The sequence below is a fragment of the Streptomyces sp. DSM 110735 genome, assembly GCF_016482685.1.
In the GTDB taxonomy this organism is placed as follows: Bacteria; Actinomycetota; Actinomycetes; order Streptomycetales; family Streptomycetaceae; genus Streptomyces.
This window is the reverse complement of the sequence record NZ_JACYHF010000006.1, coordinates 57,672-115,342: the sequence shown is the minus strand read 5'-3', so window position 1 is coordinate 115,342 and position 57,671 is coordinate 57,672. Positions and strand designations below refer to the sequence as shown.

At 72.7% G+C, this 57,671-nt stretch carries 47 protein-coding genes (2 of these 47 cut by a window edge); 26 read left to right on the top strand and 21 right to left on the bottom strand.

From position 1 onward, the window contains the following. From IF655_RS12165 to IF655_RS12150, 4 genes are all read right to left on the bottom strand, one after another. On the bottom strand, nucleotides 1–1,683 hold the 5' portion of the coding sequence (locus tag IF655_RS12165) for a protein meaA (protein WP_199584478.1). It extends 345 nt beyond the left edge of the window; only the first 1,683 of its 2,028 coding nucleotides appear in the window; the start codon lies at nucleotides 1,681–1,683; its stop codon lies off the left edge, out of view. 20 nt (nucleotides 1,684–1,703) lie between these two features. Next, on the bottom strand, nucleotides 1,704–3,047 hold the full coding sequence (gene ccrA, locus IF655_RS12160) for a crotonyl-CoA carboxylase/reductase (RefSeq protein ID WP_199584476.1): 1,344 nt from the start codon (nucleotides 3,045–3,047) through the stop codon (nucleotides 1,704–1,706). 436 nt (nucleotides 3,048–3,483) lie between these two features. Further along, complete coding sequence (locus IF655_RS12155) at nucleotides 3,484–4,311, bottom strand: TetR family transcriptional regulator (RefSeq protein ID WP_242488695.1); 828 nt, start codon at nucleotides 4,309–4,311, stop codon at nucleotides 3,484–3,486. A 328-nt stretch (nucleotides 4,312–4,639) separates the two neighbouring features. Next, entirely contained in the window at nucleotides 4,640–6,445 is a 1,806-nt protein-coding gene (locus tag IF655_RS12150) for a 3-hydroxyacyl-CoA dehydrogenase family protein (protein ID WP_199584472.1), read from the bottom strand. A 397-nt stretch (nucleotides 6,446–6,842) separates the two neighbouring features. On the opposite strand from IF655_RS12150, the gene IF655_RS12145 reads away from it, so the two are divergent. Next, nucleotides 6,843–7,427, top strand: coding sequence for an adenylosuccinate lyase (locus IF655_RS12145; RefSeq protein ID WP_199584470.1), 585 nt, complete (start codon nucleotides 6,843–6,845; stop codon nucleotides 7,425–7,427). A gap of 7 nt (nucleotides 7,428–7,434) precedes the next feature. Here the strand turns inward: IF655_RS12145 and IF655_RS12140 are convergent, their stop codons facing one another. The 3 genes from IF655_RS12140 to IF655_RS12130 all read right to left on the bottom strand — a co-directional run bounded on the left by IF655_RS12140 (nucleotide 7,435) and on the right by IF655_RS12130 (nucleotide 10,755). Further along, nucleotides 7,435–7,941, bottom strand: coding sequence for a GNAT family N-acetyltransferase (locus tag IF655_RS12140; RefSeq protein ID WP_242488694.1), 507 nt, complete (start codon nucleotides 7,939–7,941; stop codon nucleotides 7,435–7,437). Nucleotides 7,942–7,995: 54 nt separating this feature from the next. Next, complete coding sequence (locus IF655_RS12135) at nucleotides 7,996–9,564, bottom strand: alpha/beta hydrolase (protein WP_199584468.1); 1,569 nt, start codon at nucleotides 9,562–9,564, stop codon at nucleotides 7,996–7,998. Nucleotides 9,565–9,711: 147 nt separating this feature from the next. Continuing rightward, complete coding sequence (locus tag IF655_RS12130; protein ID WP_199584466.1) at nucleotides 9,712–10,755, bottom strand: Rv2578c family radical SAM protein; 1,044 nt, start codon at nucleotides 10,753–10,755, stop codon at nucleotides 9,712–9,714. Nucleotides 10,756–10,924: 169 nt separating this feature from the next. Here IF655_RS12130 and IF655_RS12125 point away from each other — a divergent pair, with 169 nt between their 5' ends. From IF655_RS12125 to IF655_RS12100, 6 genes are all read left to right on the top strand, one after another. Then, the gene (locus IF655_RS12125; protein ID WP_199584464.1) at nucleotides 10,925–11,368 is read left to right on the top strand and encodes an SRPBCC family protein; all 444 of its coding nucleotides are present in this window, start codon (nucleotides 10,925–10,927) and stop codon (nucleotides 11,366–11,368) included. A 163-nt stretch (nucleotides 11,369–11,531) separates the two neighbouring features. Then, entirely contained in the window at nucleotides 11,532–13,958 is a 2,427-nt protein-coding gene (locus IF655_RS12120; RefSeq protein WP_374100253.1) for an MFS transporter, read from the top strand. Between the two features lie 379 nt (nucleotides 13,959–14,337). Then, entirely contained in the window at nucleotides 14,338–16,866 is a 2,529-nt protein-coding gene (locus IF655_RS12115) for a SpoIIE family protein phosphatase (RefSeq protein ID WP_199584463.1), read from the top strand. Nucleotides 16,867–16,988: 122 nt separating this feature from the next. Then, complete coding sequence (locus IF655_RS12110) at nucleotides 16,989–17,708, top strand: bifunctional 2-polyprenyl-6-hydroxyphenol methylase/3-demethylubiquinol 3-O-methyltransferase UbiG (protein ID WP_199584461.1); 720 nt, start codon at nucleotides 16,989–16,991, stop codon at nucleotides 17,706–17,708. A gap of 409 nt (nucleotides 17,709–18,117) precedes the next feature. Continuing rightward, nucleotides 18,118–19,740: a cytochrome c oxidase subunit I gene (gene ctaD, locus IF655_RS12105; RefSeq protein WP_307814916.1), complete on the top strand. Its 1,623-nt coding sequence runs from the start codon at nucleotides 18,118–18,120 to the stop codon at nucleotides 19,738–19,740. 2 nt (nucleotides 19,741–19,742) lie between these two features. Continuing rightward, nucleotides 19,743–20,183, top strand: a complete 441-nt coding sequence (locus tag IF655_RS12100; RefSeq protein WP_199584459.1) for a hypothetical protein — start codon at nucleotides 19,743–19,745, stop codon at nucleotides 20,181–20,183. 63 nt (nucleotides 20,184–20,246) lie between these two features. On the opposite strand, the gene IF655_RS12095 is transcribed toward IF655_RS12100, so the two are convergent. Continuing rightward, nucleotides 20,247–20,603, bottom strand: a complete 357-nt coding sequence (locus IF655_RS12095) for an ASCH domain-containing protein (protein ID WP_199584458.1) — start codon at nucleotides 20,601–20,603, stop codon at nucleotides 20,247–20,249. Nucleotides 20,604–20,624: 21 nt separating this feature from the next. Continuing rightward, entirely contained in the window at nucleotides 20,625–21,623 is a 999-nt protein-coding gene (locus IF655_RS12090) for an NAD-dependent epimerase/dehydratase family protein (protein ID WP_199584457.1), read from the bottom strand. 294 nt (nucleotides 21,624–21,917) lie between these two features. Here IF655_RS12090 and IF655_RS12085 point away from each other — a divergent pair, with 294 nt between their 5' ends. From IF655_RS12085 to IF655_RS12065, 5 genes are read left to right on the top strand one after another with little or no spacing between them, the layout of a single operon-like run. Further along, the gene (locus IF655_RS12085; protein WP_199584456.1) at nucleotides 21,918–22,751 is read left to right on the top strand and encodes a M55 family metallopeptidase; all 834 of its coding nucleotides are present in this window, start codon (nucleotides 21,918–21,920) and stop codon (nucleotides 22,749–22,751) included. Next, nucleotides 22,744–24,048 carry a M20/M25/M40 family metallo-hydrolase gene (locus IF655_RS12080; RefSeq protein WP_199584455.1) on the top strand — a complete coding sequence of 435 codons (1,305 nt, stop codon included), beginning with the start codon at nucleotides 22,744–22,746 and terminating at the stop codon, nucleotides 24,046–24,048. Before IF655_RS12085 ends, IF655_RS12080 begins: the two co-directional genes overlap by 8 nt. A gap of 4 nt (nucleotides 24,049–24,052) precedes the next feature. Then, on the top strand, nucleotides 24,053–26,017 hold the full coding sequence (locus IF655_RS12075; RefSeq protein WP_199584454.1) for an LpqB family beta-propeller domain-containing protein: 1,965 nt from the start codon (nucleotides 24,053–24,055) through the stop codon (nucleotides 26,015–26,017). A 13-nt stretch (nucleotides 26,018–26,030) separates the two neighbouring features. After that, nucleotides 26,031–26,954, top strand: a complete 924-nt coding sequence (locus IF655_RS12070; RefSeq protein WP_199584453.1) for an LD-carboxypeptidase — start codon at nucleotides 26,031–26,033, stop codon at nucleotides 26,952–26,954. A gap of 44 nt (nucleotides 26,955–26,998) precedes the next feature. Continuing rightward, complete coding sequence (locus tag IF655_RS12065; protein WP_199584451.1) at nucleotides 26,999–27,550, top strand: GNAT family N-acetyltransferase; 552 nt, start codon at nucleotides 26,999–27,001, stop codon at nucleotides 27,548–27,550. A 94-nt stretch (nucleotides 27,551–27,644) separates the two neighbouring features. On the opposite strand, the gene IF655_RS12060 is transcribed toward IF655_RS12065, so the two are convergent. Continuing rightward, a complete protein-coding gene (locus tag IF655_RS12060) occupies nucleotides 27,645–27,992 on the bottom strand; it encodes a VOC family protein (protein ID WP_199584449.1) in 348 nt (115 codons plus the stop codon). Between the two features lie 230 nt (nucleotides 27,993–28,222). Here IF655_RS12060 and IF655_RS12055 point away from each other — a divergent pair, with 230 nt between their 5' ends. After that, entirely contained in the window at nucleotides 28,223–30,067 is a 1,845-nt protein-coding gene (locus IF655_RS12055) for a transketolase (RefSeq protein WP_199584448.1), read from the top strand. 73 nt (nucleotides 30,068–30,140) lie between these two features. Here the strand turns inward: IF655_RS12055 and IF655_RS12050 are convergent, their stop codons facing one another. After that, nucleotides 30,141–30,968, bottom strand: a complete 828-nt coding sequence (locus tag IF655_RS12050) for a class I SAM-dependent methyltransferase (protein ID WP_199584447.1) — start codon at nucleotides 30,966–30,968, stop codon at nucleotides 30,141–30,143. A 132-nt stretch (nucleotides 30,969–31,100) separates the two neighbouring features. After that, complete coding sequence (locus IF655_RS12045; protein ID WP_199584446.1) at nucleotides 31,101–32,597, bottom strand: bifunctional phosphatase PAP2/diacylglycerol kinase family protein; 1,497 nt, start codon at nucleotides 32,595–32,597, stop codon at nucleotides 31,101–31,103. A gap of 125 nt (nucleotides 32,598–32,722) precedes the next feature. Here IF655_RS12045 and IF655_RS12040 point away from each other — a divergent pair, with 125 nt between their 5' ends. The 5 genes from IF655_RS12040 to IF655_RS12020 all read left to right on the top strand — a co-directional run bounded on the left by IF655_RS12040 (nucleotide 32,723) and on the right by IF655_RS12020 (nucleotide 38,146). Then, nucleotides 32,723–34,342, top strand: a complete 1,620-nt coding sequence (locus IF655_RS12040) for an ATP-binding cassette domain-containing protein (RefSeq protein WP_199584440.1) — start codon at nucleotides 32,723–32,725, stop codon at nucleotides 34,340–34,342. Nucleotides 34,343–34,428: 86 nt separating this feature from the next. Beyond that, a complete protein-coding gene (locus tag IF655_RS12035; protein ID WP_199584438.1) occupies nucleotides 34,429–34,686 on the top strand; it encodes a DUF6158 family protein in 258 nt (85 codons plus the stop codon). 208 nt (nucleotides 34,687–34,894) lie between these two features. Further along, nucleotides 34,895–35,650 carry a hypothetical protein gene (locus tag IF655_RS12030; RefSeq protein ID WP_199584437.1) on the top strand — a complete coding sequence of 252 codons (756 nt, stop codon included), beginning with the start codon at nucleotides 34,895–34,897 and terminating at the stop codon, nucleotides 35,648–35,650. Nucleotides 35,651–35,801: 151 nt separating this feature from the next. Next, nucleotides 35,802–37,055: an aminotransferase class I/II-fold pyridoxal phosphate-dependent enzyme gene (locus tag IF655_RS12025; RefSeq protein ID WP_199584435.1), complete on the top strand. Its 1,254-nt coding sequence runs from the start codon at nucleotides 35,802–35,804 to the stop codon at nucleotides 37,053–37,055. Continuing rightward, entirely contained in the window at nucleotides 37,052–38,146 is a 1,095-nt protein-coding gene (locus IF655_RS12020) for an MBL fold metallo-hydrolase (protein ID WP_199584433.1), read from the top strand. The genes IF655_RS12025 and IF655_RS12020 overlap by 4 nt, the downstream gene beginning before the upstream one ends. Before the next feature lie 34 nt (nucleotides 38,147–38,180). Here IF655_RS12020 and IF655_RS12015 read toward each other — a convergent pair whose 3' ends face one another. After that, a complete protein-coding gene (locus IF655_RS12015; protein ID WP_199584905.1) occupies nucleotides 38,181–38,813 on the bottom strand; it encodes a DedA family protein in 633 nt (210 codons plus the stop codon). Nucleotides 38,814–38,827: 14 nt separating this feature from the next. Then, nucleotides 38,828–39,601, bottom strand: coding sequence for an MBL fold metallo-hydrolase (locus IF655_RS12010; RefSeq protein ID WP_199584431.1), 774 nt, complete (start codon nucleotides 39,599–39,601; stop codon nucleotides 38,828–38,830). 112 nt (nucleotides 39,602–39,713) lie between these two features. Here IF655_RS12010 and IF655_RS12005 point away from each other — a divergent pair, with 112 nt between their 5' ends. From IF655_RS12005 to IF655_RS11995, 3 genes are all read left to right on the top strand, one after another. Next, the gene (locus IF655_RS12005; protein ID WP_199584904.1) at nucleotides 39,714–40,115 is read left to right on the top strand and encodes a hypothetical protein; all 402 of its coding nucleotides are present in this window, start codon (nucleotides 39,714–39,716) and stop codon (nucleotides 40,113–40,115) included. A gap of 143 nt (nucleotides 40,116–40,258) precedes the next feature. Continuing rightward, nucleotides 40,259–42,325 carry a phage holin family protein gene (locus tag IF655_RS12000; RefSeq protein WP_199584429.1) on the top strand — a complete coding sequence of 689 codons (2,067 nt, stop codon included), beginning with the start codon at nucleotides 40,259–40,261 and terminating at the stop codon, nucleotides 42,323–42,325. A 93-nt stretch (nucleotides 42,326–42,418) separates the two neighbouring features. Next, nucleotides 42,419–42,844 (top strand): OsmC family protein, encoded by a 426-nt coding sequence (locus tag IF655_RS11995; protein WP_199584427.1) that lies wholly within the window; start codon nucleotides 42,419–42,421, stop codon nucleotides 42,842–42,844. 66 nt (nucleotides 42,845–42,910) lie between these two features. Here the strand turns inward: IF655_RS11995 and IF655_RS11990 are convergent, their stop codons facing one another. After that, a complete protein-coding gene (locus IF655_RS11990; protein WP_199584425.1) occupies nucleotides 42,911–43,774 on the bottom strand; it encodes a helix-turn-helix transcriptional regulator in 864 nt (287 codons plus the stop codon). A 166-nt stretch (nucleotides 43,775–43,940) separates the two neighbouring features. Between IF655_RS11990 and IF655_RS11985 the strand changes: the two genes are divergently transcribed. Next, the gene (locus IF655_RS11985) at nucleotides 43,941–44,711 is read left to right on the top strand and encodes a class I SAM-dependent methyltransferase (RefSeq protein ID WP_199584423.1); all 771 of its coding nucleotides are present in this window, start codon (nucleotides 43,941–43,943) and stop codon (nucleotides 44,709–44,711) included. Between the two features lie 106 nt (nucleotides 44,712–44,817). Next, complete coding sequence (locus tag IF655_RS11980; RefSeq protein WP_199584421.1) at nucleotides 44,818–45,723, top strand: trans-aconitate 2-methyltransferase; 906 nt, start codon at nucleotides 44,818–44,820, stop codon at nucleotides 45,721–45,723. A 70-nt stretch (nucleotides 45,724–45,793) separates the two neighbouring features. Here IF655_RS11980 and IF655_RS11975 read toward each other — a convergent pair whose 3' ends face one another. After that, nucleotides 45,794–46,408 carry a TetR/AcrR family transcriptional regulator gene (locus IF655_RS11975; protein ID WP_199584419.1) on the bottom strand — a complete coding sequence of 205 codons (615 nt, stop codon included), beginning with the start codon at nucleotides 46,406–46,408 and terminating at the stop codon, nucleotides 45,794–45,796. A 139-nt stretch (nucleotides 46,409–46,547) separates the two neighbouring features. Here IF655_RS11975 and IF655_RS11970 point away from each other — a divergent pair, with 139 nt between their 5' ends. Then, nucleotides 46,548–47,822 (top strand): alpha/beta hydrolase, encoded by a 1,275-nt coding sequence (locus IF655_RS11970; RefSeq protein WP_242488693.1) that lies wholly within the window; start codon nucleotides 46,548–46,550, stop codon nucleotides 47,820–47,822. An 18-nt stretch (nucleotides 47,823–47,840) separates the two neighbouring features. Here the strand turns inward: IF655_RS11970 and IF655_RS11965 are convergent, their stop codons facing one another. The 4 genes from IF655_RS11965 to IF655_RS11950 all read right to left on the bottom strand — a co-directional run bounded on the left by IF655_RS11965 (nucleotide 47,841) and on the right by IF655_RS11950 (nucleotide 53,738). Then, nucleotides 47,841–48,536 carry a glycoside hydrolase family 75 protein gene (locus IF655_RS11965; protein WP_199584415.1) on the bottom strand — a complete coding sequence of 232 codons (696 nt, stop codon included), beginning with the start codon at nucleotides 48,534–48,536 and terminating at the stop codon, nucleotides 47,841–47,843. A 142-nt stretch (nucleotides 48,537–48,678) separates the two neighbouring features. Next, nucleotides 48,679–49,515: an aldo/keto reductase gene (locus IF655_RS11960; RefSeq protein WP_199584413.1), complete on the bottom strand. Its 837-nt coding sequence runs from the start codon at nucleotides 49,513–49,515 to the stop codon at nucleotides 48,679–48,681. A 114-nt stretch (nucleotides 49,516–49,629) separates the two neighbouring features. Continuing rightward, entirely contained in the window at nucleotides 49,630–51,465 is a 1,836-nt protein-coding gene (locus IF655_RS11955; RefSeq protein WP_199584410.1) for a long-chain fatty acid--CoA ligase, read from the bottom strand. 767 nt (nucleotides 51,466–52,232) lie between these two features. After that, complete coding sequence (locus IF655_RS11950) at nucleotides 52,233–53,738, bottom strand: MFS transporter (RefSeq protein ID WP_199584406.1); 1,506 nt, start codon at nucleotides 53,736–53,738, stop codon at nucleotides 52,233–52,235. Between the two features lie 135 nt (nucleotides 53,739–53,873). On the opposite strand from IF655_RS11950, the gene IF655_RS11945 reads away from it, so the two are divergent. Further along, nucleotides 53,874–54,857 carry an Lrp/AsnC family transcriptional regulator gene (locus IF655_RS11945; protein WP_199584404.1) on the top strand — a complete coding sequence of 328 codons (984 nt, stop codon included), beginning with the start codon at nucleotides 53,874–53,876 and terminating at the stop codon, nucleotides 54,855–54,857. Here IF655_RS11945 and IF655_RS11940 read toward each other — a convergent pair. Then, on the bottom strand, nucleotides 54,826–56,649 hold the full coding sequence (locus tag IF655_RS11940) for a stealth family protein (RefSeq protein WP_199584402.1): 1,824 nt from the start codon (nucleotides 56,647–56,649) through the stop codon (nucleotides 54,826–54,828). The two genes, IF655_RS11945 and IF655_RS11940, sit on opposite strands and share 32 nt — an antisense overlap. A gap of 282 nt (nucleotides 56,650–56,931) precedes the next feature. Here IF655_RS11940 and IF655_RS11935 point away from each other — a divergent pair, with 282 nt between their 5' ends. After that, nucleotides 56,932–57,671: the 5' portion of a bile acid:sodium symporter family protein gene (locus tag IF655_RS11935; protein WP_199584400.1), read on the top strand. 301 nt of this gene lie beyond the right edge of the window; the window shows 740 of its 1,041 coding nt (coding positions 1–740); the start codon lies at nucleotides 56,932–56,934; the stop codon falls past the right edge of the window.

The window sequence follows — 57,671 nt, the reverse complement described above, 5'->3', positions numbered from 1 at the left end:
ACGGGCGCGCACGGCTATCTGCTCGGCGCCGTTGGAGTGCCCGTCCAGACCCGGCTTGCCGACCAGGAAGCGCAGCTTGCCCACGCCCAGGTCGCGCGCGGTGGCGTCCACCCGGGCGCGCACCCCGGCCATCGCGGAGCCCGCCTCGGCGGGGACCGCCACGGGGGCGGAGGAGACGCCGGTGGGCGCCCGGTACTCGCCGAACACCTCGCGCAGCGCCCCCGCCCACTCGCCGGTGGTGACCCCGGCGCGGGCGCACTCCAGCGTGGCTTCCATCAGGTTCTCGGTGCCCTTGGCGGCTGCCTTCAGCTTCTCCAGCGCCTTGCAGGGGCGCGGGTGGTTGAAGGGCGGCTGGTAGCGGGTGTCACGCCAGTGCTGCAACGCGGTGATCACCCGGTTCTCGACGGCCGGGTCGACCGTCTGGATCGCGGTGTCCAGGTCGGCGGTGAGCGGGTTGGGCTCGGTGGTCTGGAAGATGTTGACGCCGACGATCTTCTCGTCGCCGGACTCGATCCGCGCCCGCCGCTCGGCGTGCGAGGACACCAACTGCGCCTTGAGGTACCCGGACTCGACGGCGGCCATCGCGCCGCCCATCTCCTCGATCCGGGCCATCTCCGCGAAGGACTCGTCGACCAGCGCGGCCACCTTCGCCTCGATGACGTGCGAGCCCGCGAAGATGTCCTCGTACTCCAGCAGGTCGCTCTCGTGCGCCAGGACCTGCTGGATGCGCAGCGACCACTGCTGGTCCCAGGGGCGGGGCAGACCGAGCGCCTCGTTCCACGCCGGGAGCTGGACGGCACGCGCGCGGGCGTCCTTCGACAGCGTCACCGCGAGCATCTCCAGGACGATCCGCTGGACGTTGTTCTCCGGCTGCGCCTCGGTCAGGCCGAGCGAGTTGACCTGGACGCCGTAGCGGAACCGGCGCTGCTTGGGGTTCTCGATGCCGTACCGCTCGCGGGTGACCTGGTCCCAGATGCGCCCGAAGGCGCGCATCTTGCACATCTCCTCGACGAAGCGGACGCCCGCGTTCACGAAGAAGGAGATGCGCGCCACCACGTCGCCCATGCGCTCCTGGGGCACCTGGCCCGAGTCGCGCACGGCGTCCAGGACGGCGATCGCGGTGGACATGGCGTACGCGATCTCCTGGACCGGCGTGGCGCCCGCTTCCTGGAGGTGGTAGCTGCAGATGTTGATCGGGTTCCACTTGGGGAGGTGGGACACCGTGTACGCGATCATGTCCGTCGTCAGCCGGAGCGAGGGTCCCGGCGGGAAGACGTGCGTCCCGCGCGAGAGGTACTCCTTGACGATGTCGTTCTGGGTCGTGCCCTGGAGCCGGGTGATGTCCGCGCCCTGCTCCTCGGCGACGACCTGGTAGAGCGCCAGCAGCCACATGGCGGTGGCGTTGATCGTCATCGAGGTGTTCATCTGCTCCAGCGGGATGTCCTGGAACAGCCTGCGCATGTCACCCAGATGCGAGACGGGCACGCCGACCCGGCCGACCTCGCCGCGGGCGAGGATGTGGTCGGCGTCGTAGCCGGTCTGGGTGGGCAGGTCGAAGGCGACCGACAGACCGGTCTGGCCCTTGGCGAGGTTGCGCCGGTACAGCTCGTTCGACGCCTCCGCCGTGGAGTGGCCGGCGTACGTGCGCATGAGCCACGGCCGGTCCTTCTGACGCTGTGTCATGGGTGTGGCCTCCGTTGCCGTCAGACGTTCCGGAAGCGGTTGATCGCGTCGATGTGCTGGGCGCGCTTCTCCTCGTCGCGCACACCGAGCCCTTCCTCGGGGGCGAGGCACAGGACGCCGACCTTGCCCTGGTGGGCGTTGCGGTGCACGTCGTGCGCGGCCTGGCCGGTGTCCTCCAGGGAGTACACCTTGGACAGGGTGGGGTGGATCTTGCCCTTGGCGATCAGGCGGTTCGCCTCCCACGCCTCGCGGTAGTTGGCGAAGTGGGAGCCGATGATGCGCTTGAGCGACATCCACAGGTAGCGGTTGTCGTACTCGTGCATGTAGCCCGAGGTCGAGGCGCAGGTGGTGATGGTGCCGCCCTTGCGGGTGACGAAGACGGACGCGCCGAAGGTCTCGCGGCCGGGGTGCTCGAAGACGATGTCGATGTCCTCGCCGCCGGTCAGCTCGCGGATGCGCTTGCCGAAGCGCTTCCACTCCTTGGGGTCCTGGGTCCGCTCGTCCTTCCAGAACCTGTAGCCCTCGGCGTTGCGGTCGATGATCGCCTCGGCGCCCATCGAGCGGCAGATGTCCGCCTTCTGGTCGCTGGAGACGACGCAGATCGGGTTGGCGCCGCCCGCCAGCGCGAACTGGGTGGCGTACGAGCCGAGTCCGCCGCTCGCGCCCCAGATCAGCACGTTGTCGCCCTGCTTCATCGCGGCGCCGTTGCGGGAGACGAGCTGGCGGTAGGCGGTGGAGTTGACCAGACCGGGGGCGGCGGCTTCCTCCCAGCTCAGGTGGTCCGGCTTCGGCATGAGCTGGTTGGACTTGACCAGCGCGATCTCCGCCAGCCCGCCGAAGTTGGTCTCGAAGCCCCAGATGCGCTGCTCGGGGTCGAGCATCGTGTCGTTGTGGCCGTCGGAGGACTCCATCTCGACGGACAGACAGTGCGCGACGACCTCGTCACCGGGCTTCCAGGCGTTGACGCCGGGACCGGTGCGCAGGACGACGCCCGCGAGGTCGGAGCCGATGATGTGGTACGGCAGGTCGTGCCGCTTGGCCAGCTCGTTGGTGCGGCCGTAGCGCTCCAGGAACCCGAAGGTGGAGAGCGGCTCGAAGATCGAGGTCCACACGGAGTTGTAGTTGACGGAGGAGGCCATCACGGCCACCAGCGCCTCGCCCGGGCCGAGTTCCGGCACCGGGACGTCGTCCAGGTGGATCGACTTGCGGGGGTCCTTGTCGCGGGTCTCGAGGCCCGCGAACATCTCGGTCTCGTCCTTGTGCACGGTGATCGCGCGGTACGAGTCGGGGAGCGGCAGGGCGGCGAAGTCGGCGGACGTGGCGTCCTGCGACTGGATCGCGGCGAGGATGTCCTTCACGGTCACGGTAGTGCCTCCGGCGGTGAGTGCCCTGAGGGAAGGGCACTGGCGGTTCGTCGGTGGTGCGGGAGTGCTGCTGAGGGGTGCGAGGGGTGGGCCGGGGTTCCGGCGGGGTGCTTCGGCAGCGCTGGGTGGCGCGGGAGGGTGCCTGTGACGCAGGCGTCCGGGCGCACAAGCCGAGTGGGGCTTGAGGGGACAGCCGACGCGCGAAGGGACTCTGCGCGCCGGCCGCCCGGACACTCTCAACGTATGACACCGCGTGTCAGTCGGCAAGGCACTGAGTGCCAAAAAACAGACTCAAATGAAATCTTCACTTAACAAATGAGCGATGATCGATCGAACGGGGGTCCGAAAACCGGCGGAAACAGCCCCGGAGGAGCAATCCGGGCACGCGAAACGGCCACCCCGAGGGGTGGCCGTCGTCGTGCGGGGAGAGGCGGACTCAGCGCGCCTTGAGCGCCTCCTCGATGGTCCGCATCACCTCGTCCAGCGGGGCGTCGGTGCGCGCGACCGTCACCAGGACCTCGCCTTGCGCCGAGACCGCGGCCGGTACGGCGGCGGTTCCCGTGGCCGTGGCGGACGTCGCGCTGCGCCCGGCGCCGATGCCCGTGCCGAAGGTCTTGCGGACGATCGCGAAGGCGTGGTCGAGCTGCGCCTCCACATCACCCTGGCCGTCGGCCCGCAGCCAGCGCCGCAGCACATGGTTGTGCGCGGTGACCACCGCGGACGCGGCGACCTCGGCGAGCAGCGGGTCGTCGTTGGCGTCGTCGGCGTGCGCGTGCTCGTCGAAGTGACCGAGCAGATAGCGGGTGAACAGCCGCTCGTAGCGCGCCACGGAGGCGATCTCGGCCTCGCGCAGCGTGGGCACCTCGCGCGTCAGCCGGTAGCGGGCCACCGAGATCTCCGGCTGCGCCGCGTACATCTTCATGACTTCCTTGATGCCCCGGCACACCGTGTCGAGCGGATGCTCGTGCGCGGGCGCGGCATTGAGCACCGCCTCCGCCCGCACCAGGGTGTCGTCGTGGTCCGGGAAGATCGCCTCCTCCTTGGAACGGAAGTGGCGGAAGAAGGTACGACGGGCGACCCCGGCCGCGGCCGCGATCTCGTCGACGGTGGTCGCCTCGTACCCCTTCGTCGCGAAGAGCTCCATCGCGGCGGCGGCCAGCTCCCGGCGCATCCGGAGCCGCTGGGCGGCGGCGCGACCGCCCGCGGCACTCTCCGGAGTGTCGGGCGTGGCGGGTGTACGTGAGGACCTGGCGGGCTGGGACATGCCCCGAACGTACTGCATGGAGCCACTTTCACGCGCGGGTGCGGGGGTTGGAGCGGACCCCTGGGCGGGGGCCTGCGCGGAGCCCGGTGCGGAGGTCGGCGTCGCTTTCGGCGCCTTCGGCCCGGAGCCGGGTGCGGAGTCCGGTGCCGGGGATCGCCCGCCTCCGCGCGGTGACCGCCCGCCCCTGCCCGCCGGGCGGTCGCCCCTGACCGGTGCGCGCCCGCCCTCCGCCGCCGGAGCGGGGGACCGCCCGGCGACGGGGGAGAACCCGCCGGGATCGAGCAGTCCGCCCCACTCCGGCTCCGCGCGCCCGCGGTCCCGTGCTCCGTCAGCGGCGGGCATACTCGCGGAAACCGCGACCGGTCTTGCGACCCAGGCAGCCCGCCGCCACCAGGTGTTCGAGCAGCGGGGCCGGGGCGAGACCCGGGTCGCGGAACTCGCGGTGCAGCACCTTCTCGATGGCCAGGGACACGTCCAGCCCCACCACGTCCAGGAGTTCGAACGGACCCATCGGGTAGCCGCCGCCGAGCCTCATCGCCGCGTCGATGTCGTCGAGGGTGGCGTAGTGCTCCTCGACCATCTTCACCGCGTTGTTGAGGTACGGGAACAGCAGCGCGTTCACGATGAAACCGGCGCGGTCGCCGCAGTCCACCGGGTGCTTGCCGATCCGCGCGCAGACCTCGCGGACCGTCGCGTGGACGTCCTCGCCGGTCAGCACCGTGCGCACGACCTCGACCAGCTTCATCGCCGGGGCGGGGTTGAAGAAGTGCATCCCGATCACGTCCTGCGGGCGCGAGGTCGCGCGGGCACAGGCGACCACGGGCAGCGAGGAGGTGGTGGTGGCCAGGACCGCGCCCGGCTTGCAGACCTTGTCCAGCGCCTGGAAGAGCTGCCGCTTGACGTCCAGGTCCTCCGCGATCGCCTCGACGGCCAGGTCCACGTCCGCGAACGCCTCGTACGACCCCGCCGGGGTGATCCGGTCCAGGATCCCGGCGGCAGCCTCCTCGGTCAGCCGGCCCTTGGCCACCGAGCGCGAAAGGGACTTGCCGATACGGGACTTGGCGGTCTCCGCCTTCTCCTCGGTGCGCGCCGCGAGGATCACGTCGTACCCCGCCTTGGCGAAGACCTCCGCGATGCCCGACGCCATCGTGCCCGACCCGGCGACACCGACGGAGCGCACCGTGCGGCCCTGCGCGCCGGTGCCGTCGGGCGCCGGGGTCAGGGCGTCGGGGACCACCTCGGCGCTGCCCGGCGCCGCGTAGGTGTAGAAGCCCCGCCCCGCCTTGCGGCCGGTCAGCCCCGCCTCGCTGAGCTGCTTCAGGATGGGGGCGGGCGCGTGCAGCCGGTCGCGGGACTCGGCGTACATGGCGTCCAGGACGGTGCGCGCGGTGTCCACGCCGATCAGGTCGAGCAGCGCGAGCGGGCCCATCGGCAGCCCGCAGCCGAGCCGCATCGCCGCGTCGATGTCCTCGCGGGAGGCGTAGCGTGCCTCGTACATCGCGGCGGCCTGGTTGAGGTAGCCGAACAGCAGACCGTCCGCGACGAACCCGGGGCGGTCGCCCACCGCGACGGGCTCCTTGCCCAGCTCCACCGCGAGGTCGGTCACGGCGGCCACCGCCTGCGGCGCGGTCAGCACCGAGGAGACCACCTCGACCAGCTTCATGGCGGGCGCCGGGTTGAAGAAGTGCAGCCCGAGCACGCGCTCCGGGCGCGCCGAACCGGCAGCGAGCCGGGTCACCGACAGGGCGTTGGTCCCGGTCGCCAGGATCGTCTCCGGGCGCACCACGGCGTCCAGTTCACGGAAGATCTGCTGCTTGATCTCGTACGACTCCGGCGCCACCTCGATCACGAGATCGGCACCGGCGACCGCGGCGAGGTCCGTCGAGGTGCGCACCCGGGCGAGAACGCCGACGCGCTCCTCCTCGGACAGCCGCCCGCGCGCCACGGCACGGGCGGTCGACGCCTCCAGGGCGGAGACGCACCGGGCGGTCTGCGCCGCGCTGATGTCGACGCCGATCACTTCGCGACCGGCGCGGGCGAGCACCTCGGCGATGCCGGTGCCCATGGTGCCGAGGCCGACCACGGCGACCGTACGCAGCGGGGAAGGGGAGGGGTGGGACAGGGGAGTGGCCATCACGGGACTCCAGAAAGGGTGACGACGAGGGAACGCGCCGGGTGCGCCGAGGGGCGCACAACGGAGCCGAGTCGATGCGGATGATCCGGTCGATGCGGGTGTTTCCGGGCTGCGAGCGCACACGCCCGGTGCCGTCCTCGCGGGTCACGCACAGACCCGCGAACGGCGGTGTGCCGACCGGCCCTGTCCCGGAGCCGGGTCGTACAGCGGGTACCGAGGTACCTGAAATGTCGATCGCCCACGACGGCCGCGTCACCAGACCGCCGCAAGCGGAGCGCGAGTGGGTAACTCGCTCGTCTGAGCTTAACCAGTGAGTAACGAGCGCGCCAGACCTGTGCGAGGACGGGACTTTGTGATGTACCTCCCCAAGGGCGTGTGACGTGCCTAATCTGAATCCGTGGACGAAGAGTTGCGAGCGCTCACGCAGCGCTTACGGCAGGAGTCGCGCGGCGCGGCTGCCTGCGAACGCCTGCTGGACACCCAGGACCACGACGAACTGGCCGAGGTCCTCACCGCGCCCGGACAGCCGCTGTGGGCACGGGAGTTGGCCGCCTTCCGGCTCGGCAGTGCCGGGGACCGCCGCGCCTTCGAGTCCCTGGTCCTGCTCCTCAACCACCGCGATCCGCCCCGCTGCGCCGCCGCCGCGACCGCGCTCGCCCGCCTCGGCGACCCGCGCACCGCCCGCGCCGCCGCCGCCCTCGCCACCAACGAACTCCGCGTCGCCTACGCCCTCCACCCGGTGCGGCTCCTGGTCGAACTGCGCGCCCCCGAGTCCGTGCCCGCGCTCATCACCACCCTGGAGCGCAGACTGCGCCCGCACGATCCCTACCGGCGCGTCGCCCTCGCCTGTGTGGAAGGACTGGGGGAGTTGGCCGACCCGCGCGCCCGGCGGGTGCTGAACGAAGCCCTCGCGCACCCGGTGCTCGCGCAGGCGGCGGTGGGGGCGCTGACCCGCATCCCCCGCCAGAAGAGGTCGAGTTGACGACTCGTCACTTCACGTAGCGGACCTCGAAGACCTCTTCGCCGCCCGCCTCGAAGGACTGCGCGGTGCCGTCGGGGCGGAAACCGGCGCGCTCGTAGAAGCGGCGGGCGCGGGTGTTGCCCGTCAACACCCAGAGATACAGGCGCGGATACGACGCGCAGCGTTCGGTCACCTCGGTGAGCAGCGCGTGCCCGATCCCGCCGCCGAGGTGCTCGGGGTCGACGTAGAGGGCGTACAACTCGCCGTTTCCCTCGGGTACTTCGCCCTCCCGCCCCGGTCCGTACGCCGCCCAGCCGAGCACCTCGCCGTCCCGCTCGGCCACCAACTGCACACCGTCGCCGCGCCCGAACCGGGCCCGCCGCAGCTCCGCGTCCTCCTCGGCGTTCAGCTTGTCCAGGTAGGCGTCCGACACGATGTCCCGGTAGGCGTGTTGCCAGCCGCGTACCCGGATCTGTGAGACGCGGTCGCAGTCGGTGAGCTGCATGGAGCGGATGTGGAGCGGGGGTCGGGTCATGGCGGCACCCTAGGGAAGACCCCGGGGTGCCGCGCGAGGATTTCGCCTTGCGGCTCAGTGGCGGAAGCCCAGCAGCCCGTGCAGCGTGGAACCGCGGGCCACCGATGCCGCGCGCTTCGCCGTGCGCGGGGCGGGCTCCGGCTCCGGGGACTTCTCGCAGGTGGCGTCGGCGACACCCCGGCCGCGCGGGACCGTGCCGTCGGCCAGATAGTCCGCGAGGTACTTGTCCAGGCAGTCGTTGCCGCTCAGCGTGACACCGTGGTTGCCGCCGCCCTCCTCGACCACCAGGCTGGAGTGGGCCAGCAGCCGGTGCGCCATCACGCCCCCGGCGTACGGGGTCGCCGCGTCGCCCGTCGCCTGGAAGAGCAGCGCGGAGGACAGCTTGCCGTTGGCGACGTTCACCGGCTGCCGGGGACCGGTCGGCCAGAAGGCACAGGGCGCGTTGTACCAGGTGTTGTTCCAGGTCATGAAGGGCGCCTTCGCGTGCGTCCGCCAGGCGTCCCGCTCCCAGCGCGACCAGTTCCGCGGCCAGGCGGCGTCCCGGCACTGCACCGCCGTGTAGACGCTGTACCCGTTGTCGCCCGAGGGGTCCACCGCGGCCAGCTTCTCGTACGCCGCCACCAGCGGACCGGTCTTCCTGTCGCGCGCGTAGGCGGAGAACGCCTCGGCCAGCGTGGGCCAGTAGCCGTCGTAGTACCCGCCCGGCATGAAGGTGTCCTCCAGCTCGGAGGCGCCCACCTTGCCCCCGGCGGGCTTCTTCGCGAGGGCGGCGCGCATCGCGTACCACTTCGCCTCGACCTTCGCGGGGTCCGTGCCGAGCCGGTACGCCGCGTCGTTCCTGGCGATCCACGCCATCAGGGCGCGGTGGCGGTCGTCGAAGGCGACGTCCTGGGCGAGGTTGTCCTCGTACCAGACGCCGGTCGGGTCCACGATCGAGTCGAGGACCAGCCGGTGCACGCGCTGCGGGAAGAGCTTGGCGTAGACCGCGCCGAGGTAGGTGCCGTAGGAGTAGCCGAAGTAGCTGACGCGCGGCGCGTCGAGAGCCGCGCGGATCGCGTCCATGTCCCGCACGGTGTCCACCGTGTCGATGTACGGCAGCACGTCGGCGTGGGCGCGGGCGCAGGCGGTGGCGAAGGCGCGGGCCCGCTCCAGGTTCTTCTGCTCCAGCGCGGGGGTGCTCGGCACGCTGTCGGGGCGTTCGGGGTCGAAGTGGCCGGGCGCGCAGTCCAGGGCGGGGGTGCTCCTGCCGACGCCGCGCGGGTCGAAGCCGATCACGTCGTACTGGGCGGCGACCTTCTTCGGCAGCGAGGACGCGACGAACCCGGCGAGCGAGAGACCGCTGCCGCCGGGACCGCCGGGGTTGACCAGCAGCGGTCCCTGGGAGGTCTTCGCGGTGTGCGGGACGCGCGAGAGGGCGAGCGTGACCTGCGGTCCGGCGGGGCGGGTCCGGTCGAGGGGGACCTTGAGCGCGCCGCACTGGAGGGTGGGGGTCGCGCCGGTGCCGCAGTCCTTCCAGGTGATCCCCGCCGTGTCCCGGCCGGGCGCGGCCTGGGCGTGGGCGCTCGTGAGCGAGGTCGCCAGCACGGCGGTGGCCGCGCACAGCACGGCTGCGCGTGTTCTCAAGGAGTCCTCCCGGGTACGGCGTGCGGCGCGGACCGCGCCGGTCGCGGTCCACGCCGCATCGTCCCGGACTGAGCCTCCGTGCGAACGCGTCTTCGCCGGACTTGACCCGATCGGGTCGTGCGATGCGCTCGAACGCGCCGGGGTGGGCTACATCAGGGTGAGCTGGGTGGGCTCGGCGGCGGGCGGTTCCGTGGGCTGCTCCCGGCGCACGCCCCGTGTCGTGCTCGCCCGGGTCGGGCCGATGCCGTACTCGCGGGCCAGTTCGTGGACCTGGCGGGTGACACGGCGCTGGTACCAGGTGGGGGCGTAGGACCCGCGTCCGTACATGCGCTCGTAGCGGGAGACCAGATGGGGGTGGTACCGGGCGAGCCAGGACATGAACCACTCGCGCGCGCCGGGGCGCAGATGCAGCACCAGCGGGGTCACCGAGGTGGCGCCGGAGGCGGCGATCGACCGTACCGTGGCGCGCAGTTGCTCGGGTTCGTCGCTGAGGAAGGGGATGACCGGCGCCATCAGGACCCCGCAGCCGATGCCCCGCTCGGCGAGGGCGCGGACGACGTCCAGGCGCCGTTCGGGGGCGGGGGTGCCCGGCTCCACCGTGCGCCACAGCGTGGGGTCCGTGAAGCCGACCGAGACCGAGACGCCGACGTCGGTCACCTCGGCCGCGCGGGCCAGCCGGTCCAGGTCGCGCAGGATCAGGGTGCCCTTGGTGAGGATGGAGAAGGGGTTCGCGTACTCGGTGAGGGCGTCGATGATGCCCGGCATCAATCGGTACCTGCCCTCCGCGCGCTGGTAGCAGTCCACGTTGGTGCCCATCGCCACGTGCTCGCCGTGCCAGGTGCGCGCGGCGAGCTGGCGGCGCAGCACCTCGGGGGCGTTGACCTTGACGACGATCTGGCTGTCGAAGCCGAGTCCGGTGTCGAGGTCGAGATAGCTGTGGGTCTTGCGCGCGAAGCAGTAGACGCACGCGTGCGAGCAGCCCCGATAGGGGTTCACGGTCCATTCGAACGGCATCCGCGAGGCGCCCGGCACCCGGTTCAGGATCGAGCGGGCGCGCACCTCGTGGAAGGTGATGCCCGCGAATTCCGGGGTGTCGAACGTCCGGGTCACCACGGCGCCCGCCTCGAACAGCGCGCCGTCGGGGGTACGGGCGTGACCACCGGACTCGTCGGTCAGGTTCTCCCAGCGCATGACGCCTCCTCGGTAGCTCTCGACCCACAATAGAACATGTGTTCCCATGATCGGGTGAGCCGGTGCGCGCGCCCCCGTGCGCCCGGTTCGGACGCCCCCGATTTGGGCGCCCGGCCCCCCGGGTGGTTGGCTTGGCCGAACCCCAGGAACCAGGTCGTGGAGGAAAGCGATGGCGCAGGTCGAGGCCACTACGGAACGGATCGTGGCGGCGGACGCCGAGACGGTGTTCGACGCGCTCGCGGACTACCGCGACAGCCGCCCCCAACTGCTCCCCGAGCACTTCAGCGAATACGAGGTGCGCGAGGGCGGCGACGGCGCGGGCACCCTCGTCCACTGGAAGCTCCAGGCCACCAGCAAGCGCGTGCGCGACTGCCTGCTGGAGGTCAGTGAGCCCACCGACGGCGAGCTGGTCGAGAAGGACCGCAACTCCACCATGGTCACCACCTGGCGGGTCACCCCCGCCGGTGACGGCAGGTCCCGCGTCGTCGTGACCACCACCTGGAAGGGCGCGGGCGGCATCGGCGGCTTCTTCGAGCGCACCTTCGCGCCCAAGGGTCTCGACCGGATCTACGGCGCGATCCTCGCCAACCTCGCCGCGCAGGTGGAGAAGTAATCCTCGGCTCTCTCAACGTCCGTCCGGTGAAGGGGTGTTGTGTCCTTCACCGGTTCGGGTGACATCGGCGCCGTTTGAGCTTTGGCCGTAACTCGCCGCACTTGTTCGCAGTTGTCCCTTGACGCGGGAAATGTGCGAAAAGTGCGACGAGGGGAGCGGTCAGGTGGCCGGGACGACGCTGGTGCGGGACGAGCCGGACGAGGGGATCGCCACGACGGTCCCGATCCCGGTCCCGGCCGAACAGGCGGACGCGGAACCGCCCGCCCCCGGGTCCGGTCTCGGTCTCGGGCCGCGCCGGGTGCGGCTGGTCTTCCTCGGGCTGATGTGCGCGCTGCTCCTGGCCGCGCTCGACCAGATGATCGTCGCCACCGCGCTGCCGAAGATCGTCGGTGAGCTGCACGGTCTGGACAAGATGTCCTGGGCGATCACCGCCTATCTGCTGACCTCCACCATCGGTCTGCCGCTCTACGGCAAGCTCGGGGACCTCTTCGGACGCAAGGGCGTCTTCCTCTTCGCCATCGTGGTCTTCGTCATCGGCTCCGCGCTCGCCGGACGCGCGCAGAGCATGGACCAGATGATCGCCTTCCGCGCCGTCCAGGGCATCGGCGCGGGCGGACTCATGATCGGCGTCCAGGCGATCATCGCGGACATCGTGCCGCCCCGGCAGCGCGGTCGCTACATGGGCCTGATCGGCGCCGTGTTCGGCCTCGCCTCCGTCGCCGGACCCCTGCTCGGCGGCTACTTCACCGACCACCTCTCCTGGCGCTGGTGCTTCTACATCAACGTCCCCTTCGGACTGGTCACCCTCTGCGTCGTCGCCCTCGTCCTCAAGCTGCCCCGCCCGCGCGTACGCGCCCGCCTCGACGTGCCCGGCGCCCTGCTGCTCGCCGCCGCGTCAACCTGCCTGGTGCTGCTGACCAGTTGGGGCGGTACCGAGTACGCCTGGGGCTCCCGGCAGATCCTCGGGCTCGGCGCGGGCGCGCTCGCCTCGATCGCGCTCTTCCTCGTCGCCGAGCGCTTCGCCGCCGAACCCCTCATCCCGCTACGGCTGTTCAGGGACTCCGTCTTCAACGTCTCCGGACTCGTCGGGCTGGTGATCGGCGTCGCCCTCTTCGGCGCGGCCAGCTATCTGCCGACCTTCCTCCAGATGGTCGACGGCGCCAGCGCCACCGAGTCCGGGCTGCTCATGCTGCCCATGATGGCCGGGATCGTCGGCGCCTCCATCATCGGCGGCCAGCTCATCAGCCGCACCGGCCGCTACCGGCTCTACCCGCTGCTCGGCAGCGCGCTGGCCGCGCTCGGCATGTGGCTGCTCTCGCTGCTCGAAGTGGACACCTCCCGGCTGGCGTACAGCATCTGGATGGCCGTGCTCGGCACCGGCATCGGTCTGGTCATGCCCGTCCTCGTCCTCGCCGTGCAGAACTCCGTGCGCCCGGCCGACCTCGGCACCGCCACCAGCGCCAACAACTACTTCCGGCAGATCGGCGGCAGCGTCGGCGCCGCGATCTTCGGCACGCTCTTCGCGGGCCGGCTCACCGACGCCCTGCGCGAGGACCTCCCGCCGGGCGCCGGGGCCGGACTGCCGGACGCGCAGTCCATCACCCCGCAGCTCGTCCACGCGCTGCCCCCGGGGCTGCGCGACGCCTACATCCGCGCCTACGCCGACGCGATGCCCCGGATCTTCCTCTATCTGGTCCCGGTGCTCGTCCTCGGTCTCGTCATCGCCTTCTTCCTCAAGGAGAAACCACTGGTGTCCCACAACGTCCCCACCACCGAGCCGGAGACCGCGCCGCTCAACTCCGGCGTGCCACATGCCCGTTCGCCGTACGCGGCCGGAATTCCCGTGTGCGGCACGGTGCAGCACCCCGACGGGACCGTGGTGCCGCGCGCGGCGCTCACCCTGATCGACGTCGCCGGACAGCAGATCGGCCGGGGCGCGAGCGGCGACGACGGCCGCTACGCGCTCGCCACCCCGGGCGCCGGTTCGTACGTCCTCATCGCCGCCGCCGGAGGGCACCAGCCCCAGGCGGTCTCCGTCACCGTCGGCGAACGGCCCGTCGAACTCGACGTCGTGCTCGGCGGCGCCGGACGCCTCGCCGGAAGCGTGGTCACCGCCGACGGCAGCCCCGTGCGCGACGCCATCGTCACGCTCACCAACGTGCACGGCGAGGTCGTCGCCACCACCCGCAGCGGACGCGAGGGCGGCTACGTCATCACCGAACTCGTCGCGGGGGAGTACACCCTCGCCGCGAGCGCCCCCGCCTTCCGCCCCGCCGCGCTCCCGGTCTCCGTCCAGGCGGCGCGCGAGACCCGGCAGGACGTCGAACTCGCGGGCGGCGCCGTCCTCAAGGGCACCGTCCGGGCGACCGGCGGACGCGCCGTGGAGGACGCGCGGGTGACACTGCTCGACGCCGCCGGGAACGTGGTCGACACGCTCACCACCGGCGCGGACGGAACCTTCCGGTTCGTGGACCTGTCCTCCGGGGAGTACACGGTGATCGCGGCGGGGTATCCGCCGGTCGCCACCGTGCTGCAGGTGGCGGGCGGGGGGCGTACGGAGCGGGATCTTCAGTTGGGGCACGAGGACTGAGGGCGGGGGTGGTCGCCGGGGCGGGGGTGCGCGCCCGGGACGGGATCGGCGCGGGACCGGTTGGGTTCGGCGCGGGTTCGGAGGGGTTCGGACGGGTTCGGACGGGGCGTGCGCTCGGCTCGCATGGGGCGCGCGTCCGGTCCGGGCGGCGTGCGCGCCCGGCTCGGGCGGAGTGCGCTGCCGGCCCGGGACGGCGTGCGTGCCCAGCCCGGGCGGGGAGCGTACGCCGGGAGCGTGACGGGGGCGCGGTGAGCGGGCGGGTCCGGTGCGGGGCGACCAATTCCAGGAATCTCCCCACATCGCGACCGGCCGCCCCCGTACGGTAGTGGCGGGCGGCACAGATCGTTTGCGGACAGCCGTGGGAGAGAGGGCCTGGGTCATGGACCGTGGCAGCGAACGGGACACACCTCCCGGCCGCGGCGCCGATGACACCGCGCCGGGCCGTATCCCGCTGGCCGTGGTGGTCGTCGACCGCGCCGGACTGGTCTCCCACTGGAGCAGCGGAGCCCGCAGGCTGTTCGGACCGGGGCGCGAGGACGCGGTGGGCCGTCCGGCGGCTGATCTGCTGCCGGTCGCGGGCGCGCTGCCCGACGACCTGCCGGACGCGGCACCCGCCGGAGACGGCACCCATGACGCGTACGCCGACGACGTCTACGACGGGCTCGGACCCGATCTGGGGGTCCTGCTCGGGGACGGGACGGGGTATCCGAAGTCGGGGTGGGCGCGGCTGACTCCCGCGCTGGGCGCGGGTTCCTCGACGGGTGAAGCCGATCCCGCCGGGGAGGCTCGGGGAGCTGGGGAAGAGGCGTCCGGCGCCGAGCGGATCGACGTGCTCTGGTGGGCCTATCCGCTCATCGGACCCGGTCCCTCCCGCCTGCTGGTGCTCGCCGCCGACGCCACCAGACTGCGCGCCGAACGTGGTCAGGAGTACGGTGCCACCGAGCGCGTCGCCCCCGGCTTCGCCCGCCACACCGAACTCCCCGACCCCGACGGGCTGGCCCGCCGACTGCCCGAGATCCTGCCCGGTATGGGTCCGGGACTCAGCGCCCGCATCGTCTCCCAGGTGCTCGAACTCGGCTACCCCGTCCTGGAGTTCAGCCAGTCCGACCGCGTACCGGTCACCCCGTACTGGGGCGTGCCGCGCAGGGCGGGCCGGGTGCACGTTGACAGCGTTGTCCCCCGGCTGCCCAGCGCCCCCGTGATCCCCGCCGGAGCCGAGCACGACCTGGAGTACGCGGCTGTCCGCGAGCGCCTGGAGTTCCTCAACGAGGTCAGCTCCGCCATCGGCACCTCCCTCGACCTCGGCGCCACCATCCGCGAGGTCACCAGCGCCGCCGTCCCCCGCTTCGCGGACTTCGCCGGTACGCATCTGCGCGCCGCCGTGCTCGCGGGCGAGGGTTTCCCGGACGGTCCGCCCGACGCCACCACCGACATGCACCGCGTCTGGGTCGAGCACAACGACGAACCCGGTCGCTGGGACGACACCGTGCCGGTCGGGGAGTCCTTCGCTTTCCCCGAACACACCCCGTTCTACCAGTGCATGGTGACCGGCGAGCCGGTGCTCATCCCGAGGGTCACCGACGAGCTGTCCGAGCGCATCTCCGGCGAGTTCGAGAAGCGCGACCTCAGGCCGCTGATCGGCGGTCGCTCCCTGCTGATCGTCCCGCTCAAGGCGCGCAACGTCGTCCTCGGCTTCATGGTGCTGATGCGCTGCCCGGACCGCCCCGCCTTCGACGACATGGACCGCACCACCGGCGCCGAACTCGCCGCCCGCGCCGGGCTCGTGCTCGACAACGCGCGCATGTACACCTACCAGGAGAACGTCGCCGACACCCTCCAGGACAGCATGCTGCCGCAGGTCACCCCGCGCATGGCGGGGTGCGACGTGGCCACCCGCTATCTGCCGGGCACCCGGCTCGGGCGGATCGGCGGCGACTGGTTCGACACCATCAAACTGCCCGGCTCCCGCACCGCCCTCGTCGTGGGCGACGTGATGGGTCACGGTCTCAACTCGGCGGCGATGATGGGCCAGTTGCGCACCGCCGTCCAGACCATGGCGGCGATGGCGACCCCGCCCGCCCAACTTCTGCGCAACCTGGACGACTTGGCACGGCGCCTCGGTGAGAACTACCTCGCGACCTGTCTCTACGCCGTCTACGACCCGATCCGCGGCGAACTCCAGCTCGCCAACGCCGGACACATCCCGCCCGTCCTGGTCCGCGCCGAGGACGGCAGCAGCACCCTGCTCGACCTGCCCACCGGCGCGCCCATCGGCGTGGGCGGGGTGCCCTTCGAGGCGGACGTGATCAAGGTGGCGCCCGGCGACCGGCTGGTGCTGTGCACCGACGGTCTGGTCGAGGTCCGCGGCACCGACATCGGGGAGGGGCTGGCCGCGCTCTGCGAGTCCGCCGCGCACCCCGCCGCCTCGATGGACGCCGCCTGCGACACCATCATCCGCGCCCTCAACACCCGGGGCGGACGCAAGGACGACGTGGCCCTGCTGATGGCCCGGCTCAACGGCATCCCCGACGACCATGTGGCCGAGTGGCAGGTGGAGGCGAACCCGCGCGAAGTCGCCCGCGCCCGGCGGCTGGTCGCCGACCGGCTGGAGGAGTGGGGGCTGCCGGAGGCAGTGGAGACGGCCCGGCTGCTGGTCAGCGAGGTCGTCACCAACGCCGTACGGCACGGCGGGGGCGGCTCGGTCGGGCTGCGGGTGGTGCGCACCGACGCGCTGCTCTTCGAAGTCACGGACGCGGAACCGGAGTTGCCCCGGCTGCTCGCCGCCGGACCCGAGGACGAGGAGGGGCGGGGGCTGCGCGTGGTCACCCGGCTGGCGCGGGAGTGGGGCGCGAGCGGCAGCGGGCACCGGAAGACGGTGTGGTTCGAGCAGGGGCTGAACGGGCGCTGAGGTGCGGGTGGTTGACCGGTGAGGAACCGGTCGCCCGTCCCGTAAAGGTGCCCTCCGACCCCTTGCCCGGGTGAGGGCGGACGCGATATCCCGAGCACGCCGACGAACTTGGGGAGATCGCGATGAACGTGTCCGACAACTACCGCTCCAATTGGGAGAGTTACTGGGAGGAGACGCCCGACGAGGGCGGCTCCGCGATCTGGGACGCGGACCCGTCCCTCTCCGCCGGACCGCACAGCGAACTCCTGCTGCCGCACGCCGACTCCGACCGTGTGATCGTGGACCTCGGCTGCGGCAACGGCACCCAGACCCGCTATCTCGCCACCCGGTTCGCCCGCGCCGTGGGCGTCGACCTCTCGCACGCCGCCGTCGACCACGCCCGCCGTGCCGCCAAGGACAACGCGGTGGAGTTCGAGCAGCTCGACCTCACGGACGCCGAGGCGGTGCGGGACCTGCACGCCCGGCTCGGGGACAGCAACGTCTACATGCGGGCCGTCATCCACCAGAGCGAGCCGGAGGCGCGCCCCGCAGTCGCCGCCGCCGTGGCCGAGCTGATCGGCAGCGCGGGGCGCGCCTTCGTGGTCGAGCTGACCTCGGAGTCGCGTGAGGTGCTCCAGCGCGCGGCGGGTGGTCCGGACGGGCCGCCGCCCAAGCTGCGCCGCGTCTTCCAACACCGCCTCAAGCCCGCCGACGCGCCGGACGAGGAGATCCCGCGGCTGCTCGGGGAGGCGGGGCTGGAGATCCTGGCCACGGGGGAGACGGTCCTGCCGCAGACGGAGCACTTCCCGGACGGGACGCGGATCGACCTGCCCGCGCGGTGGTTCGTGCTCGCGGGGCGGTAAGTCCTGGCCGATCGGCGCGGCGGGTGCGGGCCGATCGGTGCAGTGCCGTTGGTCCCGGCCGTGCGGTGAGACCGGGACCGTTCGCCCCTATCGGGCCGGGGGTGCCCAGCGACGATCATGTGGCGGCGGCCGGGAGACGCCGTGTCCCACCACGGTGTGCACTGTGTGTGCGGGCCATATGTGTGGGGCGCCCATGTGCGCGGTCACTGTGTGCAGGGCACCCCCTGTGCAGGGCGACTATGTGTGATGTCACCATGTGTGCAGCGCCTCCCCGGTCCGACAGCCACAAGCGCAGATGGGGAGGCACCGTCCGGTGGACGAGGCACAGGTCGATCAGGGGACGAGCGCGGAGCGGGAGCGGATACGTCCGGCCGTCCGCGAGGGGACCGGCTGGTCCGACGGGTCCGGCGTGGCCGTGCGGACGGCGAACCGGCCGACGTGGGTGGAGTGGCTGACGACCACCGACCACAAGCGGATCGGGACGCTGTATTTCGTCTCCGCGCTCGTCTTCTTCGTCGTCGGCGGGGTCATGGCGCTGATGATGCGGGCCGAACTGGCACGGCCCGGGCTCCAGATCATGTCCAGCGAGCAGTTCAACCAGGCGTTCACGATGCACGGTTCGATCATGCTGCTGATGTTCGCGATGCCGCTGTTCACCGGCTTCGCCAACTGGCTCATGCCGCTGCAGATCGGCGCGCCGGACGTGGCGTTCCCCCGGTTGAACATGCTGGCGTACTGGCTGTTCCTGTTCGGCTCGTCCATCGCCGCGTTCGGTTTCCTGACGCCGGGCGGGGCGGCGGACTTCGGCTGGTTCCTCTACGCCCCGCTGTCGGACGCGGTGCACTCGCCGGGACTGGGCGCCGACCTGTGGATCATGGGCGTGGCCCTGTCCGGGTTCGGCAGCATCCTCGGCGCGGTCAACTTCATCACGACCATCATCTGCATGCGCGCGCCCGGCATGACGATGTTCCGGATGCCGATCTTCACCTGGAACGTGCTGCTGACCGCGCTGCTGGTCCTCATCGTCTTCCCGGTGCTGGCGGCGGCGCTGTTCGCCTTGGAGATGGACCGCAAGTTCGGCTCACACGTCTTCGACGCGGCCAACGGCGGCGCGCTGCTGTGGCAGCACCTGTTCTGGTTCTTCGGGCATCCGGAGGTGTACATCCTGGCGTTGCCGTTCTTCGGGATCGTCTCGGAGATCATCCCGGTGTTCGCCCGTAAGCCCATGTTCGGCTACATGGGGCTGGTCGCCGCCACCATCGCCATCGCGGGTCTCTCGGTGACGGTGTGGGCGCACCACATGTACGTCACCGGCGGTGTGTTGCTGCCGTTCTTCTCCTTCATGACCTTCCTGATCGCGGTGCCCACCGGGGTCAAGTTCTTCAACTGGATCGGCACCATGTGGAAGGGGTCGCTGTCCTTCGAGACGCCGATGCTGTGGACGACCGGCTTCCTGATCACGTTCGTGTTCGGCGGTCTGACCGGCGTCATCCTCGCCTCGCCCCCGATGGACTTCCACCTGTCCGACTCGTACTTCGTGGTCGCCCACTTCCACTACACGGTCTTCGGCACGGTCGTGTACGCCATGTTCGCGGGCTTCCACTTCTGGTGGCCCAAGTTCACCGGCAAGATGCTGGACGAACGGCTCGGCAAGATCACCTTCTGGACCCTGACGATCGGTTTCCACACGACCTTCCTGGTCCAGCACTGGCTGGGCGCCGAGGGGATGCCCCGCCGGTACGCGGACTACCTCGCGGCCGACGGCTTCACCGCCCTGAACACGGTCTCGACCATCGGCTCGTTCCTGCTCGGCCTGTCGGTCCTGCCCTTCTTCTACAACGTCTGGAAGACCGCGAAGTACGGCAAGCCGGTGGACGTCGACGACCCCTGGGGCTACGGCCGTTCCCTGGAGTGGGCGACCTCCTGCCCGCCCCCGCGCCACAACTTCACCTCCCTGCCCCGCATCCGCAGCGAATCCCCCGCCTTCGACCTCCACCACCCGGAGATCGCCGCGATCGAGGCGGCGCACTGACCATGACCCACACCGTCCTGAGCCTCGGCGCCGCCCTGATGACGGCGGCGGGCTCCGCCTGGTACGTCCCCGCGTACACCGCCCTGCGCGCGGGCGCCGACCGCCCGACCTCCCACCGCACGGCGGCGACGGCGTGCCTGACGGGCTGGGCCACGGTGGGCGGGGCGGCGGTGGGGCTGCTCCTGACGGAAGGGTGGTGGGCGGTCGCCGCGACGGTCGTATCGGGCGCGGTGACGACGACGGCTCTCCAACTCCGCGCGGTCGTCCTCCGCCGACGGGAGTCGAAGGAAGCGGCACGCGACTGGGCCGAGCTGCGGGCGGCTCCGCCCCTGCCCCCGCCACGGCGTCCTCGGGCGCTTCTCGTCACCGCCCTCTGCATGGCGGCGGCGATGACGACGGCGGTGGCGGCGCTGGTGACGGCGTACGGGGTGGGAGCCGACTGAGCGGACCCGGCAGGGTTCGGCGACCAGGGTCAGCGACCGTGCCGCGCGATCTCGACCAGCGGGTCAGCGACCGCGCCGCACGATCTCGATGGCGAGAACGCCGAGCGCCTCCTTCTCGGGCGGATAGATCGCCCGGATGTCCGCGAGCTGCCGCTCCCGCGTGGCGGTCGGGTTGACGCTGCCCGGACCCTCACCGTCCAGCAGCGCCTCGAAGTCCGGGTACTCCGTCACCCGCCCGACCTCGACCTCGCAGGTGTCGTCTCCGTCCCTGACGCGGAAGCGGATGACATCACCGGGGGCGAGGTCGGCCAGGCGCGGGTACTTCACCCGGACCTCGACGGTCTTCGCGCCCGAGGCGACGAGGTCGAAGTACTGGCGGTACAGGGTGAGTTCGCAGACTCGGGCGGGGGTGTCGTTCATGGGCTGGAGTGACTCCCGGCGTCAGACGAGTCCTCCGCCCAGTTTCTCCAGCAGCTCGCTCTCGCGCTCCGCGCTGAGACCCGCGCGCCTGGGGCGGTCCAGGCCCTGTTCGCGTTCCCAGGCCAGGGTGTCGAGCAGCAGCTCCGCGCGGTTGCGGTGACGCAGACCGGTGGCGTGGGCCGCCTTGCCGCTCCGGGCGGACCAGCCGTCGTGGCCGGGACTGGCCAGCCAGAGGGGCAGGGAGTCGGGTCCCATGTACTCCGCGACGCCGTTCGCGAGGAGCCATTCCGAGCCGGCGGGCACCAGGGGGCCGACGTGACCGGCGACGGTGCGGGAGAGCTGCAGCCACTCGGTGAAGGGGACGACGGGACCGACGGCGTTGTACGTGCCGGTGACGCCCGACTCGGCGGAGTCGAGGAGCCAGGCGACGAGGTCCCGTACGTCGATCACCTGGGTCGCCATGGCCGGGGTGTCGGGGACGAGGACCGGGCCCTGCGGGTCACGGGCGGCGCGCGCCGCCCAGTAGCCGGAGCGTCCGCTGTGGTCGCCGGGACCGCCGATGAGACCGGCACGGGCGATGAGCAGCCGGTCGCCCACGGCGCCCGCCGACGCCTGCTCGCAGGCGACCTTCGCCTCGCCGTACGACGCGCGGTCCGCCTCGGCGCCCTCGGCAGGCGGCAGGAGGGGCGCGGACTCGTCCGCGTCCGGTACGTCGTGGGAGGCGTAGGCGCTGACGGAGGAGACGTACGTCCAGTGCCTGGCCCTGCCGCCCAGCGCGTCGAGCGCCTCCCGGACGAAGCCCGGCTGCCAGGAGACCTCGACCACCTCGTCCCACTCCCGGTCCAGCAGCGCTTCGTACGCCCCCGGTTCGCTCCGGTCGGCGACCACCAGCTCCGCGCCCTCAGCGACGTCCCCGCTCTCGCCCCGCGCGAGACAGGTCACCCGATGCCCCCGCCCGACCGCCTGCCGCGACAACTCCCGCCCCACCCACGCCGTCCCACCCAGCACCAAGATGTCCATACCGACAGCCAAGCAGTGTCGACGGCGAACGCCCAGCGGGGTTCGCCGACAGCGGAGCGATGGGCGCGCCCTCCATGTGCGGGGCGCACATGTGCCCGCACAACATGACAGCGGCGGACGGAGTGGTGGTCCCAGCCCCTTCTCACCCCGTGATCGATTCCCCGCATACACTCGCGCTGCCCTCCGGCATCACTCGCCACGCTCGTGTGCTGCCGTCGCTCGGCGTGGTCGTTGTCGACAATGGGGGCAGACGGGTGTGGTGGGCGTGGTGAGTGGGAGAGGGCGGAGCTGCGGGTGAAGATCCTCATCAGTGCGGACATGGAGGGGGCGACGGGTGTCACCTGGCCGGGGGACGTGTTGCCGGGGACGCCGCAGTGGGAGCGGTGCAGGGGGTTGTTCACGTCGGACGTGAACGCGGCGGCGGTGGGGTTCTTCGAGGGGGGCGCGGACGAGGTCCTCGTGAACGAGGCGCACTGGTCCATGCGGAACCTTCTCCTTGAGGACCTGGACGAGCGGGTCGAGATGCTCACCGGGCGGCACAAGTCGCTGTCCATGGTGGAGGGCGTGCAGCACGGGGACGTGGACGGGATCGCGTTCGTCGGGTACCACGCGGGAGCCGGGATGGAGGGCGTCCTCGCCCACACCTACCTCGCCAACCAGATCACCGGCGTCTGGCTGAACGACGTACGCGCAAGCGAGGGACTGCTGAACGCCCACGTCGCGGCCGAGTACGGCGTGCCCGTCGTGCTCGTCACCGGCGACGACCTGGCCTGCGAGGACGCGCTCGGTTACGCGCCCGAGGCGCTGAAGGTCGCCGTCAAGGACCATGTGTCGCGGTACGCCGCCGTGTGCCGGACCCCGAACCGTACCGCCGCCGACATCCGCGCCGCCGCCAAGGAGGCGGCACCGCTCGCGGTCCGCCAGGAGCCGCAGAACACCGGCCCGTACACCGTCGCCGTCGAGTTCGACGCCGAGCATCTGGCGATGGCCGTCACCGTCGTCCCCGGGGTCACGCGGATCGGGGAGCGGAAGGTGGCGTACACCGCGGACACCATGTACGAGGGCATTCGCACGTTCAAGGCGGTCACCACGATCGCCTCGTCCGCCGTGGAGGAGCAGTATGGCTGACCAGCAAGCCCTGGACGAGGTCGTCGAGTTCACCTCGGACCTCATCCGGATCGACACCACCAACCGGGGCGGCGGTGACTGCCGCGAGCGGCCCGCCGCCGAGTACGCCGCCGAGCGGCTCGCCGGTGCCGGTCTGGAGCCGGTGCTGCTGGAGCGGACGCCCGGGCGGGGCAACGTGGTCGCCCGGATCGCGGGCACCGACCCGGACGCCGACGCCCTCCTGCTGCACGGTCACCTCGACGTGGTGCCGGCCCAGGCAGACGACTGGAGCGTGGACCCCTTCTCCGGCGAGGTCCGCGACGGGGTGGTGTGGGGGCGCGGCGCCGTCGACATGAAGAACATGGACGCGATGATCCTGTCGGTCGTGCGCTCCTGGTCCCGCGAGGGCGTACGTCCGCGCCGCGACATCGTGATCGCCTTCACCGCCGACGAGGAGGACAGCGCCGTCGACGGCGCCGGGTTCCTCGCGGACTCCCACCCGGAGCTGTTCGAGGGCTGTACGGAAGCCGTCGGGGAGTCGGGGGCTTTCACCTTCCACGACGGCACCGGGCGCGAGATCTACCCCGTCGCGGCGGGGGAGCGCGGCACCGGCTGGCTGCGGCTCACCGCGCGCGGGCGGGCCGGGCACGGCTCCAAGGTGAACCGGGAGAACGCGGTGACCCGCGTCGCCGCCGCCGTCACCCGCATCGGTGAGTACGAGTGGCCGCTGAGGATCACCCCGACCGTCCGCGCCGCGCTCGCCGAACTCGCCGCGCTCTACGGCCTTCAGGACGACCCGGACGACGCCGACCTGCTGCTCTCCAAGCTCGGTCCGGCAGCCAAGCTGGTCGAGGCGACCGTCCGCAACAGCTCCAACCCGACCATGCTGGGCGCCGGTTACAAGGTCAACGTCATCCCCGGCGAGGCGACCGCCCACGTCGACGGCCGCTTCCTGCCCGGCACCGAGGACGAGTTCCGCGCCACCCTGGACCACCTCACCGGCCCGGACGTGGACTGGGACTTCGTGCACCACGGAGTCGCGCTCCAGGCACCGGTGGACGCGCCGATCTTCGCCGGAATGCGGTCCGCCGTCGAGGAGTTCGCGCCCGGCGCGCACGTCGTGCCGTACTGCATGTCCGGCGGCACCGACGCCAAGCAGTTCTCCCGGCTCGGCATCAAGGGCTACGGCTTCGCCCCCCTGCGGCTGCCCGAGGACTTCGACTACCAGGCGCTCTTCCACGGCGTGGACGAGCGGGTGCCCGTGGACGCGCTGCACTTCGGCGTCCGCGTACTGGACCGCTTCCTGCGGACCGCCTGAACGGATGGGGGAGGACATGAGCGAGCAGGCGTACGGCAGTTGGCCCTCGCCCGTCGACGCGGCCCTGGCCGCCGCGCACGACGGGCACCCCGAGTGGGCGGGGTTCGTCGGCGACGAAGTGTGGTGGACCGAACCCCGGCCCACCGAGGGAGGGCGCCGCACCCTCGTCAGGCGCAGGGCCGACGGCGCCGAGGAGACGGTGCTGCCCGCGCCGTGGAACGTGCGCAACCGTGTCATCGAGTACGGCGGCCGACCCTGGGACGCCGTCCCCCGAGGCGGTCAACCCCTGCTCGTCTTCACCCACTTCGCGGACCAGCGGCTCTACGTCCGTGAACCCGGCGCCGAGCCACGCCCGTTGACCCCGCACTCCCCGGTCGGCGGCGGACTGCGCTGGGCGGAGCCGCGCATCGACCTCGCCCGGGGCGAAGTCTGGTGCGTCCTGGAGGAGTTCACCGGCGACGGACCGGGCGACCTGCGCCGCGTCCTGGCCGCCGTACCGCTGGACGGCTCCGCCGCCGAGGACCGCACCGCCGTACGCGAACTCGCCCCCGAGCGGCACCGGTTCGTCACCGGACCGCGTCTGTCGCCCGACGGGCGGCGGGCGGCGTGGCTCGGCTGGGACCATCCCCGGATGCCGTGGGAGGGCACCGAACTGCTCGTCGCCGAGGTCGGGGACGACGGCACCCTGGGCGAACCCGTCGTCGTCGCGGGCGGGCCCGAGGAGTCAGTGGCCCAGGTGGAGTGGTCCGCCGACGGGCGGCTGCTGTACGTCAGCGACCGCGACGGCTGGTGGAACCTCTACCGGGACGGCACCCCGCTGTGCCCGCGCGAGGAGGAGTTCGGCGGACCGCTGTGGAAGCTGGGTCTGCGCTGGTTCGCGCCGCTGGACAGCGGGCTGATCGCCGTCCTGCACGGGCGCGGCGCCGCCGGGCTCGGGATACTCGACCCGGAGTCCGGCGAGGTGGCCGACGCCGCCGGACCGTGGACCGAGTACGCCCCGACGCTCGCCGCGCACGGCGCCCGGGTCGTCGCGGTCGGCGCCGGTCCGCACCGCGGGTACGAGGTCGTCGAGCTGGACACGGTCACCGGACGCGCCCGCGCCGTCGGCGCCCGCCACCGGGACCCCGTGGACCCCGCCTACTACCCCGACCCGCGGGTCCGCGTCTTCACCGGACCCGGTGGCCGCGAGGTGCACGCCCACGTCTATCCGCCCCACCACCCCGAACACAGCTCCTCCGCAGGCGAGTTGCCGCCGTATGTGATCTGGGCGCACGGCGGTCCCACCAGCCGGGTGCCGCTCGTGCTCGACCTCGCCATCGCCTACTTCACCTCGCGCGGCATCGGGGTCGCGGAGGTCAACTACGGCGGCTCCACGGGTTATGGCCGCGCCTACCGCGAGCGGCTGCGCGAGCAGTGGGGCGTGGTCGACGTCGAGGACTGCGCGGCCGTCGCCCTCGGTCTCGCGGAGGAGGGCACCGCCGACCGGAACCGGCTCGCCATCCGGGGCGGCAGCGCGGGCGGCTGGACCGCCGCCGCCTCCCTGACCGGCACCGACGTCTACGCCTGCGGCACGATCACCTACCCCATCCTCGACCTCACCACCTGGGGTCCCGGCGACACCCACGACTTCGAGTCGCGCTACCTGGAGTCGCTCGTCGGACCGCTCCAGGAGGTGCCCGAGCGGTACGCCGAGCGCTCGCCGGTCACCCGTGCCGACCGGCTCACCGTGCCGTTCCTGCTGCTCCAGGGTCTGGACGACGTGATCTGCCCGCCCGTCCAGTGCGAGCGTCTGCTCGCCGAACTCGCGGGCCGGGGCGTCCCGCACGCCTACCTCACCTTCGAGGGCGAGGGGCACGGCTTCCGCCGCGCCGACACCCTCGTCCGTGCCCTGGAAGCCGAACTCTCCCTGTACGCACAGGTGTTCGGGCTGGACGTGACGGACGTACCGAAGCTGGAGCTGGACGTATGAGAGAACGGGACGCATGAGAGAACTGGTACGCCCCGCCCGGCTCGCCCCCGGAGCCCGCGTCGCCGTGGTCGCGCCCAGCGGACCCGTGCCCGGCGAACGGCTGCGCGCGGGTCTCGACGTGCTGCGCGACTGGGGACTGGAACCGGTCGTCGCACCCCATGTCCTCGACCGGCACGGGGAGTTCGCCTACCTTGCGGGCACCGACGCCGACCGCGCCGCCGACTTCCAGCGTGCCTGGTGCGACCCGACCGTGGACGCCGTGCTCTGCGCACGCGGCGGATACGGCGTCCAGCGCATGGTCGACCTGCTCGACTGGGAGGCGATGCGGGCGGCAGGACCGAAGGTGTTCGTCGGCTTCAGCGACATCACCGCGCTCCACGAGGCCATCGCCACCCGGCTCGGTCTCGTCACCCTGCACGGCCCGATGGCGGCCGGGATCGACTTCATCGGCAGCGAGCGCGCCCGGGAACACCTGCGGCTCACGCTGCTCGCCCCGGACAAGGTCCAGGTCATCACCTCGGGCGGCGGCGCCCTGGTCCCCGGCAGGGCACGGGGCGTCACCCTGGGCGGCTGCCTCTCCCTCCTCGCCGCCGACCTGGGTACCCCGCACGCCCGCCCCTCGGCGCGCGGCGGTCTGCTCTGCCTGGAGGACGTGGGCGAGGAGACCTACCGCCTCGACCGCTACCTCACCCAACTCCTGCGCGCGGGCCGGCTGGAGGGCGTCCACGGCGTCCTCCTCGGCTCCTGGTCCACCTGCGACCCCTACGACCGCCTGCGCCCCATGCTCCTCGACCGCCTCGCCCCCCTCGGCGTGCCGGTCGCCGAGGAGTTCGGCTTCGGGCACTGCGCGGACGCGCTGACGATCCCGTTCGGGGTCGCCGCCGAACTCGACGCCGCAGCGGGGACGTTGACGCTGGAGGAGCCCGCCCTGAGCTGAGTACGCACGGCAGCCGCGTGATCGTCGCGTCGTACGCTGGGCGGATGCCGCACACCACGCACCACTATCTGACCGAGGGGCCGCGCGTGGCCCTGCGCCGCTTCACCCTGGCGGACGGACCCGAGTTCACCGCCCGGGCCAGGGAGAGCAAGGACCTGCATCTGCCGTGGCTGGTCGTGGCGGACAGCGAGGAGGCGTACGCCCGTTATGCCCGCCCGCTGATCGAGGAGCAGGGGCGCGTCGGATTCCTGGTCTGCGAGAAGGACTCCGGGGACATCGCCGGGTTCATCAACATCAACAACATCGTGCGGGGCGGGTTCCAGTGCGGCGCCCTCGGGTACGGGGCGTTCGCGCACGCCGCCGGGCGGGGGCTGATGCGGGAGGGGCTTGAGCTGGTGATCGGGTATGCCTTCGGGGCGCTCCGACTGCACCGGCTGGAGATCAACGTGCAGCCCGGGAACGCCGCGTCGATCGCGCTCGCGCGGGGCGCCGGCTTCCGCCTTGAGGGCTTCTCGCCGAAGATGATCCAGGTCGACGGCGAGTGGCGGGACCACGAGCGCTGGGCGCTGACGGCCGAGATGCGGGACGGGGGCTGACACCGGCGCCGCATCTCTCCCGGGGTCCCGCTCACCTCGTCAGGGGTCCCGCTCACGCCTTCCGGAGCGCCGCTCACCTCGCCCGGAGCCCCGCTCAGCCCGGCTGGTCCACGTACTCGAAGACCGAGCCGTCCGGGTGCACCGCGAGCAGATTGCGGCCCGCCGGGGTGGACAGCGGGCCCGCGACCACGCGGGCGCCCAGCTCCGTGAGCTGCCGGTGTGCCTCGTCCACGTCCTTCACCGCGATGGTCGCCGTGACCTTGCGCAGCACCTCCAGCTCAGCCTCCGGCCCGCTCATCAGCAGGAAGGAGCCGATCGCCGCCGCCTGCACCCCGCCGCGCCCGAAGCGGTGCGCCCGGGCGCCGGTCAGCCGCTCGTAGAACGGGATCGTGGTCTCGAGGTCGTCGACGCAGATGCGCAGTGTGGCGCCCAGAATCTCCATACGGGCGAGCCTAGTTGGGACGACCCGGCGCGCACAGGCGGTCGCCCCCGACCGCGCCGGGGGAGCGGCCGTCACCCGGTTGGTCCCCAGGGCGTTTGCCCGCCGCGCCTCCGGATACGCGGAGGAGGTCGGACGGGCCGCACACCCTGCGCTCACGCACGGTGACCGTGGGGGGCGGCCCCGGCTCCGGACGCCGTCCGACCGTCTCGGACCCCTACGGAAGGAGACTCATGAACACCGCAGAACTCGCCGAACTCGGACAGCAGTTGCGGGTGGACAGCGTACGGGCCGCGCAGGCCGCGAACTCCGGTCACCCGACCTCCTCCATGTCGGCGGCGGACCTGATGGCCGTGCTGCTCGCGAACCACCTCCGCTACGACTTCGAGCGCCCGGACAACCCCGCCAGTGATCACTTCATCCTCTCCAAGGGGCACGCCTCCCCGCTGCTGTACTCCGCGTACAAGGCCGCGGGCGCCATCGACGACGGCGAGCTGCTCACCTTCCGCAAGCTCGGCAGCCGCCTGGAGGGCCACCCGACCCCGCGCCGCCTGCCGTGGGTCGAGACGGCCACCGGCTCGCTCGGGCAGGGGCTGCCCGTAGGCGTCGGCGTCGCCCTCGCCGCCAAGCGCCTGGACCACTCCGACAGCCGTGTGTGGGTGCTGTGCGGGGACAGCGAGATGGCCGAGGGCTCCGTGTGGGAAGCCGCCGAGACCGCCGCGTACGAGAACCTGGACAACCTGATCGTCATCGTGGACGTGAACCGGCTCGGCCAGCGCGGTCCCACCCGGCACGGACACGACCTGGACGCCTACGCCCGCCGCTTCCAGGGCTTCGGCTGGCACACGATCGAGGTCGACGGCCACGACGTGGACGCCGTCGACCGCGCCTACGGCGAGGCACTGTCGACCACCGGACAGCCCACCGCCGTCCTCGCCCGCACCCTCAAGGGCAAGGGCGTCGCCGCCGTCGAGGACCGCGAGGGCCAGCACGGCAAGCCGCTGCCCGACGCCGACGAGGCCATCGAGGAGCTGGGCGGGCGCCGCGACGCGCGCGTCCACGTCGCCGAACCGCCCACCGGGACCCCGCCCCGCAGGGCCACCGAGCCGCTGAGCCTCCCGCGCTGGGACGTGGGCGACGAGGTCGCCACCCGCGACGCCTTCGGCGGCGCCCTCGCCGCGCTCGGCAACGCCCGCGGCGAGGTGGTCGTCCTGGACGGCGAGGTGGGCGACTCCACCCGCACCGAGCAGTTCGGCAAGGAACACCCCGACCGCTTCTTCGAGACCTACATCGCGGAACAGCAGATGGTCGCCTCCGCCGTCGGCATCGCCTCGCGCGGCTGGCTGCCGTACGCCGCCACCTTCGCTGCCTTCCTCACCCGCGCCTACGACTTCGTGCGCATGGCCGCGGTCAGCGGCGCCGGGATCAACCTGGTCGGCTCGCACGCGGGCGTCGCCATCGGCGAGGACGGACCCTCCCAGATGGGTCTGGAGGACCTGGCGATGTTCCGCTCGGTCTACGGCTCCACGGTGCTCTACCCGTGCGACGCCAACCAGACCGCCAGGCTCACCGCCGCCATGGCGGACCTGAAGGACATCCGCTATCTGCGCACCTCGCGCGGCAAGACCCCGGTGATCTACGGCCCCGACGAGGAGTTCCCCATCGGCGGCAGCAAGGTCCTGCGCTCCAGCGACGAGGACCGGCTGACCATCGTCGCCGCCGGGGTCACCGTGCCCGAGGCGCTGACCGCCGCCGACCGGCTCGCCGAGGACGGCATCCGGGTGCGCGTCATCGACCTGTACTCGGTGAAGCCGGTGGACGTGGAGACCCTGCGCCGGGCCGCCGAGGACACCGGCTGCCTGGTGACCGTGGAGGACCACCACGAGGAGGGCGGCATCGGGGACGCCGTCGTGGAAGCCTTCACCGACGGCCGCCCGGTGCCCCGCCTGGTGCGCCTCGCGGTGCGCGTGATGCCGGGCTCCGCCACGCCCGAGGAACAGCTCCACGAGGCCGGCATCGACGCCGCGAACATCACGGCCACGGCGAAGCTGCTGGTGGAGGAGGCGATGGTGAGCTGAGGGGCGCCGGGGGCGGGGACGGCCGGTTCGCGCCGGGTCGACCGATTCGCGCCGGGAGCGGGGGACGCCCGGTTCAGTCCCGGCGTTCCTTCCGGCACAGGATCTCCCCGTGCAGGACCGCGAACCAGCCGTCCTCCTGCCGCCCCCACTCCCGCCACGCCCGCGACACCGCCCGCAGCTCCTCGGCGCTCGCGTGCCCGCCCCCGACGGCGCGGTCCGCGTACGCCGAGGCGAGCGTGCGGTCCGCCCACAGCCCGCTCCACCAGGACCGTTCCTCGGCGGTGGCGAACGTCCAGGTGCCGGAGGTGGCGGTGACGTCCCGCAGACCCGCCTCCAGCGCCCAGCTCTTCAGCCGCCGCCCGGCGTCCGGCTCGCCGCCGTTGTCCCGGGCGACGCGCTCGTACAGGTCCAGCCAGTCGTCCAGCCCGTCCACCGCCGGGTACCAGGTCATGGCCGCGTAGTCCGCGTCGCGCACCGCGACGATCCCGCCCGGCCGGGTCACCCGCGCCATCTCGCGCAGCGCCCGCACCGGATCGCCCACGTGCTGGAGCACCTGATGGGCGTGGACCACGCAGAAGGTGTCGTCAGGGAAGTCCAGCGCGTGCACGTCGCCGACGGCGAAGTCGGTGTTGGTCAGGCCGCGTTCGGCAGCCGTCGCGCGAGCCTGCTCCAGGATCCCGGGCGCGCGGTCGAGACCGGTCACCTGACCCTCCGGGACCAGCGCGGCCAGGTCGGCGGTGATCGTGCCCGGACCGCAGCCGATGTCCAGGACCTTCATGTGCGGCTTGAGCGAACCCAGCAGATACGCCGCCGAGTTGGCGGCCGTACGCCAGGTGTGCGAGCGCAGCACGGACTCGTGGTGCCCGTGCGTGTAGACGGCGGTCTCCCGCGCTTTCGGCATGGCCGGATCTCCCTCACCGCTCGACGGACCGGCCACGGCGCCGCTGCGGACACCGTGGCCGTGCTGCACCGAACGCTACGCCCGGACGCCGCATGGTGAGACCCGTGTTTCGCCATACGGACTGACGATGCGTCAACTCACCTTGGCGCCGGGGCTGTAGACCGTCAGCGCCCCGGGCAGCACCTCAAGGGTCATCCGGCCGCCGACCGGGGTCACCTCGCCGTCGTAGGCCAGCGGGGTGCCGGGTGCGATGCCCGAGAGGCGCAGCCTGCCGAGCTGGACGGCGGCGTGCGAGGGGGAGCGGGTGAGCGGACCCGCGACCGCCGCCGCGAGCAGCCGCAGCGCCGGGTGGCCACTGCCGTTCACCACGCGCACGTCGAGGCGCCCGTCCGACAGATCCGTACGGCGCCCCGCCCCGAGCCCCCGGCGGTGGTAGACGCCGTTGCCGACGAACAGCATCCACAGCGCCCGGCGCTTGCCGGCCGCCTCCACCTCCAGCGGATGGCAGTCCGCGCGCAGCACCCGCAGCGCCGCCAGCACCCCGGCTGCCCAGCCGCCGATCCGGGGCGACCAGTGCTCCCGCTCGCGCACCAGCTCGGGGTAGACGCCGAGGCTGAGGGTGTTGAGGAAGACGCCCGAGCCGGTCTCGGTGGTGAAGCGGCCCACGTCCACCCGGACCGCCTCGCCCTCGCGCAGCGCGTCGGCCAGATCCCGCTCGTCCTCCACGCCGAGGTCGTAGGCGAAGTGGTTGAGGGTGCCGCCGGGCAGCACCGCGAGGGGCAGCCCGCGCCGCAGGGCGATGCCCGCCGCCGCGTTCACCGTGCCGTCGCCGCCGCACACCCCGAGCACCCGGGCCCGCGTCGCCGCCTTCTCCAGCTCGGCGACCACGTCCTCCGGCGCGCACTCCACGATCTCGGCGGCCGGAAGCGCCGTACGCAGCACGTTCACCCGGTCGGCGGTACCCGAAGCCTCGTTGGCCACCATCACCAGACCCTCGCCCTCCGGCAGCGCCGGGGCGTCGACGGCCGGGCGGGCGGCGGGCCGCGCCTGCGCGCGGGTCTGCACCAGACCCCGGACGGCGAAGGCGGCGCCCACTCCGAGCGCCGCACCGGCCAGGACGTCACTGGGGAAATGGACGCCCGTGTAGACCCGGGACATCGCCACCGAGAACGCGATCGGCGCCACCGCGGCGCCCCAGGCCGGGGACTCCAGCGCGACACCGGTCGCGAAGGCGGCGGCCGAGGCGGCGTGACCGGAGGGGAAGGACGTGGTGATCGGCTGCCGCTTCAGCCGCCGTGCCACCGGCACCGGCGCGATCACCGGGCGCGGCCTGCGCACCGAGCGCTTGCCGAGGGTGTTGATGGTCAGCGACGCAAGACCGAGCGAGGCCATGCCGCGCACCGCCGCCCGGCGGGCACGCGGGGTGCGGGTCGCGGCGATGGCGGCGGCAGCGGCGAACCACAGCACCCCGTGGTTCGCGCTGCGGCTCAGCTTGGGCAGGACGCGCTCGGCGCCGGGCCAGTTCCGTTCGGCGGCCACCTCGAACAGCCGGGCGTCGGCGGCGAGCAGCCGCCGCAGCACCGAGCGGCCGGGGGCGGGGACGGCGGTCAGGTCGACATCAGGGCTCATGGCGTCCGACTACCCCGAAGCGGGGCTTCCTTGTGCGGGATGTGGGCCGTCGGGGGTTCCGGCCCGCGGGCGACCACGGGAAACGGGTTTGCCCGCTCCGCTCGTGCCAGCGGAGAATGCGCCGCATGGGACACCTGGAAGCCGCGCATCTCGAGTACCACCTCCCCGACGGGAGGACGCTGCTCGGCGACGTCTCCTTCCGGGTCGGCGAGGGCGCCGTCGTGGCCCTGGTCGGTCCCAACGGCGCGGGCAAGACCACCCTGCTGCGGCTGATCTCCGGTGAGCTGAAGCCGCACGGCGGCACCGTCACCGTCGGCGGCGGGCTCGGCGTGATGCGCCAGTTCGTCGGCTCCGTACGGGACGAGACGACCGTGCGCGACCTGCTGGTCTCCGTCGCCCCGCCCGGCATCCGCGCGGCGGCGAAGGCGGTGGACACGGCCGAGCACGCGATCATGACCGTGGACGACGAGGCCGCCCAGCTCGCCTACGCGCAGGCGCTCGCCGACTGGGCCGAGGTGCGCGGGTACGAGTCCGAGACCATGTGGGACATGTGCACCATGGCCGCGCTCGGGGTGCCGTACGACCAGGCGCAGTGGCGGCTGGTGCGCACCCTGTCCGGCGGTGAGCAGAAGCGGCTCGTCCTGGAGGCGCTGCTGCGCGGACCCGACGAGGTGCTGCTGCTCGACGAGCCGGACAACTACCTCGACGTGCCCGGCAAGCGCTGGCTGGAGCAGCAGCTCAAGGAGACCCGCAAGACGGTCCTGTTCGTCTCCCACGACCGCGAACTCCTCGCCCGCGCCGCCGAGAAGATCGTCTCCGTCGAGCCGGGACCCGCCGGGGCCGACGCCTGGGTGCACGGCGACGGCTTCGCCACCTATCACGAGGCGCGGCGGGAACGCTTCGCCCGCTTCGAGGAGTTGCGCCGCCGCTGGGACGAGAAGCACGCCCAGCTCAAGAAGTTGGTCCTCAACCTCCGCCAAGCCGCCGCCGTCAGCCATGAGATGGCGTCGCGGTACGCGGCGGCGCAGACCCGGCTGCGCAAGTTCGAGGAGGCGGGACCGCCGCCGGAGCCGCCGCGTGAGCAGAACATCACCATGCGGCTGCGCGGCGGCCGCACGGGCGTGCGCGCCGTGACCTGCGAGGGACTCGAACTCACCGGTCTGATGCGCCCGTTCGACCTGGAGGTATTCTACGGCGAACGCGTCGCGGTGCTCGGCTCCAACGGCTCGGGCAAGTCCCACTTCCTGCGCCTGCTCGCGGGCGAGGACGTGGCGCACACCGGCGCCTTCAGGCTCGGCGCCCGCGTCGTGCCCGGACACTTCGCGCAGACCCACGCCCACCCCGAGCTGCAAGGGCGCCCGCTCCTCGACATCCTCTGGAAGGAGCACGCCCAGGACCGGGGCGCGGCGATGTCCCGGCTGCGGCGCTACGAGCTGACCGCGCAGGCCGAGCAGCCCTTCGACCGGCTCTCCGGCGGCCAGCAGGCCCGTTTCCAGATCCTCCTGCTCGAACTCGCCGGAGTCACCGCCCTGCTGCTCGACGAGCCCACCGACAACCTCGACCTGGAGTCCGCCGAGGCGCTCCAGGAGGGTCTGGAGGCGTTCGAGGGCACCGTCCTCGCGGTCACCCACGACCGCTGGTTCGCCCGCTCCTTCGACCGCTTCCTGGTCTTCGGCACCGACGGCCGGGTCCGGGAGACCCCGGAGCCCGTGTGGGACGAACGCCGGGTGGAGCGCGCCCGCTGAATCGCGCTCCGGGCGCGGAGGCCGCCGGGTCCGGATGTTCGTACAGTGGTCGCAGGGAACGCGGACACGACGAGCGGGGTACCACCATGACCGGAGTCGACCCCAGCCGGCTGGACGATCAGCAGCTCATGAAGGAGCTGGAGACCATCCACCGCACACGCCACGACACGCTCCTGTACGGCTCGAACGACGCGCTGCGCGCCCACAATGAACGCATGGCCCAGTTGGAGGGCGAGTACCTGCGCCGCAACCCGCGCCGCCTGGTCAGCGCGGGGCGCACCCGCGAGGGCGCACGCGAGCGGGGCTGCGGCGAGACGGCCGCGCCGGGGACGCCCGGGAGCTGAGGAGCACCCCTTCCGGACCGCCGGGGTCACCCACACGGGCGGTCGCGTCCCGCGAATGGGTCCGGCCGCGCGCGGCGCGGCGCGCGGCGGGCTGTGATGGCAGGCGAGGGCACGAGAGCCGTGTCCCGCAGACGGGCCGACGACCGGCGCGGTACCGGTTGCCGACAGGCGTCGGCCGTCGTCGCCGCCCTGCCGAGGAGCCCTCCCCATGCACCGCACCGCCCGCGCCCTCACGGCCGCCACCGTGCTCGTCATAACCGGTCCGACCACGGCTTTCGCCTCCGGCTGGGGAGCGGGTGCGCCTGCCGCCGCCGCTTGCGACACCCCTGCCGTGCCGCGCGCGGAGATCCCCGCGGACGTTCCGGGGGACATCCCTGACGACGACGCCGGGGGCGGGGACTGCGGTGCGGTGTCCGACGCGGGGGACACGCCGGGTGCGGGGGACGCGGGGGACGCTCCGGACCAGCAGGTCGCGCCCGGAGTGCCGGAGCGGGCCCGGGACACCCCGGACGCGGACTCGGGGACCGGCAGCGGTGCCGGTGCGGGGCGCTCCCAGGCGCCCGGAACCGATGCGAGCCGCTCCCAGGCGCCCGGAACCGGTGAGACGCGCTCCCCGGCACCCGGCAAGGCAGCCCCCGGCACCGGTCAGACCCCGGGACGGGACAGCGGCGACACCGGCGACCGCCCCGACGGCGGCACCGGCAGCGGGGACCGCCCAGACACCGGCAACGGCAACGGCACCGGAGACCGCCCAGACACCGGCACCGGCACCGGCCACGACCAGGGCGACCCCCCGCCCACCGTCCAGCACGGCGTCGACGCCGGGACCGGCGGATCCTTCGGCGGCTCCATCCCCCTGCTGGCAGCGGGCGCCGCGCTGATCGCCGCCGCGTGCGCCGCCGCCCTGCACCGGATCGGCGCGACGTATCCGCCCCGCGGACGACGGCGCTCCTCCGACGTCTGACGCCCCGCTGTGACCAGGGCAACCCGAACCGGCAGCCATGCCGGGGCGATCGCCGGGTACACACCACACCGAGGGCACTACCGGCACACGGGTCACACGGCACCAGGCGAGTGAGCGGTTACGGCACACCACCCAGCGCGCGGAGGCGACGATGCGACCGACGGAGACCGAGGGCCACGGCCCCGTCCGCTACGGCCCGTCCCTGCCCGGCGACGGTCTGCCGGTGCTGCCGGAACTCGCCGCCCGTCTCGCCGCCGCCGACCGCGCCCCGGCGCAGCCCGTAGGGGGCGCCCCCGGTCTCCTGGAAGCCGCCTGCGGCTACTGGACCCGCCGCGCGCTACCCACCGTCCCCGACCAGGTGGCAGCCGCCCCCGGCGCGCCCCCGCTGCTGCTCGCGATCACCGCCGCGCTCGCCGCCGACGGCGGCGACGTGCTCGTACCGCGCCCGCACGCCGCCTGGTGGGAGCCCTGCGCCCGGCTGCTCGGCAGACGCGTCTTCCATGTGCCGGTGCCGCCCGAGAGCGGGGGCGTACCGGACTCGTACGCCCTGCTGGAGACCGTCCGCCGGGTACGCGCCGAGGGCGGCGACCCCCGGCTGCTCGTGCTGTCCGTCGCGGACGACCCGACCGGCACCGTCACCCCGCCCGAGCCGCTGTACGAGACGGTCGAGGCGGCCGCAGCAGAGGGGCTGCACCTGGTCAGCGACGAGACCTGGCGCGACACCCTGCACGCCCCGCACGAGACCGTGCTGCTCAGCCCCGCCGAGATGCTGCCCGACCGGGTGACCGTCGTCAGCGACCTCGCCGGTGCCCTGCTCCCCACCGGCTGGCCCGCTGCCGTCGCCCGCTTCCCTGCCGGTCCGGCGGGGGAGTGGCTGCACGCGCGGGTGCTCGACGCGCTCACCGCGCTCGGCGCCCATGTCGCCGCGCCCGTGGCGGAGGCGGCGCGCTACGCGCTCGACGAGCCCGAGCCCGTCACCACCCGCCGCGAGGCAGCCGTACGCCTGCACGCGCGTCTGGCCGCCGCCGTGCGGGACACGGTCGTCGCGGGCGGCGCGCTCGCCCGCCCGCCGCAGGCGGGACGCCAGTTGTACGCCGACCTCGGACCCCTGCGCGAGGCACTCGCCGCGCGGGGCGTCGGCGACGCCCAGGAACTGGAGGAACACCTCACCGCCCGGCTCCCGATGCCGGCCCCGGGCGGTCACCGCTTCGGCGACGACCTCGGCGCGCTGCGGGTACGGCTCGCCACCGGCTCCCTGACGGGCGCGACCGACGCGGAACGCACCGAAAGCCTCACCTCACCCACACCGACGGAACTGCCGCATGTGCAACGCGCGTTGATGTCCTTGGGGTCGGTTTTCGACGATCTCCGTGACGACGCTCAGCGATGGGAGCATCCTCGATGACGCAACAGACGCACGAGCCCGGGTCCACCGCCACGACCCCCGAAGCGACCAGCGCGACCGCCGCCACGACCACCGCCCTCCCCGTGACCGGGGTGCCCAAGTCCCCGCCCCCGCCCGGGTTTCCACCGCTCGCCGAGCCCCGCCCGCTCGGCGAGCGCCGGGTGTGGCCGCGCACGTTCCACGACCGGCTCACCGCGCCGCTGCCCGGTCTGAAGGCGATGGCCCGCTTCGCCCGCGAGGGCGCCATACGCCCCGACCCCGAGGGTCTGGTCGACATTCCCCGACTCCCCTACGAACCGGGTCCGTTGCCCCGTGTCGGCACCGGTGCCGTCGCCGCCTCCTGGGCGGGGCACGCCAGTTGGGTCGTCCAGGTGGGCGGTCTGACCGTGCTCACCGACCCGGTGTGGTCGCGCCGCATCCTCGGCACGCCCGCCCGCGTCACCCCGGTCGGCGTCCCCTGGGAGGCGCTGCCCCCGGTGGACGCGGTGGTCATCAGCCACAACCACTACGACCACCTGGACGCCCCCACCCTGCGCCGACTCCCGCGTGACACACCGATGTTCGTGCCCGCCGCGCTCGGAGGCTGGTTCCGCAGAAGGCGGTTCACCCGCGTCACCGAGCTGGACTGGTGGGAGGGCGCCGAACTCGACGGCGTCCGCTTCGACTTCGTGCCCGCGCACCACTGGTCCAAGCGCACCCTCACCGACACCTGTCACAGCCTGTGGGGCGGCTGGGTGCTCACCGCGCCCGACGGACAGCGCGTCTACTTCGCCGGGGACACCGGATACGGGCACTGGTTCAGCCGTATCGGCCGCCGCTACCCCGGTATCGACCTGGCCCTGATGCCGATCGGCGCCTACGACCCGCGCTGGTGGCTCAGCGACGTGCACTGCGACCCCGAGGAAGCCGTCCAGGCGGTCGAGGATCTCGGTGCCCGGCGGATGGCGCCGATGCACTGGGGCACCTTCGTCCTGTCGGCGGAACCGGTCCTGGAACCGCTCACCCGGGTGCGTGCCGCCTGGGAGAAGGCGGGGTTCGACCGCGAGGACCTGTGGGACCTGCCGATCGGCGCCTCACGGGTACTGGACTGACCCCGCGCCCGCGCGCGCCGCACGAGAAGCCCCCTCAGCTCCCCCTGACCCGCCCCCGCAACCGCCGTACCACCCCCGGCACCGCGCTGACCAGCACCGTCAGCGCGACCGCCGCCACCACGCCCTCCCAGGGCTCGGGGAACAGCGAACCTCCGAGGATGCCGATCAGTTGGTACGTCACCGCCCACGCCAGGCAGGCGGGCAGATTCCCCCGGGCGAAGCGCCGAAGCGGCCACTTCGCCAGCAGACAGGCGAGCATCACGGGTATCCGACCCGCCGGGACCAGCCGGGAGAGCACCAGCACCGCGACCCCGTGGTCCGCCAACTTCTCCTGGGCGCCGGTGAGTTTGTCCTCCGGCGCCCGGTCGCGTATCGCCTCCAGCCAGCGCGAGCCGCTCTGCGAGCGCAGCCCGCGCAGCCCCAGCCAGTACAGCGCCGCGTCCCCCAGGAAGGCGGCGAGGGATGCCGTCACGAAGACCAACGCCAGTGAGTACGGCGCCGTTTGATGGAAGGCGACCACCGCCGCCGAGCTGACCAGCGCCCCCGTCGGCACCACCGGCACCAGTGCCCCGATGAGCACGAGCAGGAACAACGACGGGTAGCCGAGAGCCTGTTGGGTGGACTCGGGCGGTACGACCTGAGGGACGGCCGCCGCCAGCAGCGTCACGCCCGGCGGGCATCTCACCGGGCGACCTCCAGCCGTACGCTCTCGCCGTGCCCGAGCCGGTGCACCGCGACCCCGGGCGCGATCTCCGCCGCCAGGCGCGCGAACTCGTCGCCGGGCGCGTGGAATTCGTGCGGGCGGACCGCGTCCATGCCGATCGGCCAGTACGTGCCGTAGTGCACCGGCACCGCGCAGCGCGGCCCGAGTCCGGCCAGCGCGCGCGCCGCCCGTCCCGCGTCCAGATGCCCCTCGCCGAGGAACGGACCCCAGCCGCCCACCGGCAGCAGCGCCATGTCCACCGGACCGACCTCCTCCGCCATGGAGTCGAACAGACCGGTGTCCCCGGCGAAGTAGGTCCGCGCCTCGCCCTCGACCACGTAGCCGAGCGCGGGGGAGCGGTGCGGACCGAACGGCAGCCGCCGTCCGTCGTGCCGGGCGGAGACCACCCGGACCCGCAGGGGTCCGACGTGGACCACGTCCCCGGGCTCGACCTCGGTGAGGTCGAGCCCGCGCAGCCGACGCAGCCCCGGCACCGCGCGCGGCGCGCCCCGGGGCACCAGCAGCCGCGTACCGGGCTCCAGTTCGGAAAGCGACGGCAGATGCAGATGATCGGAGTGCAGATGGGACACCAGCGCCAGATCCGCGCGCCGGGTGCGCGCCGGAGGCAACGCGCCCCGGCGGCGGCGCAGATGCGCGAGGCGCACGGCGAACAGGGGATCGGTGAGCACCCGTGTGTCCGAATCCCGGATCGCACAGGTCGCATGTCCCCACCAGGTGACCTCCACCGGCACCCCCGCACCTCCTTCGCACGACTCCCCTGAAGCCTACGGGCAGCGGTAGGGTCTGCGGCGAACCCGGAGGTGAGGGGACGCCATGAGACCGTTACGGGGTGCCGCCGACGGGATCGCACCGGTGCGGGTCACCGCCATCGCCAGCCTGACTCCACTGGAGGAGCTGGAGGAGGACCCGTTCCTGGTCGACTCCCGCAGCCAGCACGCCATGTGTGCCCGCTGGGCGGCCGAGCAGGGCTTCGTCGTCACGAGGGAACTCCTCGTCGGCGGACTGCGCTTCGACCACGGCGCGCTGTGGGACGGCGTGCGCTCCGGCGTGGACGTCTTCGTCGCCCCCAGCAGACGCGTCCTCGAACGCGCCCTGTCCTCGGTGGAGGAGTTCACCGCCGAGTGCGCCAGGCGCGGAGTGCGCGTGGAGACCGTCGGCAGCGCGGAACCGGCGTACGACGCGGCGATGAAGGCACGGGTGCACCGCAGGCTCTCGATGCCGACCGCCGGATACGACGGCGCCTGAACGGGCAGCCCGGCGCCCCGTCGAACGGAAGCCCGGCGTCCGATATCGCCCGGTGATCCGGATCACCCGGGCTCCGCGCCCCGGTGTGGCAAGGTGGAGCGGTGCCCGGTGCCGTACGGGCCGGGAGGCGAGGTGCGCGGGGCGTGCGGGGCGTACGGTGGCGGCGGACCGCCGGTCAGTTGGGGCGGAGCGTCACGGTGTGGGCGGTCTCCACGCTCACCATGCTCGCGCTCGCCGCGCTGCTGCCCGACTTCCGGCTGCAGTCCGCCGACGGCGACAGCGCCACCCGGATCGCGATCACCGCGGCGTGGGGCGCGGGCGCCTTCGGTCTGCTCTCCGCCCTCGTCTGGCCACTCCTGGTACGGCTGCTGCTGCTCGTGCCCGCCCTCTTCCTCGGGCTCCTCGTCTTCGCGCTCAACGGCTCCCTGCTGCTGCTCGCGCTGCGCCTGAGCCCCACCGGGCAGGGCGAGGCAGCGCCCGAGACCGCCGTCATCGTCGCCGCCGTGATGTCCGCCGTCGCCTCCGCGACCGGCGGCGCCCTCGCCGTGCGCGACGACGACGCCTACCGGCGCCGGCTGCTGCGCCTGGCCGACCGCCGCCGCCGGGGCAGCCCGCCCTGCGCGACGGGACCCGGACTGGTCTGCGTCCAGCTCGACGGCGTGGGCCACGACGTGCTCACCGCCGCCGTCCGCACCGGACACCTGCCGACCCTCGCCCGCCTCCTGACCGGCGCCGACGGCACGGCGCCCACCCACCGGCTCACCCCCTGGCGCACCGACTGGTCCAGCCAGACCGGCGCCAGCCAGCTCGGCATCCTGCACGGCAGCACCTTCGACGTGCCCGCCTTCCGCTGGTACGAGAAGGAGCGCGGCGAGGTCATGGTCTGCAACCGGCCCACCTCCGCCGCCGAGCTGCAGCGCCGCGCCATGATCCGCACCGGCGAGCGCGGACTGCTCGCCGTGGACGGCGCCAGCCGGGGCAACCTGTTCAGCGGCGGCGCCGGGGAACAGGCGCTCGTGCTGTCCATCGCGACCCGCCGCCGGGGCCGGGAGAACCGTTCCCGCGCCGGGTACTTCGCCTACTTCAGCGACCCCGCCAACGCCGTGCGCACCGCCCTGTCCTTCGCCGCCGAGGTCGGCCGCGAGATCGGCCAGTCCGTGCACGCCCGGCTGCGCCAAGAACGCCCCCGGGTCGGCCGGGGCGGTCTCTACCCCTTCATCCGCGCCTTCGCCACCGTCGTCGAACGGGACGTCGTGGTCGCCGCCGTCATGGGCGACCTGCTCGCCGGGCGCAGCGTCGTCTACGCCGACCTCGTGGCGTACGACGAGGTCGCCCACCACTCCGGACCGCACAGCCGGGACGTGGAGCAGGTGCTGCGCCGCCTCGACCGCTCCGTCGCCCTCATCGAGACCGCCGCCGAACACGCGCCCCGCCCCTACCACCTGGTCATCCTCTCCGACCACGGGCAGAGCCCCGGCGAGACCTTCCGCACCCGCTACGGCCTCACCCTCGCCGACCTCGTCCGCGCGGGCTGCGGACTGCCCGTGCCGCGCCGCGCCGAGCACACCCACAGCGGCGCCGAGGCGCGCGCCGCCGTACGCGCCGCCCTCGGCCGCCCCGACGAGCCCGACGAGGCGCCGCCGCGCCCCGCCCGCCGCCTCGAACCGGTCGTCCTCGCCTCCGGCAACCTCGGTCTGATCTCCTTCCCGGACATGCCGCACCGGCTGACCAAGGAGGAGATCGACCTCCGTCACCCCGCCCTGCTCGCCACCCTCGCCAACCACCCCGGCGTCGGCTTCCTGCTGGTGCGCAGCGAGGAACACGGCGGGGTGGTGCTCGGTCCCGCGGGCACCGAGATCCCGCTCGCCGACCTCGACGAACACCCCGGCCCGCTCGCCCCCTTCGGACCCGGCGCGGCGGAGGCGGTGCGCCGCACGCACGCCTTCCCGCACACCGCCGACGTCATGGTCAACTCCAGCTACGACCCCGAGACCGGCGAAGTCCTCGCCTTCGAGGAGCAGATCGGCTCCCACGGCGGACTCGGCGGCGCCCAGTCCCGCCCCTTCCTGCTCTCCCCGCTGGCATTGTCCGCACCGGGCGGCGAGCTTGTGGGCGCCGAGGACGTGCACGCCGTACTGCGGCGCTGGCTGGGGGAGTTGAGCGGTCCCGAGGTGCCGCTCGACACCGACGGCGACCGGCGCGCCGCCTGAACCCGGACGGGTCCTCACCCCACCGCGCCGCCGAATGTGATCGGATGGGTGACACAGAGCCCGGAAACGGGATCACATGCGAAAGGAACCACCGTGGCCACCACGCGCACCGCACACACCGTCTGGGAGGGCGAACTCCTGACGGGCAACGGCACCGTCACCTTCGACTCCTCCGGCATCGGCTCCCAGCCGGTCTCGTGGCCGTCGCGCGCCGAGCAGCCGAACGGCCGCACCAGCCCCGAGGAGCTGATCGCCGCCGCCCACTCGAGCTGCTTCTCCATGGCGCTCTCCCACGGCCTGACCGGCGCCGGCAACCCGCCCACCCGCCTGGAGACCAAGGCCGACGTCACCTTCCAGCCCGGCGAGGGCATCACCGGCATCCACCTCACCGTCCGCGGCGAGGTCCCCGGTCTGGACGAGCAGGGCTTCACCGAGGCCGCCGAGGGCGCCAAGAAGAACTGCCCGGTCAGCCAGGCACTGACCGGCGTGCCGATCACGCTGACGGCCGAGCTGGCCTGACCCGGTTTCGATGGCGGTGCTCCGGGCTCCGGCCGGGGGCACCGCCATCGTGCTTGTCCCGGGTGTCTACAGGCTCTCGCGGAACTCGCGCAGCAGCTTCTGCGTGCGCTGGGCGGATGCCGCCCGCGCCGTCATGTGGTCCAGCACCTCCAGGTGCGTGGCCACTTCCTCGCGGGAGTCCAGGTACAGCGCGCCGGTGAGGTATTCCGTGAAGACCATGTCGGGCAACTCCCGCTGAGGGAAGCGGAAGAGGGTGAACGGCGCGTACGTCCCGGGGTGCGGACCCGCGGTGAACTCGGCGAGCTGGAGGGTGATCCGGTCCCGCTCGGCGTACTCGAGGAGCTTGTCCAACTGGTCGCGCATGACCTCGGAGCGGGTGCTCACCGGGCGGCGCAGGACCGTCTCGTCCATCACGATCCACAGGTGCGGCGGGTCCTCGCGCTCCAAAAGATGCTGCCGTTCCATGCGCAGGGCGACGTGCCGCTCCACCGACCCGGGTTCGTGCTGCCCGATGGTCCCCGCCTCCAGCACCGCCCGCGCGTACGCCTCGGTCTGCAACAGGCCCGGGACGAAGTGGGGTTCGTAGGAGCGGATGAGGCGGGCGGCGCCCTCCAGGCTGACGTAGAGGCTGAACCACTCCGGCAGCACGTCGTGGAACCGCTGCCACCAGTCCGGTCGGTTGGCCTCCTCGGCCAGCCGCACGAACGCGCCTGCCTCGTCGCCGCTCACGCCGTACGCGGCCAACAGCGCCTGTACGTAAGGGATCTTCAGGGCGACTTCGGCCGTCTCCATGCGCCGTACGGTCGCGGCGTTCACATGGAGGACCCGCGCGGCCGCGTCCCGGCCGAGACCGGCCGCCTCGCGCAGCTCCTGCAACCGCTTGCCCAGGACCACTTGGCCCACGGTGGGCGCGGCCCGCCGCTCACTCACGCCCGCCCCTCCCCTGCGTGCCGACGTCGTGCCGCCAGTCTGTCACGAGCCGGGCTCCCGCACACGTTTCCGAGGGTAAGAAAGATCGGGAACGCATAGCTGACGATCTGTCAACTCCTTTACAAATAGCAGGACATGGCCATCCGGCTGACCCCACACTGGCCGCGTGCTCGACTACGAGAAGGAAGCCGCCAGTTACGACGCCTCCCGGGGCGGCGAGGCCCGCGCGGACGCCGCCGCCGAGGCCGTCCTCGCCCTGATCCCCGCCCGCGCCGGGCGCCTGCTGGACCTCGGCTGCGGCACCGGCACGGTCACCCGGCGCCTGGCTGCCGCCCGCCCGGACCTCAGGGTGACCGGCATGGACCGCGCCCGCGCGATGGTCCACCGCTCCGCCGCCCTGGTCCCCGGCGCGATCCTGTGCGCCGACTGCCGCCAACTCCCCTTTCCGGACGCCACCTTCGACGCGGTCACCAGCATCTGGCTCCTGCATCTGCTGGCCGACCCTGCCGACCGGCGCGCGGTGTTCGCGGAGGTCGCGCGCGTCCTGCGCCCCGGCGGGACCTACGTCACCACCGTCGACAAGGCCCGCTCCCACGACGTCGGCAGCGACATCGACGCCGTCCTCACCCCGCGTACCCGTCCACCCGCCGCCGACGCCCCCGACACCGTCACCGCCCACGCCGTCGAGGCCGGACTGATCCCGGCGGGCGAAGGTCACTTCGTGGGCGTCGGCCAGGGACGCAGCCCCCGCACCACCATCACCGACCTCGGGCGCGGCTGGTTCAGCACGCTTCCGCCCGGCGCCCCGGAGACGACGCGCTTCGCGGAGCTGGTGTCCCGCCTCCCGGATCAGGACCGGCGCCGGGCGGACCCGGTGTTCGGGCTGCGGGCTTACCGGAAGCGGGGTGAGACGGGTGTCCCCCCGCACTTGCCGTAACGGCAACAGAACTGGCCCGCGCCCGTCCCCCCGTCGCACGCTGACCGCATCCGGCATCCGGCATCCGGCATCCGGCATCCGGCAGACACGAGAGGCGGCCCCCCCCATGGCGCACGACCACCAGCACCACGACCATCACCAGCACCACGAGGCGCACGGACACACCCACACCGACCTCGACTGGGCCGAGCAGGGACCCATGCTGGAGGCGCAGGCGGAGCTGTACACCCCCGCGTACGAGCAGGCCATCGCGTGGCTCGCCGAGGCGGTGCCCGCGCCGGAGCTGATCGTGGACGCGGGCAGCGGACCCGGCGTCGTGGCATGTCTGTTCGCGGAGGCGTTCCCGCAGGCGCACGTGGTGGCGGTCGACGGCGCCGCCCCGCTGCTGGAGCGGGCGCAGGCGCGGGCCGAACAGCGGGGTCTGGGCGACCGGTTCAGCACCCTGGCCGGTGAACTCCCCGACGTACTGGAGAAGTTGGACCGTCCCGTCGACCTGCTCTGGGCCAGCCGCAGCCTGCACCACCTCGGCGATCAGCAGGCGGCGCTCACCGCCTTCGGTGAACACCTCGCCCCCGGCGGCACGTTGGCCCTCCTGGAAGGCGGACTGCCCGCCCGCTTCCTGCCCCGCGACATCGGCATCGGCCGCCCCGGACTCCAGTCCCGGCTGACCGCGCTGGAGGAGGAGTGGTTCGGCCGGATGCGCGCCGGGCTCTCCGGCGCCGTCTCCGAGACCGAGGACTGGCGCGCCCTCCTGACCGCCGCCGGACTGCGCCCCACCCGCACCCGCAGCTTCCTCCTCGACCTGCCCGCCCCGGCGACCGACGAGGCCCGCGCCCACGTGGCCACCACCCTCACCCGCCTGCGCGACGCCGCCCCCGACGACCTCACCCCCGAGGACCGCACCACCCTCGACCGCCTCCTGGACCCCACCGACCCGGCAGGCGTCCACCACCGCCCGGACGTCTTCGTCCTGGACGCCTGCACGATCCACACGGCGGTACGCCCCGCGTAACCCGCGCGACCGTCCAACCCCTGACGGAGGGCTCGCCCGCGTCAGGGGCACGCGGCAGATCAGGGACGGGTCACGAGCCAGAAGTGCGGCGCAGACCGGGAAACGTCTCGACCGTCGCCCATCCTCGAAGCGTCGCCCCCACCGCCGCCCCGAACGCCGCCTCGGCGGCCACCAGGTCCAGCGCTCCGGCCAGTTCGAGCGTCACGAGCCCGTGGAGCGCCACCCAGAGCGAGAGCGCGATGGCTGTGGCGTCGCCGTCGAGGACGCCCCGCGCCAGCGCGCGCTCGATCGCCGCGACGAGCGGTCCCACCGGGTCTGCGGACCCGACCTCCCCCGAGGGCTCGAAGGACTGCACCCCGCCGAACAGCACCGTGTAGAGGTGACGGTGGCCGTGTCCCCAGCGCCGGTACGCGACGGCGAGGGCGTGCAGGTCGGTGAGGGGATCGTCGGTGCCCTGCACCGCCGACAGGTCCGCGAAGAGTCCGGCCACCGCCCGGTCGCGGACCGCCGCGATCAGACCGTCCTTGCCGCCGAACAGGGAGTACACCGCCGCCGTCGAGGTCCCGGCGTCCGCCGCCACGACGCGCACCGTGACCGACTCCCGGGAGCGCGTGGCCAGCAGCTCCGTCGCGCACGCCACCAGTCGTTCCGCGACGCCCTCGTCATTCGTCCTCGGCCTGCCCATGCCGAGCAGCCTAGCCCCTCTGATAACGTCGTTTTGAAACAGCGTTCGGAAACTCCGGGGGTCCGTCATGTCCGTGTTCGCCTTACGCCTCGTCCGCTCAACCGCACGCGTGGCCACAGCGGTTGGCTCCGTCGTCGCGTTGACCGCTGCCTTTCTCCTGCTGATCGTCCTCACCGACGGAGCGGGCTCCGGGCTCCCCGCCTGGGGCGTCACCGCGGTGATCGGCGCCGCTGTCGCGGTCCGGCGAGGCAGGCGCCGTCCTCGTGCGGCTCGCCTCGCACTGCTTCTGCCCGTGCTCCTCGCGGCGGCGCTCACCGCGTCGGTCTGTGTGCCCACCGCGCCCACCGCCCGCCGGTATCCGCCCGCACTGCCCTCGGTGGAAACGCGGCACTGGGACCTGTCCACCGGCAGCCGGGTCGCGGTGTACCACTATCCGCCGACGGGCTCCGCACCCCGCTCCGCCGTCCCGCTCGTCTATCTCAACGGCGGTCCCGTACGCGGGATTTCGCTGCTCGACCACCGCTTCCTGCGGCTGCTGGCGAGCCAGGGGCACGACGTGTACGCCTACGAACCGGCAGGCGCCGGACGCAGCGGACTGCTTCCCATGGACCAGTACTCGATATCCCGCTCGGTCCGCGACCTCGCCGCCGTCCTCGACCACTTGGACGCGAAGCAAGCCCGGGGTGACGCCGACGTCCTCGGCTTCTCCTCCGGCGCCGTCGTCCTCACCCGCGCCCTCGCCACCCCCGTGGTCGCCGCCCACATACACCGGGCGATCATCGCGGAGCCCGGCCCCATGGACGGTCCCACCGCGCGTATCGAAGGACAGCGCGGGCGCCCCTCCGCACGCGGTCTCGCCCCCGCGATGAAAGGACCCCGCTCGACACACGTCCCCCGGTACGCGGTGGCGTTCGGTCTCATGCGCCTCGGGCTGCTCACCCCCGGCACCGGGCTGATCGGACAGGCGGAGGGCGACAACGCGTTCACCGCCGCCGACCTCGGGAGCGACACCGCGTCCGCCTACTGCGCCCGCGACGCGCACCGCATCCCCGCCGAGGACACCGCCCGGAACTTCTCCTTCAGCCCCGCAGCCAGTCTTCGCGTGCAGCGGACGGTGAAGGACTCACCGTCCCTCGCCCCGCGCCTGAAGCACTCCCGCGTCCCGGCCATGCTGATGATCGCCGAGTGTTCCGCCCAGGTGCGCCAGTGGGCGACCGCCGTCCTGGCCGCCGACCCGGGCATCCGGCGTACGCAGTACCTGCCCGGCGTCGGCCATCACCTGTGGAACGGACTGGACGGCGACAACCGCCGCGCCGCCGCCGTGATCACCGCATTCCTCCGGGACGCCCCCGCGCCGCTGCCCGACTACCCGACCCGCGCGGACGTCCCCGCCTTCCTCCGCGCCCACAAGTGACCCCGCGTGGCCGCTCGTTCAGTCCCGCCCCACGAACTCCCGTGCCAGCCGTTCCCCCAGCTTCACCGCCGCCTCGTGGCTCTCGATGGGGGTGACCTTGGAGTCGGCGCCGGTGAACAGGATGTACGTCACGCCGGATTCCGCGCCGCCCGTCGCCGGGTCGGGGTCGATGCCGAGGGACTCGGCGGTGGCATAGGAGGCTTCGCCGATGATGCGGGAGGGACCGGTGTCGCCCACGACGGCGTACTGGACCTTGTTGTCGTGGATCACGGCGACCACACCACCGCCCTTGACGCCGGACTTGGTGTAGTTCCACAGGGCGCTGGAGCTGGGGACCACGATGTAGGGGAGGGCGTCGGCGCGCAGGGGCTTGCCGTCGGACTGGTGGAAGGCGGTGTCGTCCTGGTACCAGGGGTCGCGGTCCTTGTTGCACGTGGCGGTGCGCAGCCCGTCGCAGTCGACGTCCATGTCCGCCTTCCAGAAGACCGCGCCCTTGGTGCCGCAGACGGGGACGGTGGCCGGCTTCTCCTCGTCGGTGCGGTAGAGCCCGTCGGAGATCCGCTCGCAGGACGTCACCTTGGCCAGCAGGTCGGACGCGGACACCGAGCCCTCGCGGGCCGAGCCGGTGGAGCGGTCCAGGACGACGTAGAGCGTCGCCGAGGCGAGCAGGACGACGCCGGCGGCGGTGGCCAGACCCAGGGGGCGGGGGCGCATGGGTGATCCTTCGAGGCGAGGAGGAAGAGGAGGGAAGGGCGGAGTCGCGCGCCGTGCGCACAAAGCCGTCCGCCCCGGTGATGGCGGAGCGGACGGCCTTGTGGCGTACGGGAGTTCAGCACATGGCTGGGACCAGGTCGGCTCAGACCACTTCGAACTCGGCCGGGTTGGGACCCAGCCGCTTGTCCTCGTTCAGCGCGCTGATCGCCGCGAGGTCCTCGTCGTCCAGGCTGAAGTCGAACACCTCGATGTTCTCCTTGATCCGGGACGGCGTCACGGACTTGGGGATCACGATGTTGCCGAGCTGGACGTGCCAGCGCAGCACGACCTGCGCGGGCGTGCGCCCATGCTTCCGAGCGATGGCGACGATCGCCGGGACCTCCAGCAGGCCCTTGCCCTGGCCGAGCGGCGACCACGCCTCGGTCGCGATGCCCTGCTCGGCGTTGAACTCCCGCGCCGCGCGCTGCTGGAGGTGCGGGTGCAGCTCGATCTGGTCGACCGCCGGGACGACGGAGGTCTCCGAGATCAGCCGCTGAAGGTGCTCGGGAAGGAAGTTCGACACACCGATGGCGCGGATACGTCCGTCGGAGTACAGCTTCTCGAACGCCTTGTAGGAGTCGACGTAGTTGTCCCTGGCCGGCACCGGCCAGTGGATCAGATACAGGTCGAGATAGTCGAGGCCCAGCTTCTCCAGGGACGCGTCGAACGCGCGCAGCGTCGCGTCGTACCCGTGGTCGCTGTTCCAGAGCTTGGTGGTGACGAAGATGTCCTCGCGGGGCAGACCGGAAGCCGCGATGGCTTTGCCGGTGCCGGTTTCGTTGCCGTAGATCGCCGCTGTGTCGATGCTGCGGTACCCGGCCTCCAGCGCCGTGGCGACCGCGTGCTCGGCCTCGCCGTCCGGCACCTGCCAGACGCCGAACCCGAGCTGGGGCATCTCGACACCGTTGTTGAGGACGATCGGGGGGACCTTGCTGCTCACGAGCTCTTGATCCTTCGGTTGTGGACAGGGTCGTACACCATCGTCAACGATCACGCGCCCGAATGCATTCCTGACCGGCGATCCGTCCGGTTCCGACCGGGTGTTTCTCCGGCGTCAGCCCTGGTACAGCGCGTCGATCTCCTGCTCGTACGCCTTCTCGATCGCCTTCCGCTTCAGCTTCAGCGACGGCGTCAGCAGCCCGTGCTCCTCGGTGAACGGCTGTGCCAGGACCCGGAACGTACGGATCGACTCCGCCTGCGACACCAGCGTGTTGGCCGCCACCACCGCCCGCCGCACCTCCGTCTCGAGCGCCGGGTCGCGCACCAGCCGGGAGATGTCCGGACGCGGCTTGCCCTGCATCTGGAGCCAGTGCTCGACCGCCTCCTGGTCGAGGGTGATCAGCGCGGCGACGTACGGGCGGTCGTTGCCGACGACGATGCACTGGTGGACCAGCGGATGGTCCCGCACCCGCTCCTCCAGGACGCCGGGAGAGACGCTCTTGCCGCCGGAGGTCACCAGGATCTCCTTCTTGCGGCCGGTGATGGTCAGATAACCGTCCTCGTCCAGCACGCCCAGGTCACCCGTGGCCAGCCAGCCCTCGTGCAGGGACTCGTCGGTCGCCTTGGGGTTGTTGAGGTAGCCCTGGAAGACGTTGCCGCCGCGCAGCCAGACCTCGCCGTCCTCGGCGACGTGCACCGAGACCCCGGGGACCGCCTGGCCGACCGTGCCGTAGCGCGTGCGGTCGGGCGGGTTCGCGGTCGCGGCGGCGGTCGACTCGGTCAGACCGTAGCCCTCGTAGATCTGCACGCCCGCGCCCGCGAAGAACAGACCGAGGCGGCGGTCCATGGCCGAGCCGCCGGACATCGCGTTGCGGATCCGGCCGCCCATCGCCGCGCGCACCTTGGAGTAGACGAGCTTGTCGAACAACTGGTGCTGCATCCGCAGCGCCGCCGAGGGACCCGGACCGGTGCCCCACGCCTTCGCCTCCACCGCGTCGGCGTAGCGCACCGCCACGTCGACCGCCTTCTGGAACGGACCCTCCTTGCCGTCCTTCTCCGCCTTGCGACGGGCCGCCGCGTACATCTTCTCGAAGATGTACGGCACCGCGGTGATGAACGTCGGCCGGAACGCCGCCAGGTCCGGCAGCAGCGCGGAGGCGTGCAGCTCCGGCTGGTGCCCGAAGCGCACCCGGCCCCGGAACGCGGCGACCTCCACCATCCGCCCGAAGACGTGCGCCAGCGGCAGGAACAGCAGCGTGGACGCCTCGTCGCCCTTCTTGGAGTGGAACACCCGCTCCCAGCGGTCGATGATCGCGTCCGCCTCGAACATGAAGTTCCCGTGGGTGAGCACACAGCCCTTGGGTCTGCCCGTGGTGCCCGAGGTGTAGATGATCGTGGCGACCGCCTCGGGGGTGACCGCGCGGCGGTGCCGGTGCACCAGCTCGTCGTCCAGGTGCGCGCCCGCGTCGTACAGCTCCCGCACACAGCCCTCGTCGAGCTGCCACAGTCGGCCGAGCCGGGGGAGGCGGTCGATGACGGTGGCGATCGTCATCGCGTGGTCCTCGTGCTCCACGATCGCCGCGGTCACCTCGGCGTCGTACAGCATCCAGAAGCACTGCTCCGCCGAGGAGGTCGGATAGACCGGCACCACCTGGGCGCCGATCGTCCACAGCGCGAAGTCGAACAGCGTCCACTCGTAGCGGGTACGGGACATGATCGCGACGCGGTCGCCGAACCTGATCCCGTTCGCGAGCAGCCCCTTGGCCAGCGCCAGCACCTCGTCACGGAACTCGGCGGCGGTCACGTCCCGCCACTGGCCCGATGCGTCCTTGCGGCCGAGCGCGATGTGCTGCGGGTCCACTCGGGCGTACTCGAAGACGGTGTCGGCCAGTCCGCCGGCCGGCGCCGATGCCGACGTCGTTGTCGTCGGAGGATTGGTGAAGCCCTGCAAGTTTCCGCCCTCCGTTCCTCACAGCGCCGTGACGCTACCCCACCCGTTGGCCGGATGGGAGCCGTCCCGAATCCGGGCAACCCACGCAATCGTGCCCGCCGTTGCCCGGAAAATGCCCGCACAAGGGGAAGGTACGGACACGACGGGGACGACCGCTCAGCCGAACCCACCCCAATCTCCACCGAATCTCAACGGCCTGGTCACGGCTTGCCGTCCGGCGGCTCGACGAAGTGAGGGGCTGATGGGGGCGGGGTCCGGGTGTGCGGGTGGGTGTCGGGCGGTGGGGGTTCGGGTGTGCCGGTGGGTGGTCGGTGGGGTGGCGGGGCGCGCGGGGGATCGGGTCTGCGGGTGGGGTGGTCGGGTGGTGGGGGTTCGGGTGGTGCGGGTGGCGTGATGCGGCGGCGGCGGCGGCAGCGGCAGCGGCAGCGGCGGCGTCGGGGTGGCGGGGCGCGCGGAATCGAGCCTGCTGGTCGGGTGGTGGGGGCTCGGGTGGTGACGGTGGCGTGATGCGGCAGCGTTGGCGCCGGGATGGCGGTGTGCGGGGGCGGCGGGCGCCCGGTGGCGTCCGCCGGGGCGCCCCGGTCGTGCGCACCGGGCGGGTCCGCCCCCGTCCGCACCGGGCGGGTCCGCCGCCGCACACCACAGGTCCGCCCCGGCACTCAGACGGGGACGACCCGGCACTCGGACGGGGGCGGTCCGGCCGACAGGACCGAGCCGCCCCCTTGCTCGCCGGTGGCGCCCCGGGGAGGGCGCCACCGGTCCGGCATCTACCGCCGTTCGGGCACCGGCGCCTCCACCGGCGCCCCGCCCGCTGTCGGCTGCTCCGCGGCGGGACGCGGCGTGCGGACCACCGCCAGGACCAGCGCGCCCGCCGCGAGACCGGCGATGCCCGCCGTGAGGAGGGCGCGGTTCAGGCCGGAGGCGAACGCCGCGTGCAGGACCTCGTCGGGGAAGCTCGCCCGCAGGGCGCCCGCCGCGCCGCCCGCCAAAGCGTGGGCCGCACCGTGGGGGAGGGTGGACTCCATGCGCGAGGTGAGGATCGTGCCGAAGACGGCGACACCGAGGGCGTAGCCCAACTGGCGCACGGTGTTGACCGCGCCGCCCGCCATACCCGCCCGGTGCGGCCGCACCGAGGCGAGCGCCGCCCCGGCGACCGTCGGCGAGACCAGCCCCGTACCCGCGCCCACCAGCACGAACCCGGGAATCAGCGCCGTCCAGTCGGAGCCCGCGGACAGCACCGCCTGGCACAGGCAGCCCGCGCCGATCAGCAGCAGTCCGCCGCCGATGGTCAGCCGGGACGGCGCCCCGTGCAGCAGCCGCCCCACCAGCACCGCCACGATCATCGCCGCGACCGTCATCGGCAGCAGCGTCAGCCCGCTGCGCACCGGGCTCATGCCCAGCAGCGTCTGCATCCACAGCGACAGGTACGGCGTCACACCGAACGCCACCGCGTTGAAGGCGAAGGCACCCGCCATCACGCCCACGAACGTACGGTTGCGCAGCAGCGAGAGGTCGAGCAGTGGATGCGCCACCCGCCGCTCCACCAGCACGAACACCACCAGCGCCAGCAGCGCGCCGCCGAACGCCGTGAGCGTCACGGGCGCGCCCCAGCCGTCCTCACCTGCCCGTACGACGGCGTACGTGAGCCCGCCCGCGAACGCGGCGAAGGCTGCCGTACCCGCCCAGTCCACCCGCTGCCAGGCGCTGCCCGCACCGCCGCCGCGCGACTCCGGCACCACCCGCAGCGTCAGCCACACCGCCGCCACGCTCACCGGCAGGTTCACGAAGAAGATCCACCGCCAGCCGGGACCCTCGGTCAGCAGCCCGCCCAGCACCGGTCCGACCGCCGCCGCGCCGCCGCTCACCGCGCCCCACACACCGAGCGCCACCGACCGCTGCTTCCCCTGGTACACCGAGCCGAGCAGCGGCAGCGTCGTCGCGAACATCGCCGCCGCGCCCACGCCCTGTATCACCCGCGCCGCCACCAGCATCCCGGGCCCGGCCGCCAGACCGCACAGCAGCGACGCCGCCGCGAACAGCACCACGCCCGCGACGTACGTCCGCCGCCGCCCCAGCACGTCCGCCGCCGCGCCCGCGCCGAGCAGCAGCGCGGCGAGCGCGAGCGCGTAGCCGTCCACCACCCACTGGAGGTCGCCCAGCGACGCCCCCAGCGCGTGGCTCATGTCCGGCAGCGCCACCACCACGATCGTCACATCCAGCAGCAGCATGAACGTGCCCAGGCACACCGCCGTGAGCGTCCCCCAGGTCCGCATGTCCCCGCCTCCCGCCATTTCCGTTTCCGTACGCCGTGACGCGCGACCGCGCGCCCCTCGCCCGTACGATGCGCGGGACCGGGCAGAACACCCCGGCCACGGCCCTCGGGCCGGTGAAAACCGACGGGGAAGCCGATGCAGACGCCGAAATCCGACACGTTCGACGAGCTGGACGTCCTGATCCTCTCCGCGCTCGAGGTGGACGCCCGCGCCTCCTTCGCCCGGATCGGACAGATCCTCGGCGTCTCCGACCAGACCGTCGCCCGCCGCTACCGCCGCCTGACCGCCGAGGCAGGGCTCCGGGTCGTCGCCCGGCGCGACGCGTTCGTCCTCGGTCAGGACCAGTGGATGCTCCGGCTGCGCTGCGCCCCGGACAGCACGCCCGTCATCGCCGACGCCCTCGCCAAGCGCCCCGACACCTCGTGGATCGGGCTGGCCTCCGGCGGCACCGAGATCGTCTGCATGACCCACCCGCGCAGCCCCGGCGACCACGACGACCTCCTGCTCGGCAAACTCCCGCGCACGCCCAGCGTGATGGAGGTCCACGCCCAGCAGTTGCTGCACCGCTTCGACGGCGGTCCGAGCGGCTGGATCGTCAAGTCCGGTGCGCTGGACGCGGATCAGGTCGCCGCGCTACGACCCCGCCACCCGGTGCGCCCGGCGGCGCAGGCACGCATCGAACCCGAGGACGAACCCCTCCTCGCCGTCCTCCGCCGCGACGGCCGCGCCGGGCACCAGGAGCTCCAACGGGCCACCGGACGCTCGGAGTCGGCGGTCAAACGCCGCCTCGCCGCCCTGCTCGCCTCGGGGGCGCTCTACATCGACATCGAGTACGACTACGAACGCTCCGGACAGGCGCGCACGGCAGCCCTGTGGATCACCACCGAGCCCGCCGCCCTGCACTCCGTCGGCGAAGCCCTGTCCGGGCACGGCGAGGTCGCCTTCGCCGCGGCCACCACCGGACCCTCGCACCTCGTCGCCACCGTCGTCGTCCGCGACACCGCGAGCCTGTACGCCTACCTCAGCGGACCGCTCGGGCGCCTGGACGGGGTGCGCCATGTGGAGACGACCCCGTTCCTGCGCCGGGTCAAGCAGTTGACGTATCGCGGGGGGCGCTGACCGGGGTCCGAGCGGTCGGCGCCGGAGCGGTGGTCTTCTCCCAGCGGCTGGGGAAGGGGAAGTACGCCTCCAGGAAGCCGGACACCAGCCGCCCGACCTCCTCCTGCCGCTCGGCGGGGGTGTTCACGTCGTTGACGCAGAAGAAATCGTATGTCCGCCCCTGAAGGAGCTGCGCCATCCGCTCGGGCGCCTCGGGGAGCGCCACGTCGATGTAGCGCAGCTTGAACTTGCCCGGCACCGCACGGCCGGTGAGCAGCGCGTGGTGATGGTGGAGGGAGGCGCCAGGGGCGATGTCGGTCACCGAGCGGAACCTCGACCGGCTGGTCCGCTCCAGCGCCTCGGCGTAGCAGCGCTCCATGTCCCGCATCACCTCGCGGATCTGGGGATGCGGGGTGTGCATGAACTTGCTGACGGTGAAGCGCCCGTGCCGCTCCTCGATGAGGGAACGCACGTTCTTGCCCGCCGAGTTGGGGGCGGGCTCGTCGGGGTGCGGGGCGCCGAGTCCCAACTGGTAGGCGGAGAAGGGGACCTTGGCGATGCCGTTGCCGTGGAAGAAGTGCTCCGGGGTGACCGGGCGGCCGAGCAGCACGTCGTCGTTGAGATAGAGGTAGCGCTCGGAGAGACCCTCGATGTGGTGCAACTGGGTCGTGATCGCGTGCGAGTTGAAGACCGGCAGCACGGTCGGGTCGGTGAAGACGTCCTTGTGGTCGATGATGTGCACGCCCGGGGCACTGGTGTCGAGCCAGTCCGGCGTCTGGCCGTCGGTCACGATGTAGACGTCACGGACGAACGGCGCGTACATCTCCAACGAGCGCAGCGAGTACTTGAGTTCGTCCCGGCTGGTGTACCGGGAGCTGCCGGTCTCGCGGGCGTGGATACGGCGCGGTCCGCCGGGGCGGTGCGCCTCGCGGGCGGCTGCCAGTTCGGGGTCGTCGCCGTCGACCCAGGTGTAGACGACGTCGAGCGGGAAGTCGACGGACTCCACGCGGGGTCGCCGGAAGGCGTCCCAGGTGGGGTAGGCGCGCCCGGCCACGGTGCGGGTCGCGGGGGTGCGGGCGTCGGCGGGCAGCACGTCGGAGACCGGGTTGCCGCGCGGGGCGACCAGCGACTCGGCCAGCACGGACTCGGGCGCCTGGACGCGCAGGGAGCGCAGCCGCTCGGCGGTGCGCGGCTCCTCCGCCTTCTCCAGGAGCGCGGCGCCCTCGCGCCAGTACTCCACGTCGCAGCCGTGGACGAGACCGGCGAGCACCTGGTCGTCGGGGCCGAGCAGGATCTCGCCGACGCGCATGACGTCCTGGCGCTTGAGCGCGGTGGGCAGCGCGCCGTCGGCGTACAGCGCGGCATCCGCGGGCCACGGCTCCTTGCCGGGCTTGAGGGCGTACAGGGCGGTACCGGCGTACAGCTCGCGCAGCGCGCCGAGGAACGCCTTGCGGTCCTCGGCACGGATGCCGACGGCGTGCCGCAGCGGGGAGTGCGCGGGCAGCAGGAAGTACGCGACCCCGGCGTGCTCCAGCGCGTCCGCGACGAGCGCGAGGTTGCGGGTGCGGGCGTCGGCGGCGGTCAGGGAGTGCACCCGGCGCCCTATGTAGACCCGGTCCTGCCGGGATATCTCGCGCAGATCGGCGTCCCCCGCGAGCAGTTCGGCGCGGCGGGCGGCGACAGCCTCGGCGTGCGTCCGCTCCGCCTCCTCGCGCTCGGCGTCCCGCCGTGCGGCACGGCGCTGCTCGGCACGTTCGTGCCGGACGCGGGCGGGCAGGAGGCGTTCGCCGATCGCGGCGAGACGGGACGGCATGACAGAACCGGTCCTTCCCAGAGGGGGCGCGACGCGGCGGTCGCGGACGACGCCAGGCGTTCGAGGACTCCGGAACGACCTGCGGTTTTGATGTGAACAAACGATGTACCCCGGTCAACGCTGCGTCAAGCCTTGGTCAAAGGTATGGGTGTATAGCCCATGCTTTGCAGGGGTTGATTCCGCGCCGGAAGGGGCAGGCGGGCCACGGGGCATGATGGAAACCGGGCCGCGCCGCTCGTCGGCCCCCTCGTCCACGCCCTCGCCGTCCACACCCGGAGCACCGTGAAACGCCCGCACCTGCCCCGTCGGCTGCCCGTCGACCCGTACATCCTGCTGCTGCTCGCGACGGTGGGCGTCGCCGCGCTGCTCCCGGCACGCGGGACGGGCGCGGCCGTCGCCTCCGGCGCCTCCACGGCGGCCATCGCCTTCCTCTTCTTCCTCTACGGCGCCCGCCTCTCCACCCGCGAGGCGCTCGACGGACTGCGCCACTGGCGCCTCCACCTCACCGTGCTGGCCTGCACCTTCCTCGTCTTCCCCCTGCTCGGACTGGCCGCGCGGGGTCTGGTGCCCTACGTCCTGACCCAGCCGCTCTACCAGGGTCTGCTCTTCCTCACCCTGGTCCCCTCCACCATCCAGTCGTCCATCGCCTTCACCTCGATCGCCCGCGGCAACGTGCCCGCCGCCATCTGCGCGGGCTCCTTCTCCTCGCTGGTCGGCATCGTCCTCACGCCACTGCTCGCAGCCGCGCTGCTCGGCGGCAGCGGGGGATTCTCCGCCGACTCGCTCCTGAAGATCGTGCTCCAGTTGCTGGTGCCGTTCCTCGCCGGACAGTTGCTGCGGCGCTGGATCGGCGGCTTCGTCGCGCGCCACAAGAAGGTGCTGGGTCTGGTCGACCGCGGCTCGATCCTGCTGGTCGTCTACACCGCCTTCAGCGAGGGCATGGCCCAGGGCATCTGGCACCAGGTGAGCCCGGCGCGGCTCGGCGCGCTGCTCGGCGTCGAGGCGGTGCTGCTCGCCGCGAT

What these genes read in the sequence shown, in the direction of transcription:
- IF655_RS11950 (WP_199584406.1), bottom strand. Translation starts at nt 53,738, where the DNA reads ATGCGGACCTGGGGGACGCTCACGGCGGTGTGCCTGGGCACGTTCATG.
- IF655_RS12025 (WP_199584435.1), top strand. Translation starts at nt 35,802, where the DNA reads ATGCGACCGACGGAGACCGAGGGCCACGGCCCCGTCCGCTACGGCCCG.
- IF655_RS12095 (WP_199584458.1), bottom strand. Translation starts at nt 20,603, where the DNA reads ATGAACGACACCCCCGCCCGAGTCTGCGAACTCACCCTGTACCGCCAG.
- IF655_RS12115 (WP_199584463.1), top strand. Translation starts at nt 14,338, where the DNA reads ATGGACCGTGGCAGCGAACGGGACACACCTCCCGGCCGCGGCGCCGAT.
- IF655_RS12125 (WP_199584464.1), top strand. Translation starts at nt 10,925, where the DNA reads ATGGCGCAGGTCGAGGCCACTACGGAACGGATCGTGGCGGCGGACGCC.
- IF655_RS11965 (WP_199584415.1), bottom strand. Translation starts at nt 48,536, where the DNA reads ATGCGCCCCCGCCCCCTGGGTCTGGCCACCGCCGCCGGCGTCGTCCTG.
- IF655_RS12020 (WP_199584433.1), top strand. Translation starts at nt 37,052, where the DNA reads ATGACGCAACAGACGCACGAGCCCGGGTCCACCGCCACGACCCCCGAA.
- IF655_RS12140 (WP_242488694.1), bottom strand. Translation starts at nt 7,941, where the DNA reads ATGACCCGACCCCCGCTCCACATCCGCTCCATGCAGCTCACCGACTGC.
- IF655_RS12055 (WP_199584448.1), top strand. Translation starts at nt 28,223, where the DNA reads ATGAACACCGCAGAACTCGCCGAACTCGGACAGCAGTTGCGGGTGGAC.
- IF655_RS11945 (WP_199584404.1), top strand. Translation starts at nt 53,874, where the DNA reads ATGCAGACGCCGAAATCCGACACGTTCGACGAGCTGGACGTCCTGATC.
- IF655_RS12040 (WP_199584440.1), top strand. Translation starts at nt 32,723, where the DNA reads ATGGGACACCTGGAAGCCGCGCATCTCGAGTACCACCTCCCCGACGGG.
- IF655_RS12100 (WP_199584459.1), top strand. Translation starts at nt 19,743, where the DNA reads ATGACCCACACCGTCCTGAGCCTCGGCGCCGCCCTGATGACGGCGGCG.
- IF655_RS12065 (WP_199584451.1), top strand. Translation starts at nt 26,999, where the DNA reads ATGCCGCACACCACGCACCACTATCTGACCGAGGGGCCGCGCGTGGCC.
- IF655_RS12090 (WP_199584457.1), bottom strand. Translation starts at nt 21,623, where the DNA reads ATGGACATCTTGGTGCTGGGTGGGACGGCGTGGGTGGGGCGGGAGTTG.
- IF655_RS12150 (WP_199584472.1), bottom strand. Translation starts at nt 6,445, where the DNA reads ATGGCCACTCCCCTGTCCCACCCCTCCCCTTCCCCGCTGCGTACGGTC.
- IF655_RS12130 (WP_199584466.1), bottom strand. Translation starts at nt 10,755, where the DNA reads ATGCGCTGGGAGAACCTGACCGACGAGTCCGGTGGTCACGCCCGTACC.
- IF655_RS12070 (WP_199584453.1), top strand. Translation starts at nt 26,031, where the DNA reads ATGAGAGAACTGGTACGCCCCGCCCGGCTCGCCCCCGGAGCCCGCGTC.
- IF655_RS12030 (WP_199584437.1), top strand. Translation starts at nt 34,895, where the DNA reads ATGCACCGCACCGCCCGCGCCCTCACGGCCGCCACCGTGCTCGTCATA.
- IF655_RS12045 (WP_199584446.1), bottom strand. Translation starts at nt 32,597, where the DNA reads ATGAGCCCTGATGTCGACCTGACCGCCGTCCCCGCCCCCGGCCGCTCG.
- IF655_RS12050 (WP_199584447.1), bottom strand. Translation starts at nt 30,968, where the DNA reads ATGCCGAAAGCGCGGGAGACCGCCGTCTACACGCACGGGCACCACGAG.
- IF655_RS11980 (WP_199584421.1), top strand. Translation starts at nt 44,818, where the DNA reads ATGGCGCACGACCACCAGCACCACGACCATCACCAGCACCACGAGGCG.
- IF655_RS12060 (WP_199584449.1), bottom strand. Translation starts at nt 27,992, where the DNA reads ATGGAGATTCTGGGCGCCACACTGCGCATCTGCGTCGACGACCTCGAG.
- IF655_RS12075 (WP_199584454.1), top strand. Translation starts at nt 24,053, where the DNA reads ATGGGGGAGGACATGAGCGAGCAGGCGTACGGCAGTTGGCCCTCGCCC.
- IF655_RS12080 (WP_199584455.1), top strand. Translation starts at nt 22,744, where the DNA reads ATGGCTGACCAGCAAGCCCTGGACGAGGTCGTCGAGTTCACCTCGGAC.
- IF655_RS12155 (WP_242488695.1), bottom strand. Translation starts at nt 4,311, where the DNA reads ATGTCCCAGCCCGCCAGGTCCTCACGTACACCCGCCACGCCCGACACT.
- IF655_RS11940 (WP_199584402.1), bottom strand. Translation starts at nt 56,649, where the DNA reads ATGCCGTCCCGTCTCGCCGCGATCGGCGAACGCCTCCTGCCCGCCCGC.
- IF655_RS12110 (WP_199584461.1), top strand. Translation starts at nt 16,989, where the DNA reads ATGAACGTGTCCGACAACTACCGCTCCAATTGGGAGAGTTACTGGGAG.
- IF655_RS11975 (WP_199584419.1), bottom strand. Translation starts at nt 46,408, where the DNA reads ATGGGCAGGCCGAGGACGAATGACGAGGGCGTCGCGGAACGACTGGTG.
- IF655_RS12035 (WP_199584438.1), top strand. Translation starts at nt 34,429, where the DNA reads ATGACCGGAGTCGACCCCAGCCGGCTGGACGATCAGCAGCTCATGAAG.